Source organism: Gemella sp. zg-570 (assembly GCF_018866345.1).
GTDB lineage: Bacteria > Bacillota > Bacilli > Staphylococcales > Gemellaceae > Gemelliphila.
The window spans coordinates 724,215-781,885 of record NZ_CP076443.1 but is presented as its reverse complement, the minus strand read 5'-3'; the positions used below and the strand labels follow the sequence as shown (position 1 = coordinate 781,885).

The 57,671-nt window shown below is 25.9% G+C and carries 54 protein-coding genes and 1 pseudogene (2 of these 55 cut by a window edge); 51 read left to right on the top strand and 4 right to left on the bottom strand.

The window, feature by feature from the left end:
• Positions 1-1,314 carry the 5' portion of an excinuclease ABC subunit UvrB gene (gene uvrB, locus KMP11_RS04000; protein ID WP_371741369.1) on the bottom strand. It extends 660 nt beyond the left edge of the window, so 1,314 of the gene's 1,974 nt are visible here — the first part of the coding sequence; it begins with the start codon at positions 1,312-1,314; its stop codon lies off the left edge, out of view.
• 174 nt (positions 1,315-1,488) lie between these two features.
• Here uvrB and prmA point away from each other — a divergent pair, with 174 nt between their 5' ends.
• The 13 genes and pseudogenes from prmA to ptsP all read left to right on the top strand — a co-directional run bounded on the left by prmA (position 1,489) and on the right by ptsP (position 14,495).
• A complete protein-coding gene (gene prmA, locus KMP11_RS03995) occupies positions 1,489-2,421 on the top strand; it encodes a 50S ribosomal protein L11 methyltransferase (RefSeq protein ID WP_253195932.1) in 933 nt (310 codons plus the stop codon).
• 120 nt (positions 2,422-2,541) lie between these two features.
• Positions 2,542-3,834 (top strand): adenylosuccinate lyase, encoded by a 1,293-nt coding sequence (purB, locus tag KMP11_RS03990; protein ID WP_215756025.1) that lies wholly within the window; start codon positions 2,542-2,544, stop codon positions 3,832-3,834.
• Entirely contained in the window at positions 3,815-4,984 is a 1,170-nt protein-coding gene (locus tag KMP11_RS03985) for a CCA tRNA nucleotidyltransferase (protein WP_215756026.1), read from the top strand. Before purB ends, KMP11_RS03985 begins: the two co-directional genes overlap by 20 nt.
• A 2-nt stretch (positions 4,985-4,986) precedes the next feature.
• Positions 4,987-6,840, top strand: coding sequence for an exonuclease domain-containing protein (locus KMP11_RS03980; RefSeq protein ID WP_216280161.1), 1,854 nt, complete (start codon positions 4,987-4,989; stop codon positions 6,838-6,840).
• A 69-nt stretch (positions 6,841-6,909) separates the two neighbouring features.
• Positions 6,910-8,196, top strand: a complete 1,287-nt coding sequence (gene asnS, locus KMP11_RS03975; RefSeq protein WP_215756145.1) for an asparagine--tRNA ligase — start codon at positions 6,910-6,912, stop codon at positions 8,194-8,196.
• A 1-nt stretch (position 8,197) separates the two neighbouring features.
• Positions 8,198-8,722, top strand: a complete 525-nt coding sequence (locus tag KMP11_RS03970) for a DnaD domain protein (protein ID WP_215756146.1) — start codon at positions 8,198-8,200, stop codon at positions 8,720-8,722.
• The gene (gene nth / locus KMP11_RS03965; RefSeq protein ID WP_215756147.1) at positions 8,703-9,359 is read left to right on the top strand and encodes an endonuclease III; all 657 of its coding nucleotides are present in this window, start codon (positions 8,703-8,705) and stop codon (positions 9,357-9,359) included. Before KMP11_RS03970 ends, nth begins: the two co-directional genes overlap by 20 nt.
• Positions 9,356-9,805 (top strand): signal peptidase II, encoded by a 450-nt coding sequence (lspA, locus tag KMP11_RS03960; protein WP_252344671.1) that lies wholly within the window; start codon positions 9,356-9,358, stop codon positions 9,803-9,805. The genes nth and lspA overlap by 4 nt, the downstream gene beginning before the upstream one ends.
• Positions 9,806-9,894: 89 nt before the next feature.
• A complete protein-coding gene (ruvA, locus tag KMP11_RS03955) occupies positions 9,895-10,473 on the top strand; it encodes a Holliday junction branch migration protein RuvA (protein WP_215756148.1) in 579 nt (192 codons plus the stop codon).
• A 24-nt stretch (positions 10,474-10,497) separates the two neighbouring features.
• Complete coding sequence (gene ruvB, locus KMP11_RS03950) at positions 10,498-11,499, top strand: Holliday junction branch migration DNA helicase RuvB (RefSeq protein ID WP_215756149.1); 1,002 nt, start codon at positions 10,498-10,500, stop codon at positions 11,497-11,499.
• A pseudogene (locus KMP11_RS03945) lies at positions 11,496-12,243 on the top strand (epoxyqueuosine reductase QueH). Before ruvB ends, KMP11_RS03945 begins: the two are co-directional and overlap by 4 nt.
• Positions 12,244-12,517: 274 nt before the next feature.
• On the top strand, positions 12,518-12,781 hold the full coding sequence (locus KMP11_RS03940; RefSeq protein ID WP_216280160.1) for a phosphocarrier protein HPr: 264 nt from the start codon (positions 12,518-12,520) through the stop codon (positions 12,779-12,781).
• 1 nt (position 12,782) lies between these two features.
• Positions 12,783-14,495: a phosphoenolpyruvate--protein phosphotransferase gene (ptsP, locus tag KMP11_RS03935; RefSeq protein WP_216280159.1), complete on the top strand. Its 1,713-nt coding sequence runs from the start codon at positions 12,783-12,785 to the stop codon at positions 14,493-14,495.
• Positions 14,496-14,522: 27 nt separating this feature from the next.
• Here ptsP and KMP11_RS03930 read toward each other — a convergent pair whose 3' ends face one another.
• Positions 14,523-14,969: a nucleoside 2-deoxyribosyltransferase gene (locus KMP11_RS03930; RefSeq protein ID WP_215756153.1), complete on the bottom strand. Its 447-nt coding sequence runs from the start codon at positions 14,967-14,969 to the stop codon at positions 14,523-14,525.
• A gap of 132 nt (positions 14,970-15,101) precedes the next feature.
• Between KMP11_RS03930 and phnC the strand changes: the two genes are divergently transcribed.
• From phnC to KMP11_RS03815, 23 genes are all read left to right on the top strand, one after another.
• Positions 15,102-15,839, top strand: a complete 738-nt coding sequence (gene phnC / locus KMP11_RS03925) for a phosphonate ABC transporter ATP-binding protein (RefSeq protein WP_215756154.1) — start codon at positions 15,102-15,104, stop codon at positions 15,837-15,839.
• Complete coding sequence (locus tag KMP11_RS03920) at positions 15,814-17,370, top strand: PhnE/PtxC family ABC transporter permease (RefSeq protein ID WP_215756155.1); 1,557 nt, start codon at positions 15,814-15,816, stop codon at positions 17,368-17,370. The genes phnC and KMP11_RS03920 overlap by 26 nt, the downstream gene beginning before the upstream one ends.
• Positions 17,371-17,379: 9 nt before the next feature.
• Positions 17,380-17,889 (top strand): ribosome maturation factor RimM, encoded by a 510-nt coding sequence (rimM, locus tag KMP11_RS03915; protein WP_215756156.1) that lies wholly within the window; start codon positions 17,380-17,382, stop codon positions 17,887-17,889.
• Positions 17,889-18,617, top strand: a complete 729-nt coding sequence (gene trmD / locus KMP11_RS03910; RefSeq protein ID WP_215756157.1) for a tRNA (guanosine(37)-N1)-methyltransferase TrmD — start codon at positions 17,889-17,891, stop codon at positions 18,615-18,617. The genes rimM and trmD overlap by 1 nt, the downstream gene beginning before the upstream one ends.
• Before the next feature lie 82 nt (positions 18,618-18,699).
• A complete protein-coding gene (gene rpsA / locus KMP11_RS03905; RefSeq protein WP_215756158.1) occupies positions 18,700-19,902 on the top strand; it encodes a 30S ribosomal protein S1 in 1,203 nt (400 codons plus the stop codon).
• An 87-nt stretch (positions 19,903-19,989) separates the two neighbouring features.
• A complete protein-coding gene (gene der, locus KMP11_RS03900; RefSeq protein WP_216280158.1) occupies positions 19,990-21,309 on the top strand; it encodes a ribosome biogenesis GTPase Der in 1,320 nt (439 codons plus the stop codon).
• An 84-nt stretch (positions 21,310-21,393) separates the two neighbouring features.
• A complete protein-coding gene (locus KMP11_RS03895; RefSeq protein ID WP_215756233.1) occupies positions 21,394-22,407 on the top strand; it encodes an NAD(P)H-dependent glycerol-3-phosphate dehydrogenase in 1,014 nt (337 codons plus the stop codon).
• Between the two features lie 110 nt (positions 22,408-22,517).
• Entirely contained in the window at positions 22,518-22,790 is a 273-nt protein-coding gene (locus KMP11_RS03890; protein WP_215756160.1) for an HU family DNA-binding protein, read from the top strand.
• 55 nt (positions 22,791-22,845) lie between these two features.
• Positions 22,846-23,406 (top strand): GTP cyclohydrolase I FolE, encoded by a 561-nt coding sequence (folE, locus tag KMP11_RS03885; protein WP_215756161.1) that lies wholly within the window; start codon positions 22,846-22,848, stop codon positions 23,404-23,406.
• Positions 23,407-23,420: 14 nt separating this feature from the next.
• Positions 23,421-23,624 (top strand): trp RNA-binding attenuation protein MtrB, encoded by a 204-nt coding sequence (gene mtrB / locus KMP11_RS03880; RefSeq protein WP_215756162.1) that lies wholly within the window; start codon positions 23,421-23,423, stop codon positions 23,622-23,624.
• Positions 23,625-23,721: 97 nt separating this feature from the next.
• Complete coding sequence (locus KMP11_RS03875) at positions 23,722-23,997, top strand: GroES family chaperonin (RefSeq protein ID WP_215756163.1); 276 nt, start codon at positions 23,722-23,724, stop codon at positions 23,995-23,997.
• A 14-nt stretch (positions 23,998-24,011) separates the two neighbouring features.
• Entirely contained in the window at positions 24,012-25,619 is a 1,608-nt protein-coding gene (gene groL / locus KMP11_RS03870) for a chaperonin GroEL (protein ID WP_215756164.1), read from the top strand.
• 124 nt (positions 25,620-25,743) lie between these two features.
• Positions 25,744-28,569, top strand: a complete 2,826-nt coding sequence (gene uvrA / locus KMP11_RS03865) for an excinuclease ABC subunit UvrA (protein WP_215756165.1) — start codon at positions 25,744-25,746, stop codon at positions 28,567-28,569.
• 112 nt (positions 28,570-28,681) lie between these two features.
• Entirely contained in the window at positions 28,682-29,044 is a 363-nt protein-coding gene (locus KMP11_RS03860; protein WP_215756166.1) for an Asp23/Gls24 family envelope stress response protein, read from the top strand.
• Between the two features lie 10 nt (positions 29,045-29,054).
• Positions 29,055-30,710: a DAK2 domain-containing protein gene (locus KMP11_RS03855; protein WP_253195974.1), complete on the top strand. Its 1,656-nt coding sequence runs from the start codon at positions 29,055-29,057 to the stop codon at positions 30,708-30,710.
• A gap of 61 nt (positions 30,711-30,771) precedes the next feature.
• Positions 30,772-31,305 (top strand): CvpA family protein, encoded by a 534-nt coding sequence (locus KMP11_RS03850; protein ID WP_215756167.1) that lies wholly within the window; start codon positions 30,772-30,774, stop codon positions 31,303-31,305.
• Positions 31,306-31,347: 42 nt separating this feature from the next.
• On the top strand, positions 31,348-33,681 hold the full coding sequence (locus KMP11_RS03845; protein ID WP_216280157.1) for an endonuclease MutS2: 2,334 nt from the start codon (positions 31,348-31,350) through the stop codon (positions 33,679-33,681).
• Positions 33,682-33,727: 46 nt separating this feature from the next.
• Positions 33,728-34,036 (top strand): thioredoxin, encoded by a 309-nt coding sequence (gene trxA, locus KMP11_RS03840; protein WP_215756169.1) that lies wholly within the window; start codon positions 33,728-33,730, stop codon positions 34,034-34,036.
• Between the two features lie 131 nt (positions 34,037-34,167).
• On the top strand, positions 34,168-35,121 hold the full coding sequence (locus KMP11_RS03835) for a ribose-phosphate diphosphokinase (protein ID WP_215756170.1): 954 nt from the start codon (positions 34,168-34,170) through the stop codon (positions 35,119-35,121).
• A gap of 330 nt (positions 35,122-35,451) precedes the next feature.
• Positions 35,452-36,009, top strand: a complete 558-nt coding sequence (pth, locus tag KMP11_RS03830) for an aminoacyl-tRNA hydrolase (protein ID WP_215756171.1) — start codon at positions 35,452-35,454, stop codon at positions 36,007-36,009.
• 10 nt (positions 36,010-36,019) lie between these two features.
• Positions 36,020-39,580, top strand: coding sequence for a transcription-repair coupling factor (gene mfd, locus KMP11_RS03825; RefSeq protein WP_253195973.1), 3,561 nt, complete (start codon positions 36,020-36,022; stop codon positions 39,578-39,580).
• Positions 39,573-40,076: a DNA-3-methyladenine glycosylase I gene (locus KMP11_RS03820; RefSeq protein WP_216280156.1), complete on the top strand. Its 504-nt coding sequence runs from the start codon at positions 39,573-39,575 to the stop codon at positions 40,074-40,076. The genes mfd and KMP11_RS03820 overlap by 8 nt, the downstream gene beginning before the upstream one ends.
• A gap of 220 nt (positions 40,077-40,296) precedes the next feature.
• Positions 40,297-41,073 carry a formate/nitrite transporter family protein gene (locus KMP11_RS03815; protein ID WP_215756173.1) on the top strand — a complete coding sequence of 259 codons (777 nt, stop codon included), beginning with the start codon at positions 40,297-40,299 and terminating at the stop codon, positions 41,071-41,073.
• A gap of 234 nt (positions 41,074-41,307) precedes the next feature.
• Here the strand turns inward: KMP11_RS03815 and KMP11_RS03810 are convergent, their stop codons facing one another.
• Entirely contained in the window at positions 41,308-41,691 is a 384-nt protein-coding gene (locus KMP11_RS03810; RefSeq protein ID WP_215756174.1) for a rhodanese-like domain-containing protein, read from the bottom strand.
• Between the two features lie 93 nt (positions 41,692-41,784).
• Here KMP11_RS03810 and KMP11_RS03805 point away from each other — a divergent pair, with 93 nt between their 5' ends.
• Genes KMP11_RS03805 through KMP11_RS03795 form a run of 3 tightly spaced genes read left to right on the top strand, consistent with a single transcriptional unit; the run spans position 41,785 to position 43,771 of the window.
• A complete protein-coding gene (locus tag KMP11_RS03805) occupies positions 41,785-42,543 on the top strand; it encodes a TrmH family RNA methyltransferase (RefSeq protein ID WP_252344674.1) in 759 nt (252 codons plus the stop codon).
• A gap of 58 nt (positions 42,544-42,601) precedes the next feature.
• Positions 42,602-43,552, top strand: coding sequence for a magnesium/cobalt transporter CorA (gene corA, locus KMP11_RS03800; protein WP_215756175.1), 951 nt, complete (start codon positions 42,602-42,604; stop codon positions 43,550-43,552).
• 12 nt (positions 43,553-43,564) lie between these two features.
• Positions 43,565-43,771, top strand: a complete 207-nt coding sequence (locus tag KMP11_RS03795; protein ID WP_215756176.1) for a DUF1146 family protein — start codon at positions 43,565-43,567, stop codon at positions 43,769-43,771.
• A 137-nt stretch (positions 43,772-43,908) separates the two neighbouring features.
• Here KMP11_RS03795 and KMP11_RS03790 read toward each other — a convergent pair whose 3' ends face one another.
• A complete protein-coding gene (locus KMP11_RS03790) occupies positions 43,909-44,331 on the bottom strand; it encodes a S24 family peptidase (protein WP_252344675.1) in 423 nt (140 codons plus the stop codon).
• A gap of 365 nt (positions 44,332-44,696) precedes the next feature.
• Between KMP11_RS03790 and gpmA the strand changes: the two genes are divergently transcribed.
• The 12 genes from gpmA to KMP11_RS03730 all read left to right on the top strand — a co-directional run.
• The gene (gene gpmA / locus KMP11_RS03785) at positions 44,697-45,383 is read left to right on the top strand and encodes a 2,3-diphosphoglycerate-dependent phosphoglycerate mutase (RefSeq protein WP_215756177.1); all 687 of its coding nucleotides are present in this window, start codon (positions 44,697-44,699) and stop codon (positions 45,381-45,383) included.
• Between the two features lie 100 nt (positions 45,384-45,483).
• Entirely contained in the window at positions 45,484-45,642 is a 159-nt protein-coding gene (locus tag KMP11_RS03780; RefSeq protein WP_215756178.1) for a hypothetical protein, read from the top strand.
• 514 nt (positions 45,643-46,156) lie between these two features.
• A complete protein-coding gene (fmt, locus tag KMP11_RS03775; protein ID WP_216280155.1) occupies positions 46,157-47,116 on the top strand; it encodes a methionyl-tRNA formyltransferase in 960 nt (319 codons plus the stop codon).
• Positions 47,109-48,434, top strand: a complete 1,326-nt coding sequence (gene rsmB / locus KMP11_RS03770; RefSeq protein ID WP_216280154.1) for a 16S rRNA (cytosine(967)-C(5))-methyltransferase RsmB — start codon at positions 47,109-47,111, stop codon at positions 48,432-48,434. Before fmt ends, rsmB begins: the two co-directional genes overlap by 8 nt.
• On the top strand, positions 48,434-49,567 hold the full coding sequence (gene rlmN, locus KMP11_RS03765; RefSeq protein WP_216280153.1) for a dual-specificity RNA methyltransferase RlmN: 1,134 nt from the start codon (positions 48,434-48,436) through the stop codon (positions 49,565-49,567). The genes rsmB and rlmN overlap by 1 nt, the downstream gene beginning before the upstream one ends.
• The gene (locus KMP11_RS03760) at positions 49,545-50,291 is read left to right on the top strand and encodes a protein phosphatase 2C domain-containing protein (RefSeq protein WP_216280152.1); all 747 of its coding nucleotides are present in this window, start codon (positions 49,545-49,547) and stop codon (positions 50,289-50,291) included. The genes rlmN and KMP11_RS03760 overlap by 23 nt, the downstream gene beginning before the upstream one ends.
• Complete coding sequence (pknB, locus tag KMP11_RS03755; protein ID WP_216280151.1) at positions 50,281-52,197, top strand: Stk1 family PASTA domain-containing Ser/Thr kinase; 1,917 nt, start codon at positions 50,281-50,283, stop codon at positions 52,195-52,197. Before KMP11_RS03760 ends, pknB begins: the two co-directional genes overlap by 11 nt.
• A gap of 60 nt (positions 52,198-52,257) precedes the next feature.
• Positions 52,258-54,024, top strand: a complete 1,767-nt coding sequence (gene uvrC, locus KMP11_RS03750; protein ID WP_216280150.1) for an excinuclease ABC subunit UvrC — start codon at positions 52,258-52,260, stop codon at positions 54,022-54,024.
• Between the two features lie 116 nt (positions 54,025-54,140).
• Positions 54,141-55,325 (top strand): acetate/propionate family kinase, encoded by a 1,185-nt coding sequence (locus KMP11_RS03745; RefSeq protein WP_215756185.1) that lies wholly within the window; start codon positions 54,141-54,143, stop codon positions 55,323-55,325.
• A gap of 170 nt (positions 55,326-55,495) precedes the next feature.
• Positions 55,496-56,236: a Fe-S cluster assembly ATPase SufC gene (sufC, locus tag KMP11_RS03740; protein WP_215756186.1), complete on the top strand. Its 741-nt coding sequence runs from the start codon at positions 55,496-55,498 to the stop codon at positions 56,234-56,236.
• 1 nt (position 56,237) lies between these two features.
• Positions 56,238-57,533 carry a Fe-S cluster assembly protein SufD gene (sufD, locus tag KMP11_RS03735; RefSeq protein WP_216280149.1) on the top strand — a complete coding sequence of 432 codons (1,296 nt, stop codon included), beginning with the start codon at positions 56,238-56,240 and terminating at the stop codon, positions 57,531-57,533.
• Positions 57,533-57,671 carry the 5' portion of an aminotransferase class V-fold PLP-dependent enzyme gene (locus KMP11_RS03730; protein ID WP_216280148.1) on the top strand. Its footprint extends 1,091 nt past the window's final position, so only the first 139 of its 1,230 coding nucleotides appear in the window; its start codon is at positions 57,533-57,535; the stop codon falls past the right edge of the window. Before sufD ends, KMP11_RS03730 begins: the two co-directional genes overlap by 1 nt.

Here is a 57,671-nt window from a genome sequence, read left to right as displayed (position 1 = left end):
TTTAATTATTTTTTCTGCTTCTTTAGTTAGGTCAAAGATTTGATTACTTACAGGACGAATTTCTATAATCGGGTCTAATAATCCAGTCGGTCTTATAATTTGTTCAACAATATTGTTACTTATTTCTAATTCATAATCTCCTGGTGTTGCAGAAACAAAAATTACTTGATTTAATTTTTTTTCAAATTCTTTAAAGTTTAAGGGTCTATTGTCTAGTGCAGATGGTAATCTAAAACCGTAATCGACCAAAACTTTTTTTCTTGCTTGGTCTCCGTTGTACATACCCCTAACTTGAGGAATTGTTACGTGCGATTCGTCAATAACTAATAACCAATCATCAGGAAAATAATCTAAGAGAGTGTAGGGAGTAGAACCGATATCTCTTAAAGTTAGATGAAGTGAATAATTTTCGATACCTGAACAAAATCCCATTTCTTCTAACATTTCTAAGTCATAATTAGTTCTTTGTTCCAAACGTTGATATTCTAATAATTTATTTTCTAATTTTAATGTTTTTAATCTCTCGTCTAGCTCTTTTCTTATTCTTTTAATTGCTTCTTTGGTAGTTTCATCTCCAGCAATAAAATGACTTGCAGGAAAAATTGTTACATATTCCATCTCATATAAAATTTCTCCTGTTAGTGAATCTATTTCTCTTATTCTATCTATTTCATCACCAAACATTTCTATTCTTATTGAATTTTCACTTTTGGAAGCTGGAAAAATTTCTATAACATCACCACGCACCCTAAAATTACCACGAGAAAAATCTATGTCGTTTCTAATATATTGAATACTAATTAATTTTTCTAATATTTTATTTCTTGAAATTTCCATTCCTACTCTTAGATGAAGTTGCAATGATTGATATTCCTCTGGTGAACCTAAACCGTATATGCAACTAACACTTGCAACAATTATTACATCATTTCTTTCAAATAATGAAGCTGTCGCACTGTGTCTAAGTTTATCTATTTCGTCATTGACTGAAGAATCTTTTTCTATATAAGTGTCAGTTGAAGGAACGTAGGCTTCTGGCTGATAATAATCATAATAAGAAACAAAATATTCAACTCTATTTTCTGGGAAAAATGCTTTTAATTCGTTATAGAGTTGGCCAGCCAATGTTTTATTATGGGCAAGAACCAAAGTTGGCTTGCCAGTATTTTTAATAATATTGGATATGGTAAAAGTTTTTCCTGTTCCAGTTGCACCTAGTAAGGTTTGATATTTTTCTCCATCAATAATTCCTGCTGTTAATTTTTCTATTGCTTGTACTTGGTCTCCTTTGGGAGAATATTTACTTTTTAATATGTAGTCGTAATTTTTTTTATTCAATAGTAACTCCTAAAATTAATAAAATTTTTTCACATATAATTATATAATGAAATTACATCTAAATCTATGAAAAGAATTTAAAATAATATTATGAAAAATAGTCTATTTAATGTTATAATTTTAATATTATTTGTTTAGGAGAAAATTATAATGAATTGGATTGAAATTAGTATACATACTACAAAAGAAGCGAGCGAAATAATAGAAGCAATTTTATTAGATTATAATTCTACTGGTATTTATGTAGAAGACCCATCTATCTTATCAGAAAATTTAGATGATAATTTTGGAACAATAGTCGGTGTAGAGAAAAAAGATTTTCCTAGTCAAGGAGTTATTGTCAAAGGCTATATAAATGAATTAAATTTTACAGATGAAATTTTTAATAATTTAAAAACAGAAATTAACAATTTATCAGAATTTATAAATATTGGAAATTTTTACAGTTTTAAAACTAAAATAATTCAAGATGCAGATTGGGAAAATTCTTGGAAAGAATATTTTGATGTGTTAGATATAGGAAAAAATTTTGTAATAGTTCCAACTTGGCGTGAATATAAAAATACGGATAATAAATTTATTATAAATATTGATCCAGGTATGGCATTTGGAACTGGAGGACACGAAACAACATCTTTATGTATAAAAAATTTAGAAAAGTATGTAAAAAATGATTATGACTTAATAGATGTTGGTTGTGGAAGTGGAATATTAACCATAGCAGCTAGCCATTTAACAAAAGGAAAATTAAAGGCAGTAGATTTAGATAAAATGGCTGTGAATGTTGCAAAAGAAAATTTTGCTTTAAATAATATTTCTGATAGGGTAGAAGTAGAAGCAGCTAATTTACTAGAAAATGAAACTGCAAGTTATGATGTTATAGTGGCGAACATTCTAGCCCACATAATAGAATTAATGCTTAATGACGTTTATAAACTTTTGAAAGAAGATGGATATTTTATAACATCTGGAATTATCAAAGATAAGAAAGAAGAATTAATTAAAAAAGCACTTGAGGTAGGATTTAAATTACTTGAAGAAACAAGTGATAATGAGTGGTATTCTTTAATATTCACAAAATAAAACTCGTACGATATAAATAGAAAAATAAAATAAATACTTAAATTGTTTATTTTTTGTTTTAATAAAAGAAAATATCTGTTAAAATAGTTTGTATATTGATGATTTAAAAGGAGAATTAAAATGATAGAAAGATACTCTACAAAAGAAATGCAAGAAATTTGGTCAGAAGAAAATAAATTTAAGGCTTGGTTAGAAGTTGAAATACTTGCTTGTGAAGGGTGGAGCCACTTAGGACAAATCCCCAAAGAAGATGTTGCTACATTACGTGAAAAAGCATCTTTTGATATTAACAGAATATACGAAATTGAACGAGAAACTAGACATGACGTTATAGCTTTTACAAGAGCAGCAAGTGAAACTTTAGGTCAAGAAAAAAAATGGGTTCATTACGGTCTAACTTCTACGGATGTGGTTGATACTGCCTACGGTTATTTATACAAACAAGCAAATGAAATAATAAGAACTAAAATAATAAAATTAATAGAGGTTTTAAAAGAAAAATCTTATCAATATAAAAATACATTTATGATGGGTAGAACTCATGGTGTTCACGCAGAAATAACAACTTTCGGTTTGAAAATGGCTTTGTGGTATGAAGAAATGAATAGAAATTTAGAACGTTTTAATATCGCAGCAAAACAAGTAGAAGCTGGTAAAATATCTGGAGCTGTTGGAACTTACGCCAACATTCCGACATATATACAAGATTATGTTTGTGAAAAACTTGGAATAAATTCTAGTAAAATTTCTACACAGGTACTACAAAGAGATAGACATGCACATTATTATTCTACATTGGCTTTAATAGCTAGTAGTATAGAAAAATTTTCAGTAGAAATAAGACATTTGCAAAGAACTGAAGTTAGAGAAGTCGAAGAATTTTTTAGAAAAGGGCAAAAAGGGTCAAGTGCAATGCCCCACAAAAGAAATCCTATATCATCAGAAAATATGTCAGGTTTAGCTAGAGTATTAAGAGGTTACATGCTTACTTCATTTGAAAATATTGCTTTGTGGCATGAAAGAGATATTTCTCATTCTTCAGCAGAAAGAATTATCTCAGCAGATGCAACTAATCTTATGGATTACCAACTTACAAGATTTATAAATACAATAAGTAATTTAACAGTTTTTGAAGAAAATATGGCAGAAAATATAAATAAAACTTATGGCGTAATATTTTCTCAAAGAATTATGCTTAAATTGATAGAAAAAGGAGTTTCAAGAGAAAGTGCCTATGACCTTGTGCAACCTAAGGCAATGCATGCTTGGGAAAATAAAATTTTATTCAAAGATTTACTAATAAAAGATAATGAAATAATGTCTTATTTATCGAGTGAAGAGTTAGAAGATTGCTTTAATTATAAATATCATATATCTAGCTTAGAGGAAATATATGCAAGAGTGTTTGGATAAAAATTTTAAAGATAATTTTTCAAATGCAATACCAATTTTAGAAATTTTAGAAAATCATGGTTACTTGGCATATTTTGTAGGCGGTTGCGTTAGAGATTATCTATTGGGTAAAAAATTTTCTGATATAGATATAACAACATCAGCAAAACCAGAAGAAATAAAATTAATTTTTCCAAAAACATTTGATACGGGTATAAAGCACGGAACAGTTACAGTTATATTCAATAAGCAACAATATGAAATAACAACATTTAGAAGTGAAAAAAATTATATTCAGCACAGATTTCCAGAAGATGTAGAATTTATTACAAGTTTACCTTCTGATTTAGAACGCAGAGATTTCACGATAAATGCAATGACACTGGATAAAAATGGAAATTTATTAGATTTGTATAGCGGAAAATCTGATTTATCAAATAAAATAATAAGAACTGTTAATGAAGCAAATGAAAGATTTAATGAAGATGCTTTAAGAATGTTAAGGGCTTTTAGATTTGTTGCAAAATTAAATTTTAGTATTGACCAAGATACATATTTAGCGATATGCAAAAATAAAGAATTAATAAAATTTATATCAATAGAGCGTATAGTTGCTGAATTTAAAAAATTATTTCAAGGATGTGCAAATAAACATGCTATGAAACTTATTATAGAAAGTGAATTAAATAAATACATTCCTTTTTTCAATAAAGTTAAAGAATATACAGATTTTTGTTGTTTTAAATTTGAGCAGGCAATATTTTATTTGTTAGATAAAAATAATATTGAATTTGCTGATGTCAAAAAATTAAAATTATCTAAAGATGAGTATAAGGAAATTAAAAACTATATTACTATTAAAGAAATGTTTGAAGAAAATACACCTTTAAAAAATATACTTTATAGTAATAATATTGAAGATGTTTTATTTATAATTAAAATTTATAATTTTTGTACAGAAGAAGATATTTTAAATATAAATTTACCAATAAAGTCATTTACTGATATTGATATTGATAATAAACAAATAATGCAAATTTTTCCAAATAAAAAACCTGGTTCGTGGATAAAAGATATTAATAAGATAGTAGTAAATGCAATACTTGATGGAATATTAGAAAATAAAAATGAAAAAATAAAAGAATTTATAAAAAAAGAAGTGAGGTTATAGTTATGATAAACACTTCTTTTTCAGTAGTCGATATAGAAGTTACGGAAGAAAAAGAAATTATACAAATAGCTATTTTAAATTTAGATAAAAATTTGAAAATTATAGGTGAATTTAATTATTATTTTAAACCTAAAAATGAAATATCTCCCTTTTTGGTTAATTTAACAGGTATAACTAATGAAATGTTAGAAAACCAAAAAAGCTTTTCTGATTTGGCAGAAGAAATATATGACAAATTAAAAAATTCAAGTTTAATTTGCCATGGAGTTTTACAAGATTATTCAATTTTAAAAGAAGAATTTTTAAAAGCGAATATATATTACAAGCCTAAGTCTATGATAGATACGGTAGACTTATGTAAAATATTTTTTCCATCCTTAAGTAGCTATAAATTATCAGAGTTGGCTGAAAATTTAGGAATAAATGCTAATGGAGATTATCATAGGGCAGATACAGATGCTTTTGTAACTTATGAATTATTATTTACGATATTAAAAAAAATAGCAAGATTCCCAATGAATAATTATCAAAAAATAATTGATTTGCTGAAAAACTATTCTTATGATATGTATTTTTTTATAAATAATTATAAGGGGATATTTATAGACAATAATTATAAAGAAGATTTATTTATTGTAAATAATATCAGCTTTAGAAAAATAATTATAAAAAGTGGTAATAATATTTCTAATAAAAATCTTTATATTACATCTATTCCAGAAGAAAAATATATCAGTAAATGTATTAAAGATAGCAATTCATATACAATAATTAAAAATTATTCAGAATATATTAACTTGAATTTTTTGGATAATATAGAGAAAAAATATGATTTTAATACTAATATTAATCAACTTTTATACATGAAAATATTAGTTTGGATTGCAGAAACAAAACAGGGAGATTTATCAGAATTAAATTTAGATTATAATGAGAAAGTAATAGTTGATTATTTTAGAGCTAAAAATAAAAAAGAAAATTACTATTACAATAAAGCATTAGAAGTTTCTAAAAGCACGTCTTTTTTAGTTACAAACTATAAAAGTTTATTAAATTTAATTATTGAAAAAGAATATGAAGATTGTAATTTAATATTTGACGATAAACATATAATGGGATTAGAAATTAGAAAACTTTTTGCAGAAGAAATATATTTTAAAGATATATTAACAGAGTTAAATAAAGTTTATTCTAAATATAATAATTTAAAAATAAAAAACCTTAGGGATAATTTAGAAATTTTCATAAAAAATCTACATGAAATTTATGTTAAAGACAATTTATCTTTATATAAAGATTCAATAGAAATTATATTACAAGAGTTAGCTACTATTAATGAAGATTTTATAAGATTAAATTTCAAGTTAATACATACTTCTAAATTTTTAAAAAAATTATATTTTATTTTAAATTTTTCTAATATGGGATATTATAAATTTGAAATAATAAATAATCCTAATTCTTTTTATTTAAAATATAATAACCTAAAAAAAGAAAAATTAATCATAAATAAATTTTATAACAAAAAAATATACTTTATAAAAAATACAGATAATATATTAAAAATAAAAAAAATAAATAGTGTAAAAGAAATAGCAAATTCAAAAAACTTTTCTAGAAAAAAATTATATGTATTTAATAATGAAATTAGTAAAGATATTGCTTATTCTTTTAGGAATAAAAAAAGTAGTGTTAGATACAAAAATTATTCTTATTATAGTAGTTTCCATGATTTATATAAAGATTTAGAAAAAAATACTAATTTAGACTATATATGTTATGCTGATAATTCTATAATATACTATAAAAAATATATAGAAAATTTATTTGATGAAATATATGAAATAAATAATTGAAAATATTAATTGTAATTTAAAATTTGATATATTATAATTAATTTAGTTTACAAAGAAGGAGAAAATGTTGTGAATATCAATAATTTGAATGAAAAAATTGGTGAAGAAGTAAAACTTGGTGCTTGGATAGCAAATAAAAGAAGTAGTGGTAAAATTGCTTTCTTCCAGTTGAGATACGGAGCTGGATTTATACAAGGAGTTGCTTTAAAAGAAACTTTAGGTGAGCAAAAATATCAAGAATTAAGACACTTAACACAAGAAACATCACTAGAAGTTACAGGAATAATTAAAGAAAATGTTAGAGAGTTATCAGGTATAGAGCTTGAAATATCTGATTTCAAAGTTATTAGTATTGCTACGGATTATCCTATAACTCCTAAAGAGCATGGTGTAGACTTTTTAGCAGATAGTCGCCACTTGTGGATTAGGTCTAAAAAGCAACACACTATTTTAAAAATAAGAAATCAAATTATAAAATCTACTTATGATTTTTTTGAAAAAGAAGGATTTTTAAAACTAGATCCACCTATTTTAACATCTTTAGCCCCAGAAGGAACAACAGAATTATTTAATACTAAATATTTTGAAGAAGAAGCATATCTTTCTCAATCTGGTCAGCTTTACATGGAGGCGTGTGCTATGTCATTTGGAAAAGTTTATTCTTTTGGTCCAACTTTTCGTGCTGAAAAATCTAAAACTCGTCGTCATTTAATAGAGTTTTGGATGATAGAACCTGAAATGGCATTTTGTAATCATGATGAAAGTTTACAAGTTCAAGAAAAATATGTTAATTATTTAATTAACGATGTTATTAACAAAAATGAAAAAGAATTAAAAATTTTAGGAAGAGATATTGAATCGCTTAAATCTGCAACTGGAGCCTTCCCTCGTATTAAGTATAAAGATGCGATAGCACTTTTAAAAGAAAACGGTTTTGATGATATAGAATATGGAGAAGATTTCGGCTCTCCTCATGAAACATTTATAGCTAATTCATATAAAAAGCCAGTTTTTATTACGCATTGGCCTAAAGATATAAAACCTTTTTATATGAAAGAAGACAAAGTAAATAAAGGAACTGTTCTTTGTGCCGATTTAATTGCACCTGAAGGATACGGAGAGATTATAGGTGGTTCTCAGCGTGAAGATAATTATGATGTCTTATTAGAAAATATAAAAAATCATAATTTGAATTTAGATGCTTATAGTTGGTATTTAGACTTGAGAAAATACGGTTCAGTAGAACATTCAGGATTTGGTCTTGGATTAGAAAGAACAGTTGCTTGGATTACTGGCAACGGTCATGTTCGAGAAACAATTCCATTCCCTAGATTGTTAAATAGGTTGTTACCATAAAATGCAAAATGTTGATTTTAAAGGATTGTTTGTTGAACAGGATTTTTTACTTAATTACTCTAAATACAATTTAACTAAAGAAGAAGCATTTTTCTTACTACAACTAAATTATATTTCTCAACAAGGAACAAGACAATTTAATGTTAAAAATTTTTCCGCAGAATTGTCAATTCCAGAAGAAGTTTTTATGAACAATATCCACAAGCTTTATTCTAAAAATATAGTTTCGCTTAGCTCTAATAAGTACATAGTTTTTAATATAGGTAGTCAAAATAAAAAATATTACACCTTGAAAGAACTTTGCTTACTAGCAGAAAAAATAGTTAATAAATTATTAACTTCAAAAGAAATGGATATTATTTCTTCTTGGATTGATAAAAAATTCACAAAAGAAGAAATAAATGAGGCATTTAGAATATCTAAAAATATTAGTTATGTAAATGGTATTTTGAATAATAAACCCGTAGAAATTAGCAAAGATTTAGATGAGGACGATATTTTAAATTATGACTGGCTCAATAAATAAGAAAGACAAACTAAAATTTTTTCAAGAATACTTAGATGAAATTTTTCCTGATGTTGATTGTGAATTAAACTTTTCTAATAATTTAGAACTTTTAATAGCAGTTTTATTGTCAGCCCAATGCAAAGATGAATATGTAAATAGAGCAACACCAGAATTATTTAATAGATTTAAAACCATAGATGATTATGCTGATGCAGATGTTGCTGAGATAGAAAACTATATAAAAACATTAGGTCTATACAAGGCAAAATCTAAAAATATAAAAAATATGGCTATAATGTTAAGAGAAGATTTTAACTATTCGATACCAAATGATTTAGAAAATTTAATAAAATTACCTGGTGTCGGAAGAAAAACAGCCAATGTTGTTATGTCAGTAGGATTTAATATTCCAGCAATAGCGGTTGATACTCATGTTGAGAGAGTGTCAAAAAGATTAAAATTTGCAAGAAAATCGGATTCTCCTTTACAAGTAGAATATAAGCTAATGAAATTATTTCCTAAAGATAAATGGAGTAAATTACATCATCAACTAATACATTTTGGGCGATATAAGTGCAAGGCAAAAAAACCAGAATGTAGTAGCTGTGAACTATATAAAATTTGTAGCTACAAAATAAATAGGAGAAAAGAATGATAATAGTAAGTATAATATCAATAATTTTAATTTTACTAGACCAAGTTTCTAAATATTTAATTTTAACAAAATTTAATTTAGGAGAAAGTGTAGAAATTATAAATAATTTTTTCTATATAACTTCACATAGAAATAGGGGAGCAGCTTGGGGAATATTAGAAAATAGTAGAATATTCTTTATATCAATTACTATAATATTTTTAATTAGTATATTTTATTATTTATTTAAAAATTTAAAAAAATTTAAAAAAATTGATTATATAATATTTTCTCTTATAGTAGGTGGAGCTATTGGTAATTTTATAGATAGAATTAGGACAGGAGAAGTTGTTGATTTTTTAGATTTTAATTTATTTGGTTATGATTTTCCAATTTTTAATTTTGCAGATACTTTTATATGTATAGGCGTTTTGTTATTAGCTATAAAAATTTATAATGAAGATTAAAATAGTTACGCAATTGCGTAACTATTTTTGTATTTAAAAAATAATATGTTATAATTTAAAAATGTAATATTTTAAATTAGGAGAAAGTAATGTACGCATATATAAAAGGTACTGTAACAGAAATAAGCCCCAAAAATATAATTTTAGAAAATAATTATATAGGATATGATATTTTAGTTCCTAATCCTTATGAGTATACTATATCTGAAGAAGTAACTATTTTTATCAGCCAACAAATACGTGAAGATTCAAATACACTATATGGATTTAAAACAAAAGAACAAAAGGAAGTTTTTTTACTTTTGTTAAAGGTAAAAGGCGTTGGTCCTAAAAGTGCTTTAGCTATTTTAGCTGGAGCAAAAAGTGATGAAATAATTGAAGCAATAGATAAATCTGATGTTAATTACATGACTAAATTTCCTGGTATAGGTAAAAAATCAGCTCAACAAATTATTTTAGATTTAAAAGGTAAAATTGATTTTATAAACGATAATAATTTCAATACAAATAAAAATCAAGAATTAATAGATGCAATTTTAGCCTTAGAAGCTTTAGGGTATAATAAAAAAGAATTATCAAAAATAGAAAAACAATTATCTTTATACGAATATAAAACAGCAGATGAATTTGTAAAACAAGGATTAAAATTATTAATAAGTGTTAAATAATATAATGAAAGGATAAATTTTGTAATGGATGATAGATTGCTTTCAAGTCAATCAAATACTTATGAAGAAGAAAATGAACAATCACTAAGACCAAAATTTTTAAAACAATATATAGGTCAAGATAAAATAAAAGAAAATCTTGAAATTTTTATAAAAGCGGCAAAAATTAGAAATGAAGTTTTAGACCATTGTTTAATTTATGGACCTCCAGGACTGGGTAAAACAACTTTAGCAACAGTAATAGCAAATGAAATGGAAGTAAATATTAAATACACATCTGGCCCTAGTATAGAAAAATCTGGCGACCTTGCAACAATATTAACAACATTAGAACCAGGAGATGTTTTATTTATTGATGAAATTCATAGAATAACTAGGTCAATAGAAGAAATTTTATATTCAGCAATGGAAGATTTTTATCTAGATATAGTTATAGGAAAAGGAGAAGACTCAAGAAGTGTCAGGATAGAATTACCTCCATTTACTTTAATAGGTGCAACTACTAGAGCTGGATCTTTGACTGCTCCTTTAAGAGATAGGTTTGGAGTCCACTGTCGATTAGAATTTTATAATAGTGATGATTTACAAAAAATATTAAAAAGAAGTGCCAATATATATGATTGCCAAATTGATGATATGAGTACCTATCAAATTGCTAAAAGGTCAAGAGGAACTCCTCGTATAGCAAATAGACTTTTAAAGAGGGTAAGAGATTTTGCACAAGTAAAAAATGAGGGAATTATCACAAAAGAATTAGCAATTAATTCATTAGATTTATTACAGGTAGATTCAAGTGGACTTGACAATATTGATTATAAAATACTTGAGTGTTTAGTAAAAAGATATGAAGGTAAACCAGTAGGACTAGAAACTATAGCGATAACTATTGGAGAAGAAAGTATAACGATAGAAGATGTTTATGAACCTTATTTGGTAAAAGAAGGATTTATTGAAAGAACTCTTAGAGGAAGAAAAGCAACTTTTAAAGCCTATAAACATTTAGGAGAAGAGGACAATTTTAAATGATAGATAGTAAACAATTTATAAATACAAGACATAAAAATCAAAAAATAAATTATGATAATGTTTTAAAAGAATTAATAAAAGAATGGGAAAGAAAAAATATAAGACCAAAATTATTAATACATTCATGTTGTGCACCATGTAGCACCTATGTTTTAGAATATTTATCAAAATTTTCGGATATTACAATATTTTTTTCAAATTCTAATATTCATCCCAAAGAAGAATATATTAAAAGAATGCTTGTTCAAAAAGATTTTATTGATAATTTTAATAAAAAAACAGGAAATAATGTTTCATTTATTTTTGATGAATACAAGCCAAGTAAATTTTTAAAGGCAGTAAGAGGTTATGAAGAAGAAAAAGAGGGTGGAGAAAGATGTCATATATGTTATGAAATGCGTTTAAACAGTACAGCAGAAAAAGCACAAGAATTAAATTTTGATTATTTTGCTTCAGCCCTTACTCTAAGTCCCAAAAAAAAACGCACAAGTAATCAATGAAAGTGGCTACGAACTACAAGAAAAAATTTCTATATATTATCTACCATCTGATTTTAAAAAAAATAATGGTTATAAAAGGTCTATTGAAATGTGTGATGAATATAATATTTATAGACAATGTTATTGTGGTTGTGTGTTTGCAGCTATAAAGCAAGGAGTAGACTTAAAAGAAATTAATAAAAGTGCTAAAGCATTTAATGAAAATCATGAAAAATATCTTGAATACAAATCATTAATTAAGTAAAAAATATTTTTAAGTTTATAGAGTGTAAAATAATTATTTTGCATTCTATTTTCATTTTATTTTAAATACTTTAATATTTAAAATAAAATTTAATTATAAATAAAGGCTGGGATAATATTTTATAATATATATCTCGATAAAGATTTAAAATATATAAAAAATTACTTAAAAAAAATTATTTTTTCTTTTTATGACTTGTAAAAGACTTGTAAATATTAAAGGTATGTGCTATTATAATCATGTAAAATATATAATATATAAGGAGAATTTTATTATGTTACAAAGAGAATATAAAATTGTTGATGAAACAGGAATACACGCCAGACCAGCTACACTCTTGGTGCAAGCAGCTTCTAAATTTGAATCTAATATCGAATTAGAATTTAAAGGAAGAAGAGTTAATTTAAAATCAATAATGGGTGTTATGAGTCTTGGTGTTGCTAAAGATGCAGTTGTTACAATCTATGCTGATGGTTCAGATGAAGAAGTAGCACTGAATACTATTGAAGAAACATTGAAGAAAGAAGGATTAATATAGTATGTTACAATTAAAAGGTATTGCCGCATCACAAGGTATATCTTTTGCTAAAGCATACATCTTTGTTGAACCAAATTTAACAGTAATCGAAAGAAAAATTCAAGATACTGAAGAAGAAATTTCTCGTTTCGATGCAGCGGTAGAATTATCAAAAAAAGAATTAGAAATAATTAGAGATAAAGCCTTGGTTAATCTTGGAGAAGATAAGGCGGCTATCTTTGAAGCCCATTTACTGATTTTAGATGACCCAGAATTTATGGGAACAGTTAGAACGGATATTGTTTCTAAAGAGATAAATGCAGAATATGCTTTAAAAGAAACTTCCGATATGTTTATTCATATGTTTGAATCGATGGATAATGATTATATGAGAGAACGTGCAGCCGATATAAGAGATGTTTCTAAGAGATTACTTGCTTATTTGTTGGGTGTTAATTTACCAAACCCAAGTTTAATTGAAGAAGAAGTTATTGTTATAGCCGAAGACTTAACTCCGTCTGATACTGCTCAATTAAATAGAAATTTTGTAAAAGGTTTTGCAACTAATATTGGAGGGCGCACATCTCATTCAGCTATAATGGCTCGTTCTTTAGAAATACCTGCAGTAGTAGGTACGGGAAATATAACGGAGCAAGTAAAGAATGGAGATTTTCTAATAATAGATGGTCTTAACGGAATAGTAGAAATTAATCCTTCAGAAGAATTAATTTCTAATTATAAAGTAAAAGAAACTGATTTTGAATCTAAAAAGGCAGAATGGGCTAAATTATTAAATGAAAAAACTGTTAGTAAAGATGATCATGAAGTAATTTTAGCTGCAAATATAGGAACTCCTGCTGACCTAGATGGTGTTAAAAATAACGGTGGCGAAGCTGTTGGTTTATACCGTACAGAATTTTTATACATGGGACGTGATTCACTGCCAACAGAAGAAGAACAATTTGAAGCCTATAAAGCAGTTTTAGAAGGAATGGGAGATAAACCTGTTGTTGTTCGTACTTTAGATATTGGCGGAGATAAGGAGTTACCTTATTTAGATTTACCTAAAGAGATGAATCCATTTTTAGGATATAGAGCCATAAGACTTTGTTTAGATAATACTGATTTATTTAGAACACAATTAAGAGCATTATTAAGAGCTTCGGTTTTTGGTAAACTGTGTTTAATGTTTCCTATGATTGCAACTGTTCAAGAATTCCGTAATGCAAAAGCACTATTCTTAGAAGAAAAAGAAAAATTGATTTCAGAAGGTGTAGGAGTAAGTGATGAAATTGAATTAGGAATAATGGTAGAGATACCATCAACAGCGGTTATTGCAGATTTATTTGCAAAAGAAGTTGATTTCTTCTCAATAGGAACTAATGACCTTGTTCAATATACTATGGCAGCTGATCGTATGAGTGAAAAAGTATCATACCTATACCAACCATACAATCCTGCAATTTTAAGATTAGTTAAAAGTGTGATAGAAGCCTCTCATAAAGAAGGTAAATGGACTGGAATGTGTGGAGAAATGGGAGGAGATCCTCTTGCAATTCCTTTACTTTTGGGAATGGGATTAGATGAATTTTCTATGTCAGCAACTTCAATCTTACAAGCAAGAAGTCAAATTAAAAATCTTGAAGTAACGAAAATGAAAGAACTAGCAGAAAAAGCAATTCAATGTTCTACTACCGAAGAAGTTTTAGATTTAGTAGAAGAATATACAAAATAAGAATATGGGAAAATATTTCCTATATTCTTATTTTTTAAATATATTTTCAATTTCTTTAAGAGCCTCTTCAAATGAAAAAACAATTTTTCCCTTTGTCAATATTCCTCCCAAAACATAATGATTAATTGCATAACTAGGTATAGAATATTTATTTGCAGATTTTAGTCTAATGTCAGAGTTAATTGCGATTATTTTTTTATTGTTAGCTATGGCAATACCTAATTCTACCATAACTCCACTATCTTCATTAGTTATATCTGCTAGAAAAATATCACAATTATTTACTGCTAATGTATCTACCTTAAATATTTCTTCAGGGCTTGGTAGTGATTGTTTATTTTCATTAAAAGGTTGTTCTATTGGATTAAATATTTCTAAATTATTTCCAAATTTTTCTTTTAATATCTTTCCTTCTTTTAATCTTTGCATAATTTCCGCTTCATTAAATAAAGCTCCAGCTAAATATAATTTCATAAATTCCTCCTAAAATATTTTCTAAGTAAATTATAATATTAATATTTATTTTTTACAATATTCGTAAATAAATTCAGTGTAAATTATTTAATTAAATGTTATAATATATTTTAAGATTTTGGAGGTGTTTTTTTGAATAAAAATAAACTAATTGTTAAAAATTTATCAGTTAATTATAATAATAAAAAAGTTTTAAACAACTTGAATTTTAATGTTACTGAGGGTGATTTTGTTGTAATTTTAGGAAAAAGTGGAGCAGGGAAAACTACACTTCTAAGATGTATTAATAAATTAAATAATTTTACAGGTTATATAAGTATTGATGAAATAAATATAAATACTTTAAATAATCGTAACTTAAATGAAATTAGAAAAAAAATAGCTTTTATATTTCAAGATTATAACATCTTAGATAATTTATATACCATAGAAAATGTTATGCTTCCATTTTTATCAGATAAAAATATTGTAGAAATCTTGTTTAATATTTATAAAAAAGATGAGTACAATTTAGCCTTAAAATATTTAGACAAGGTTGGCTTAACAAATGAAGCATTTATAAAATCTAAATATCTATCTGGAGGTCAAAAACAAAGAGTGGCCATAGCAAAAGCTATATGTCAAAAACCATCAATATTATTAGCGGACGAACCTGTTAGTAGTTTAGATATAAAAAATACGGAAGAAATTATGAATTTATTTGCAACTTTGAATAATAAAAAAAATATGACTATTCTTATGAATTTACATGATGTAGAGATAGCTAAAAAATATAGTCATAAAATAATAGGTATTAAATCTGGAAATATTTTATTTTATAAAAATACTGAGGATGTAACTGATAATGAAATTACAGAATTATATAGATAAGAAAAAAACAAATTATATTAAAATTACTTCTTTTTTTGCTATAACACTAATTACAATTATAAGTTTTTTTGATTTTAATAATTTTGTTAATAGTTTATTAAGACTTAATAGTTTTTTTTCTAAACTTTATCCTATGGATTTATATTTTGTATCAGCTATTTATGAGCCAATACTTAATACTATACTCATAGCTTTGCTATCTACAATATTGGGTGTTGCTACAACCTTATTACTACTTCCATTACAAAATAATTTGCTTTATGAAAACAAAACAATACCAAAAATAACTTCTGCAATTTTTTCTATTTTTAGAACTATTCCATCATTAATCATCGCCTCTATATTGGTTAGTGTTTTTAGTGTTGGGAATTTTAGTGGATTCTTATGCTTATACATAATAAGCATCTTAATATCTTCAAAAATTTTAAAAGAATATTCAGAAGAAATTAATAAAAAACATATAGATTCTTTAGTTAGTTTAGGATTTGGTCGCTTTAAAATTTATAAGGTCGGCATTTTTGAAAATTTAAAACCTAATATTTTAAGTGTATTTTTTTTAGTTTTAGAATCTAATATAAGAGGTGCAAGTATTTTAGGTCTTGTAGGTGCTGGAGGAATAGGTCAATTGCTATGGAAAGAATTGAATCATCTCAGATATGATAGGGTTTCTTTAATAATTTTAATTTTAATTTTAATAATAGTTTTAATAGACTTAATTAGCTATTTATTTAGAAGTAAAAAATTTAATTTTGTAAATAAAAATAATTATTATAGAAGAAATATTCAAATAAATTTTATTTTTCTTCTAATTTTATTTATAAGTATATATTTAAGTACAAATTACTTAAATATAGGTTTAGATAGAATAAAAATTGGACTAGTAAATTTAAAAAATATGTTATTTGGATTATTACAACCAGATTTTTCATATTTGATAAAAGCTTTACGAGCTTTGTTGGATAGTTTTATAGTCGCTTTTTCTTCAACAGCTTTGGCTGCAACTACAACAGTATTGATAACTTATTTTTATGTAGCAAGATTATCAAACATATTTTCTTCCTTGATTTTTAAAATTATAATAAATATATTCAGAACAATACCGCCAATAATTGTAGCAATAATATTTTTTAGGGGATTTGGGCCTGGTTATTTAAGTAGTTTTTTTGCACTTTATTTTTACACAGTAGGAATAATGACTAAAATGTTTGGAGAAGTCTTAGAAAATATTGATAACAATATTTTTCTGTCGATTAAAAGTATGGGAATATCAAAATTTTCAGGTTATAAAAATATTATATTAAAAGGCTGCTTCCCAGAATTTTTATCAATATATCTGTATAGGTTTGAAATGAATATAAAAAATTCAACTATTTTAGGTATGGTAGGTGCTGGAGGCATAGGTCAATTACTTATAAATAATATAGAATTTAGGAATTGGAATAAAACTTCAACAATATTAATTGTACTTTGCTTATCTATTATTATTGTTGAAAATTTATCAAATATAATAAGAGAAAGGATAAAAACATAGAAGTAAATAATGAGATTAAAAGTAGGGAAAATAGTAAATACACATGCCTTGAAAGGAGAATTAAAAATAATATCTAGCAGTGACTTTATAGAGAATAGATTAAAGCCGGGTTCTAAGTTAGTAATAACAAAGAGTAATCAAACTATAAAAGAGGTAGTAGTAGAAGTAGCAAGAGAACACAAGGGAGCTTATCTAGTTAAATTTGAAGGAATTAATAGTATAGAAGAAGCAGAAAAATTTAAAAACTTACAACTAAAAATAGATGAGGAATTTTTAGAAGATTTAGAAGATGGCGAATATTATTTTTATGAAATAATAGGCTGTAAAGTTTATCGAGATGATAATAATGAAATAGGAGAAATCATTGAAATATTGCAAACAGGAGCAAATGATGTTTGGGTTGTTAGTAATAATTTAGGAAAAGAATATTTAATTCCTTATATTGATGATGTTGTTAAAGAAATTGATATAAATAATAAAAAAATTTTTATAGAAGTAATGGAAGGGCTATTAGATTAATGAAAATAGATATTTTAACTCTTTTTCCTGATATGTTTGACAGTCTTAACCATTCAATTTTAGGAAGAGCAAAAAATAAAAATATATTAGAAATTAATACTCTTGATTTTAGAAATTATGCAAATAATAAACACAAACAGGTAGATGATTATCCTTTTGGGGGAGGAGAAGGAATGGTTTTAAAACCAGAACCAATATTTAATGCTGTTGAAAGTTTAAATAAATCAAAAAACAGTAGAATAATATTACTTTGCCCTCAAGGAGATAGGTTTGACCAAAAAAAAGCAGAAGAATTATCAAAAGAAGAACATTTGATTTTTATTTGTGGACATTATGAAGGGTATGATGAAAGAATAAGAGAATTTTTAGTTACAGATGAATTATCTATTGGAGATTTTATTTTAACTGGAGGAGAATTAGCTGCAATGACTATGATAGACAGTATATCACGATTAATTCCAAATGTGTTAGGGAAAGAAGAATCACATAAAAATGATTCATTTTCTACTGGTTTATTAGAATATCCTCAGTACACAAGACCACAAAATTTTAAAGGGATGGAAGTTCCAGAAATATTATTATCTGGGCACCATAAAAATATTGAAAAATATAGAATGTATGAAAGTCTTAAAAGAACATATCTAAGAAGACCTGATTTATTAAAAAATTATAGATTAGATGAAGATCAGATAAAAATGCTTGAAGAAATAAAAAAATATAAGCAATAAAATGCTAAAATTAGTGACATTATAATTAATTTATTGTATAATATATTTTAGTATTGGAGTAACAGGAGGACAAAGAAGTAACATGACGGCTTCATTTGAGGAATTATTAAATAGTACAGAAATGTTAAAGAAAGGTGATAGAGTAAGAGGAACTATATATAGGATAGATGCTGATAAGGCTTATGTTGATGTAAAAGGGGCTCAATATGACTGTGTTATATTAAAAAATCAAGTTTCTAGAAAATTTGTTCAAGAAATAGCAGAAGTTCTTTCAGTTGGTCAAGAAGTAGAGACTATTGTAACAGGTGTAAGAATAGATAGAGAAAAAAGAGAAGAAGAAGTTCCAGGAATTATATATCTTTCAAGAAAAGCTATTGAAAATCAAGAATATAAAAAATTACTTGAATTAAATTGGGAAGAAATAATTGAAAAATTTGAAAAAGGTGAATTTGTTAATGCTGAAATATCAGCATTAACAAAAGGTGGATTAATCTCAAACTTAAAAGGTATAAGAGCATTTGTACCAGCTTCACTAATAGATACTAAATTCACTAAAAACTTATCAAATCATTTAAACAAAGAATATACTTTTAAAATTGAAGTAGTTGATAAGTCAAAAGGAAGAATAATTTTAAATAGAAAAGTTATTTTAGAAGAAGAAAAAACTAAAAAATTAGACAAGATATTTTCAGAAATAAATGTTGGAGATGTTTTAGAAGGAAAAGTTAGAAGAATTACTAACTTTGGTGTATTTGTAAATATTGGAGAAATAGACGGTTTAGTTCATATTTCAGAAATTTCACATACTAGATTTGAAAATATAACTGACGTGCTAAATATCGGCGACACTGTAAAAGTTATTGTTATAGATTTAGATAGAGAAAATGTTAAAGTAGCTTTATCAATAAAAGCATTATTACCTACACAATGGGAAATTGCTCGTGCAAATATTTCAGTTGGAGATGCTTTAGAAGGAAAAGTTAGAAACATTACTGATTTTGGTGTTTTTGTAGAAGTTGCTTCAGGTGTAGAAGGCTTGGTACATATATCTCAAATTTCACATGAAAGAGTAGAAAAAGTTTCTAACGTTCTAAAACAAGATGATATTGTTAAAGTAAAAGTATTAGATGTTGACTTTGATAAAGAAAGATTATCTTTATCAATAAAAGCACTACAAGAAAAACCTGTTAAAGTAGAAGATAAAGAAGAAGAATTTGATACTACTTATCTAAAAACAGAAGATACAGAATATAGTTTAGCTGATAAATTTAATGTTTTGCAATAATTCATTAATAAATAAAATTAATAGTAATAGATTAATCCTACTCTATTACTATTATTTTTTGTTAATATTAGAATAGGAGGTAAAATTATGACAAAACCAACAGTTGCAATAATAGGAAGACCAAATGTGGGGAAATCTACAATTTTTAATAGAATTATAGGTGATAGACTTTCTATAGTTGAAGACGTGGCAGGCGTAACTAGAGATAGGATATATTCTAAGGCTGAATGGTTAAACTATTCTTTCTTTTTAATAGATACAGGAGGAATAGAAATAGAAAATAAACCTTTCCAAAAACAAATTAGGGCTCAAGCTGAACTAGCTATTGACGAAGCAGACCTTATAATATTTTTAACAAATGGTAGAGATGGGATAACCCCTGATGACGAAGAAGTTGCAAAATTATTATATAAAACAGATAAGCCAGTAATTTTAGCAGTAAACAAAATTGATAATTTTGATATGAACTATATGATTTATGACTTTTATTCTTTAGGTTTTGGTGACCCATATCCAATATCTGGTTCGCATGGTTTAGGGTTGGGTGATTTACTAGATGCTGTTTGTAAAATTCTTTATAAAAATAATTTGAATATGGAAAAAGATGAAGAAGATAATAAAATAAGATTTTCACTTATAGGAAGACCAAATGTCGGAAAATCAAGTTTAATAAATGCTATACTAGGTAAAGATAGAGTTATCGCTTCAGAAATAGCAGGAACAACAAGAGATGCCATTGATAGTGATTTTAAATATAATGGTGAAGAATATGTAGTAATTGATACTGCTGGAATTAGAAAAAGAGGAAAAGTATATGAATCATGTGAAAAATATTCAGTTCTTAGGTCTTTAAAAGCTATTGAAAGGTCAGATATCGTCTTGGTTGTCATAAATGCAGAAGAAGGCATAATCGAGCAAGACAAAAAAATAGCAGGTTACGCTCACGAATCTGGTAAGGGAGTAATAATAGTTGTAAATAAATGGGATGCTATAAAAAAAGATGATAAAACAATGAAAGAATTTGAGGAAAAGATTAGAGATAATTTCTCTTATTTAGACTATGCAAAAATAATTTTTGTTTCTGCAAAAACAAAACAAAGAGTATTTAATTTATTTTCATTAATAAAAGAATCTTATGAAAATCGACACAGAAGAATACAATCATCAACATTAAATGAAGTAGTTGTAGATGCTGTAACTATGAATCCTACTCCGCAAGATAAGGGCAAAAGATTAAATATATTTTATGCTTCTCAAGTTGCTATTAATCCACCTACTTTTGTATTTTTTGTCAATTATCCTGAATTAATGCATTTCTCATACGAGAGATTCCTTGAAAATAGGATAAGAGACGCTTTCTGTTTTGAAGGGACACCAATAAAATTATTAACAAGAAAAAGAAATTAAAATCAATAACTTAATATTTTTAGTGAATTAAGATTAAAAATTTGCTATAATATTTTTAGATTATATTATTAAGTTGGGAGCAAAATAATGAAAGTTTCAGTAATAGGTTCTGGAAGTTGGGGTACTGCTTTATCCCAAGCTATAATCGATAATAATCACGAATGCTTAATTTATTCTCGTGATAAAAATACAGAAAATGAAATTAATATACATAATACAAATAAAAGATATCTTAAAAATATAAAATTACCAGCTTCTCTTAAAGCAAGCTCAAACATTAAAGAAGTAGTTGAGTTTGGTGAAGTGATTGTTGTTGCAGTTCCAACAAAAGCAATGAGAGAAATTTGCAAGCAAATTAACAAATATTTAAATAATCCAAAATATATAATTCACGTTTCAAAAGGATTAGAAATTGAAACCAATTATAGAATGTCTGAAGTTATAAAAGAAGTTATAGATAAAAATAAGCTAAAAGGAGTTGGAGTTTTAAGTGGTCCTTCTCATGCTGAAGAATTAATATTAAGACATCCAACAGTAGTTGCCATAGCCTCAAGTGATAAAAATTTAACTTCCTTAGCTCAAAAAATATTTCAAAATGAATATTTTAGAATATATGTAAATGAAGATACAGTGGGTGTTGAAATCGGAGGAGCCTTAAAAAATATAATAGCTGTTGGTTGTGGAATAATTGATGGTTTGAATTTAGGAGATAATGCTAAAGCCGCACTGCTAACAAGAGGTTTAATAGAAATAACAAGAATGGGGAAAAAACTTGGCGCTAAAGAATTAACGTTTTTAGGTTTAAGTGGAATAGGAGATCTTGTTGTAACTTGTACCTCTAAACACTCTCGAAATTACAATTGTGGCTTATTAATAGGTAGAGGTTTTTCACTAGAAGAAGCTATTAAAAAATTAGATATGGTAGCAGAGGGAGTTTTAACTACAAAAGTTTGTTACCTTTTATCAAAAAAATATGATGTCTATATGCCTATAACAGAAAATATTTATAAAGTCTTATATGAAGGGCTTGACGTTAAAGAATGTTCAAAAAATTTAATGTCAGGAATTACTTCTTTAGAATTAAATAAATTCGAATAAAAATTTGTAATATTTTAAAATAAAGACTTGCTAAAATAATATTATTGTGGTAATATTTAATAAGTAAAATGGCAAGCACCATTATATCAATACATGGAGGATATTTATTAATGAATAAATCGGAATTAATCGCAAAAGTTGCTGAAAAATCAGGATTGCAAAAAAAACAAGTTGCTGTAGCTATTGAAGCTTTTGTATCTACGGTAGAAGAAACTTTAGCAAAGGGTGAAAAAATTCAAATTATTGGATTTGGTAACTTTGAAGTTAGAGAAAGAGCAGCTCGTAAAGGTCGCAACCCACAAACTAATGAAGTTATAGAGATAGCACCAAGCAAAGCACCTGCATTTAAAGCAGGTAAATCACTTAAAGACGCTGTAAAATAATAAAATTAAAGTTACTAATATTTTTATTGGTAACTTTTTTTATAAGGAGATTGATTTGAAAAAGAAAGAAGAATCAATAAAATTAATAAAAAAACTTCTTGAAAATATAGGAGAAGATACTGAAAGAGCTGGACTGTTAGATACTCCTAAAAGATGTATAAATATGTATGAAGAATTATTATCACACACAGGAGTAGACCCAAAATTAGAAATAAATACTTTTTTTGAATCTGATAATGATGAAGCAATTTTAGTTAAAGATATAGGTTTTTACTCTTTATGCGAGCATCACATGTTACCATTTTTTGGTGTTTGCCACATAGCCTATATACCCAACAATAAAAAAATAACGGGCTTAAGTAAATTAGCAAGATTAGTAGAAAGTGCAAGCAAAAGATTGCAAATACAAGAAGATATGACTCTTATGATTGCAAATGCAATAGAAGAACAATTAAAGCCTAAAGGCGTATATGTTATAATAGAAGCAGAGCATATGTGTATGGCAATGAGGGGTATAAAAAAAATAGGTTCTAAGACAGTTACAAGTAAAAAAACAGGAATTTTTAAAGAAAATTTATCTTTAACTAAAGATATAGAGTATAAAATAAAATTATAAACTGGTAATTTAAAATGGAAAAATTTAATTATATTATTATAAGAGCAGAAGAAAATAATGTTAAAGTAATTACAAAAAAAGTTAATAATGAAGAAATTTTAGAAATTATTAACAAGGGAGAAGTTTTATTGTTGAACTTACAAGAAAACATAGTGAATTTTAAAATTTCAGGAAAAGCTAGAATAATATCTAACTTAGACCCAATTATTTCAGATTAATGCATTGCATAGACAATGCTTTTTTGTTTTCTGTTAAATTGACTTTTTAAAATAATTGATTTATTATATTATTTATGAAAATCTAAAGGAGAAAATTATGATAAAACCAATATTTGACAATGTTATATTAAAAAAATTTGAAGAAGAAGAAAAAACACAGAATGGAATTATAGTGTCGTTTCAAAAAAATTCACAAGTTAATATAGGAGAAGTTTTTGCAATAGGTGAAGCGAGTGTTTTATCGGTAGAAAACGGAGGAGAATTAAAAATAGGAGATAAAGTAATATTTTCAGATAATTTTAAAGAAGTTGATTATAAAAACGAAAAATATTATGTATTAAACGAAGAAGAATTATTAGCAATAATAGAATAATTTAGAGGTGAAGAATGGTTAAAGAAATAAAATTTTCAGAAGATGCTCGTCAAAGTATGAAAAAAGGTGTAGATAAATTAGCTAATACAGTTAAAATAACATTGGGACCAAAAGGAAGAAATGTTGTTTTAGATAAAAAATTCGGAACACCTTTAATAACAAATGATGGTGTATCAATAGCAAAAGAAATTGAATTAGAAGATCCCTATGAAAATATGGGGGCAAAATTAGTAGCAGAAGTAGCTAATAAAACAAATGAAATTGCTGGTGATGGAACTACTACGGCTACAATTTTGGCACAGGCTATGATAACAGAAGGGTTAAAAAATGTTACTGCTGGTGCAAATCCGATTGGTATAAGAAAAGGAATGGAAATAGCTGTAAAAGCAGCAGTAAAAAAATTAAAAGAAATAAGTGTTATTGTAGACTCCAAAGAAAAAATAGCCCAAGTTGCATCTATATCATCAGCAGATGAAGAAATAGGAAAATATATTTCAGATGCAATGGAAAAAGTTGGTACTGATGGCGTGATAACTATAGAAGAATCTCAAAGCTTAGAAACTACTTTAGAAATTGTAGAAGGTATGAAATTTGATAGGGGTTATATTTCTCCTTACATGGTTACAGATACAGAAAAAATGATTGCAAATTTAGAAAATCCATATATATTAGTAACCGATAAAAAAATTAATAATATTTCAGAAATATTACCTGTATTGGAAGATGTAGTGCAAGCCGCCAAACCTATGTTGATAATTGCTGATGATTTTGAAACTGAAGCTACTCAACAATTAGTTGTAAATAAATTAAGAGGAGTTTTTAATGTTATAGCTGTAAAAGCACCTGGCTTTGGTGAGCGTAGGAAAGCTATATTAGAAGATATTGCTATTTTAACAGGAGCAACTCTAATAACTGCTGATTTAGGTTTAGAACTTAAAGATACAAATATTAATATGCTAGGAAAATCAAATAAAGTTACAGTTACAAAAGATAGCACCGTAATTGTAGACGGTAAAGGTGATAAAGATAAAATTATTGCTCGTACAGAACAAATTAAATCTTTATACAAAACTTCAAATTCTGAATTTGATAAGGAAAAATATCAAGAAAGATTATCTAAATTATCTGGAGGAGTGGCAATAATAAAAGTTGGAGCCGCAACAGAAACAGAATTAAAAGAAAGAAAGTTGAGAATAGAAGATGCTTTAAATGCAACTAAGGCTGCTGTTGAAGAAGGTATAGTTGCTGGAGGAGGAACAGCCTTAGTTCAAATTATTACAGAATTAGAAAAATTATCAGAAAATGGTGATATTCAAACGGGTATAAATATTATAAAAAAATCTCTTGAAACACCAGTAAGGCAAATAGCAGAAAATGCTGGAGTAGAAAGTAGTATAATTGTTTCAAAACTAAAAAATTCAGAAGTTGGTTTTGGTTACAATGCAGCAACAGAAGAATGGGTTGATATGATAAAAGCAGGAATAGTTGACCCAACTAAAGTAACACGTTCAGCATTACAAAATGCAGCAAGTGTAGCAAGTTTATTCTTATCAACAGAAGCAGTGGTAGCGGATATTACTAAAGAAGATAATACTTTACCTCCTCAAATGCCTATGGTTTAATAAATAAAACAACTAGAGATAATTCTTTAGTTGTTTTTATATTTTTTAAACTAATATTTTATTAAATAATAAAAAATAGTGTATAATTAAATAAAATTTTATTAAAATAGATAGGAATTTTGAAATGAAAAAAGATAAGATAATTATTCAAGGAGCAAGAGAAAATAATTTAAAAAATATAGATTTAGAAATTCCAAGAGACAAATTTGTAGTAATAACAGGAGTTAGTGGAAGCGGGAAAAGTTCTCTTGCCTTTGATACTATATATGCAGAGGGACAAAGAAGATATGTAGAAAGTCTTAGTGCCTATGCCAGACAATTTTTAGGTAATATAGAAAAACCAGATGTAGATTTAATGGAAGGATTATCGCCAGCTATTTCTATAAATCAAAAAACAACTTCAAAAAATCCTAGGTCAACAGTAGCAACAGTTACGGAAATTTATGATTATTTAAGATTATTATATTCAAGAATAGGAGAAATATACTGTCCTAATCATAAAGAAAAAATTTCTAGTAGTTCTATTAGTGAAATAGTAGATGCAGTAATTAAATTACCAGAAAAAACTAGAATACAGATTATTGCTCCTATTATAAAAGAGCAAAAAGGAACTCACAAAAAATTAATAGAAAAATTAATTAAAGAAGGCTATGTTAGATTTAAAATAGATTCTGAAAATTATGAATCTGACGACATACCAGAATTAGAAAAAAATAAAAAACATAGTATCAGTGTAGTAGTTGATAGAATAATAATAAAAGAAAATATAAAAGGTAGACTAGAAGATTCTTTAGAAAGTTCTTTAAATTTATCTAATAATGGTTTAGTAAAAATAGAAGATATAACTAATAATAAAGTATATTTATATTCTACAAAACACAGTTGTAAATATTGTGATTTTTCTTTAGGAGATTTAGAGCCTAGAATATTCTCTTTCAATAATCCCCAAGGTGCTTGTGCTGAATGTGATGGTTTAGGTATGCACGAAACTGTCGATACAAAAAAAATTATTGGTTATGATTTGTCAATAGAAAATGGAGCAATAAAAATATTTAATAATGCTACTTCTGTTTACTATCCAACTTTAATAGAATGTGTGTGTAAAACATTTCAAATAAATATGACTATTCCTTTTAAAGATTTGCCTGATGAGCATAAAGATATATTATTTTACGGAAATAAAGAAAAAGAAGTTACCCATAAATATACTAATGATGAAGGAATTACTAAAACTAGAGTTATATATTTTGAAGGTTTAACGAATACAGTATATAGAAGATATACAATGGGAATGACAAGAGCTTCTAGGGAAGCAATGGCTAAGTATATAAAAGAAGACACATGTAAAAGTTGTAAGGGTAAAAGATTAAAACCAGAAATACTTTCAGTATATGTAGACAATAAAAATATTGCTGATATTTGTGAAATGTCAATTAAAGATAGCTATAAATTTTTTACAACTATAAATCTTAGTGAGAAAGATTACAAAATAGCTAATTTAGTATTAAAAGAAATTATAGCAAGATTGCAATTTTTAAATGATGTAGGATTAGATTATCTTACATTAAATAGGTCGTCTGGAACTTTGTCAGGAGGAGAAGCACAGAGAATAAGACTTGCAACACAGATAGGTTCAAAACTTATGGGTGTAACATATATATTAGATGAACCTTCTATTGGTTTACATCAAAAAGATAATGAAAAATTAATTTCTACTATGAAGTCCATGAGAGATTTGGGAAATACTGTCTTAGTAGTTGAGCATGATGAGGATACCATGCTATCTTGCGATTATATTATAGATATAGGTCCAAAAGCTGGAGAGTTCGGAGGAGAAGTAGTTGCTATAGGAAGTCCAAAAGATATAATGAAAAATAAAAATTCTATTACAGGAGACTACTTATCTCGCAGAAAAAAAATAGAAGTACCAGAAAATAGAAGAGCAGGTAATGGAAATTATATAGAAATAAAAAATGCAAAAAAAAATAATTTAAAAAATATTTCTGCTAAATTTCCTCTAGGAAAATTTATCGGTGTAACTGGAGTATCGGGTTCTGGAAAATCTACTTTAGTTAATGAAATTCTATTTAAGTCTGTTAAAAATATTTTAAATAAGGAAGAAATAAAAAAAGAATTTGTTAAAGAAGTAAATGGCGTAAAGGAAAATATTGATAAAGTAATCGACATAGACCAAAGTCCAATTGGTAGAACGCCTAGAAGTAATCCAGCAACATATATTGGAGTTTTTGATGATATAAGAGATTTATATGCCACTACCAATGAAGCAAAATTAAGAGGATACAAAAAAGGTAGATTTAGTTTTAATGTAAAAGGTGGAAGATGTGAAGCCTGCACAGGAGATGGTATTTTAAAAATTGAAATGCACTTTTTACCAGATGTGTATGTACCTTGTGAAGTTTGTAATGGAAAAAGATATAATAGGGAAACTTTAGAAGTTAAATATAAGGGAAAAACCATATCTGATGTTTTAGATATGACAGTAAAAGAAGCCTACGAATTTTTCTCAAATATACCTAAAATAAAAAATAAAATTGAAACAATGTTAGAAGTAGGTTTAGATTATATAAGATTGGGTCAAAGTGCCACAACACTTTCTGGAGGAGAAGCTCAGCGTGTTAAATTAGCAAGTGAATTATATAAAAAATCTACTGGTAAAACACTGTATATTTTAGATGAACCAACAACTGGATTGCATATTCATGATATTAGTAAATTAATTAATATAATAAATAAACTTGTTGACAGTGGGAATACAGTGATAGTAATCGAACATAATTTAGATGTGATAAAATGTTGTGATTATTTAATAGATTTAGGCCCAGACGGAGGAGTCAATGGAGGAAATATTTTAGCACAATGCACACCAGAAAAATTAGTTGATGTTTCTAATAGTTATACAGGTGAATTTTTGAAAAAATTATTAAAATAATATAATTAGTATATTTATTTGATTACTATTCACTTGTAATTTACTAATAAAAATTGTATAATTTTACGTATGCCGATACATAAATTGTGTTACTATTTTAGGAGGAACAAATATGGCAATTGAAATTAAAAATAATTTAGGAACTATACTAATTAATGATGAAGTTATTTCATCTGTTGCTGGTGGAGCTGCTGTTAGCTGCTACGGAATAGTAGGTATGGCTAGTAAAAATCAAGTAAAAGATGGTATTACTGATATATTAGGTAAAGAAAATTATTCAAAAGGAATAATTATCAATAGAAGTGAAAATAAACTAGAAGTTGATATGTATATTATTGTTATGTATGGTACAAAAATATCTGTAATTGCAAACAATGTTCAATCAACAGTAAAATATCAAATCGAAAAAACACTTGGAATAAAAATAGATGCTATAAATATTCATATCCAAGGAATAAAAGTTGTGGAAAAATAGGGGGGGTAAAGTGAAAAAGATTAATGGACTAAATTTTGCACAAATGATTGATTTAGGTGCAAAAAACTTATCAAAAAATGCAGAAAAAATTAATGCACTGAATGTTTTCCCAGTACCAGACGGAGATACTGGAACTAATATGAATTTATCTATGACTTCTGGGGCTTTAGAAGCTAAAAATAATATTACAGAAAACATAGGAAAACTTGGTAAAGCATTCTCAAAAGGTTTACTAATGGGAGCAAGAGGGAACTCTGGTGTTATTTTATCACAATTATTTAGAGGTTTATCGCAACATATTGAAGAAAAAGATGAAATAGATGCTCAAGAATTTGCTGAAGCAATAAAAAATGGTGTTAATATTGCTTATAAGGCTGTTATGAAACCAGTAGAAGGTACTATACTTACAGTTGCAAGAGAATCTGCTGATGCTGGACTACTATCTGCTAAAAACACTAATTCTATTATAGAAGTAATGGAAAGTATTTTAAATGCAGCACAAATTTCCTTACAAAATACCCCTGAATTATTACCAATATTAAAAGAAGTAGGAGTTGTTGATTCAGGCGGTCAAGGTTTAGTATGTGTATATCAAGGTTTTTTAGCTGCCCTAAAAGGTGAAGAAATTGAAGGATTAGATAGTGTTAAAACTGACATTGTTAATATGAAATTTGAAGATGACCATGCTAGCATGGACTTTATGTCGCCAGAAGATATAGTATACGGGTTTTGTACAGAATTTACTGTAAGATTGGATAAAAATAAAAAAGAATTTAATGAAGAAAAATTTAGAGAAGATTTAAGTCAATTTGGAGATTCTTTATTAGTTATTGCAGATAATGAATTTGCCAAAACTCACATTCATACTGAAAGACCAGGTGATGTTTTTAACTATGGTCAAGAATATGGTGAATTAATTAAAATAAAATCTGAAAATATGAGAGAACAACATAGAGAAGTTCTTAGAAAACAAGAAGCAGTAAATCAAAAAAATCTGTCAAAAGAAAAAGTAAAATATGCTAATATTGCCGTTTCTATGGGTTCAGGACTTAGCGAATTGTTCAAATCATTAGGAGTTTCTTACATAGTTGAAGGTGGACAAACAATGAATCCATCAACAGAAGATATGATAAAAGCTATTGCTTCTGTTAATGCTGAAAATATTTATATTTTCCCAAATAACAAAAATATACAATTAGCTGCAAAACAAGCTGCAGATTTAGTAGAAGAAAATATTTATGTTATCGAAAGTAAAACTGCACCACAAGGAATATCTGCCCTTATGGTATTTAATCCTGACGCAGAGCCTGAACAAAACTTCCAAAATATGCAAAGTGTTTTATCTTCTGTTAAGACATTAGAAGTTACTTATGCTGTTAGAGATACTAATATAGATGGTATAGAAATTAAAGAATCACAATATATGGGCATATTAAATGGTAAAATTAAATGTTCTTATGAAGATATAAGAAAAACTATTTCAGAATTACTAGAAAAATCAATAGATGAAGATTCTGAAATAATAACTCTTTATTTAGGTCAAGACAGTACAGAAGAAACAACAGACTTTATTGAAAATTTAATAGAAGATAAGTATTCTAGTTTAGAATTAGAAATAGTAAAATCACAACAACCAGTATATCCATATATTATAGGAATAGAATAAAAATTTGGTGTTAATCATAAAATTTGATTAACACCAATTAATTTATAAAGGAGATATTTTCATGATAGATATAATAATAATTTTATTATTATTTTTAGGATTTTATGTAGGTTATAAAAGAGGTTTATTAAAAACTTTATTTAGTATTATAAGTTCAATATTAAGTTATGCCATATCTTTTATATTAAGTAGTAGATTAGCTTTTTTACTTGTTGAATTTATTCCCTTAAAAGAAAAATTAAACTATAATAATTCTAATTTACCTAACTTAAACATATCTGAAGCCTACTATAAAGTTATAATATTTTTTATTGTATTTTTTCTTATAAAATACATACTAAGAGTAATATTTAGAACTCTTAATGTAATTACAAAAATACCTATTATTAAGGTTACAAATAAAATATTTGGTGGTCTTTTAGGATTTTTAGAAATATACATAATAATTTTTGTCTTTATATATCTTATATATGTACTACCGTTAAATGAAGAATTAAGAAATATGCTATCTTCATCAGTATTAGCAAACAATATTTTTGAAAAAACACCTATTTTATCAAAAATGTTATTAGAAAACTTTTTTTATTATAAGTAAATAGTTTATAATAAAATTAATTAATAAGGGGAGGACTAGATATTGCAAACCTCAATAAAAAAAAAGATTAATTTAGATTTAATTTTAGATGATGCAGAAAACTATTGTTTTTCAGATTTATCAGTTAATAGATTTAAAAATATAGAGTATGTAAATTCTTTTAAAGATTTGATTTTACTTCACAAAGAAAATGAAGAAGTAGAAGAATTGTGGATTAAGCACAAGGATACTTTTAAGTTAAAAATATATGATTATTTCGAGAGTTTGAAAAAAGCAAAAAAAGAAAGTCTTTTGTATGAAAAAGAATTATTTTATATTTTATTTAATTTATTAACATACAGAAGATTTAAAAATAAATTTGAAGAAATAAAAAGATTGGATAATAAAGAATATTATCATCTTTCAAATTATGTTTCTAACATAGCAAATTTTGATTTTTTAATAGACTACTTAAATAAAATTATTGATGAAGATGGGTACATACGACCAACTGCTTCAGAAGAATTAAAAAATATAAAAGATAATATAAAGAAATTACAGTTAAAATCAGATAAGTTATTAAAAGATATTATTAAATCAAATATTAATAAGTTATCTGAAGCCATAGTTACTAAAAGAAATGATAGAGATGTTATCCTAGTAAAACCAGAATATAAAAATGATTTTGGTGGTATAATTCATGACCAATCAGCTTCTGGAAACACATTTTATGTTGAACCCAAGGAAAATGTAATAATAAATAATGAAATAAGTATTTTAAAAAGAAAAGAAAAAGAAGAGATACAAAAAATTTTAAAAGAAGCTACAAAAGAAATAGGAATTTATGCAAATGATTTGAATATATCTCTTAAAAATTTTGCTAATATTGAATTTATATTTTCAAAAATTAATTTTTCTGTATCAAAAGGATTTATTAAACCTTTAGTAGAAGATAAACAAAAAATATTTCTTAAAAATACTTATAACCCACTTATCCCAAAAGATGAAGTTGTAAAAAATAATGTTATCTTAGACAATAAAGAAAATTCATTAATTATAACAGGGCCGAATACTGGTGGAAAAACTGTAATATTAAAAACTGTTAGTTTGTGTGTAGCTTTAACTCATTTAGGTTTATACATTCCTGCTGATATAGGTTCTAAAATAGGTTATTATGAAAATATATTTATTGATATTGGAGATAACCAGTCAATAGAAAATAATTTATCTACTTTTTCATCACACATGACTAATATCATAGATATATTAAATAAAGTTAATAATAAAAGTTTAGTTTTGTTGGATGAGTTATGCTCGGGAACAGACCCAAGTGAAGGAGCTGTTTTATCTATGGCTCTTTTAAATAAATTTAAAGAAAAAGAAGCTACGGTTTTATGTACGACCCACTATCCTGAAATAAAAGATTACTGTTTCAAATCTAATTATTATAAAAATTCTTCTTTAGAATTTGATTTTGAAAATTTGAAACCTACATATAAATTTATTATAGGACTACCCGGAAAATCAAATGCCATAAATATTTCTTATAAATTAGGTTTAAGTCAGGATATAGTTTCACAAGCAAGTATTTATTTGAATAAAACAGAAAAAGAAAATTCTATACTTATAGACCAACTTGCAGAAAATATTAAAGAATATGACAGTAAAATTAATAAAATAAATTCTAAACTAAAAAAAGTGGAAGAAATAAAAGAAAGCTTGAAAGAAAATTTATTAAATTTTTATAAGTATAGAGATAGTTTATACGAAAAAACTTATCAAGACTTGAATTATGAAATTGAAAATCGTAAAGCTGATATTTTAAATATATATAAAAACTTTAAAACTAAATCAGAAAGTATTAAACAACATGAAATTAATGAGATTATTGATGAAGTAAATTCTTATAAACTAAGGACAGAAAGTAATAAGTTTAATAAGGTATTAGAAAAAGATACTACTGATATTAAAGTAGGAGATGATGTTTTAGTAATAAGATATAATCAAAGAGCTAGTGTATTAGCTATTAAGGATAATATATTAAATATAAAATTAGGTTCTTTAAAATTATCAGTAAAAAGAGATGAAGTAAAATATATAGAAAAAGAATTAAATATTAGAGAACAAAAATTCATTAAAAATAATATTAGTAACGTTTCTTTAGATATTAATGTTATAGGAAAAAATACAGAAGAAGCCATAGCAGAAATTGAAAATTATATTGATAAAGTTCTTCTAATAGGCTATGATTCTTTTTCTATAATTCACGGTGTTGGAGCAGGAATTTTAAAAAGAAATATAGCAGAGTATTTAAAAAAAAATAGATTTGTTTATAGTTACCGTAGTGGAAATCAGGCAGAAGGTGGTTTAGGAGTCACAATAGTTGAAATGAAATAAATATAGGAGTAGTATATAGATATATTAATTTTAAGGAGTAATAAAAATGAGAGAAATTAATGATAAAGAATTTTATGAATTAACAAAAAATGATTCAGTAGCATTGGTTGATTTTTGGGCACCATGGTGTGGTCCTTGTAAAATGTTAGCTCCGGTTTTAGAAGAATTGGATGCGGAATTAGGAAATATTGATTTCTTAAAAATAAATATTGATGACAATCAAGAAGCAGCAGGTCAACATGGAATTATGTCTATTCCTACATTACTTGTTATGAAAAATGGAGAAGTTTTAGAAGAATTAACTGGTTTTAAACCAAAAGAAGATTTAAAATCAATCTTAGAAAAATATAATTAAGATAATAAAATGTGTATCATAAAATATGATGCACATTTTTTATAATTTTATATAGAAAAGAAAATTCTTTTATGATAAAATAGATTGAGGTACTTATGTATATAATATATTATTTATCAAGGAGAATAAAAATGCTTATTGAAGAAAAACCACTTATGTTGTTTTCATTAGATTCTAATTTACCATTAGCAGAAAAAGTTGCCGCTTCTTTAGGGATAAAGTTGAGTAAGTGTAGCGTTAAAAAATTCAGCGATGGAGAAGTTTCAATAAATATCGAAGAAAGTGTAAGAGGAAGTGAAGTTTTCGTTATTCAGTCTACGAGTAATCCTGTAAACGAAAGTTTAGTAACTTTATTAATAATGATTGATGCCTTAAAGAGAGCTTCTGTTGAAACAATAAATGTTGTCATACCTTATTACGCTTATGCAAGACAAGATAGAAAAGCAAGAAGTAGAGAACCTATTACAGCTAAATTAGTAGCAAATTTATTAGAAACTGCTGGTGCTGATAGAGTAGTTGCCCTTGACTTACACGCTTTACAAATTCAAGGATTTTTCGATATACCTGTTGACCATTTAATGTGTGTTCCGATTATTGCTAATTATTTTAAAAATAAACTACCAAACATGGAAGATGTAGTAGTTGTTTCTCCTGACCATGGTGGAGTTACGAGAGCAAGAAAATTAGCTGACATGTTAAATACTCCAATAGCTATAATAGATAAACGTAGACCAAAACCTAATGTTGCAGAAGTAATGAATATAGTAGGGAATATAGAAGGAAAAACTTGTATATTAATTGATGACATTATAGACACTGCCGGTACTATTACATTAGGGGCAAAAGCACTTATTGAAAAAGGGGCTAAAGAAGTTTATGCAAGTTGCTCTCACGCAGTGTTAAGTGGTCCAGCACTAGAAAGAATAAAAAATTCTCCGATAAAAGAATTAGTTTACGCTAATACAATAAATATTCCAGAAGAGAAAAAATTAGATAATATGATTCCTCTTTGTGTAGGTGAATTAATAGGAAAAGCTATTTATAGAATTCATCATAATGAACCTGTAAGTGTTCTTTTTGAATAATAAAAAATCAAAAGACAACTATTTTTAGTTGTCTTTTTTTTGTAATAAATTTTCAAACAAATAATTTTATTTATAAAATTTTTCAAATTTAGTAAATAAATACCTTTAAAACTTAAATTTATAAAATGAAATAATTTGACTTAATCTAAAAAAGATATTATCATTAATACAAGAATATTTAAACCTATAAAGAGTTTAAAATCTTAATTTAAGATAAATATTTTTTAAATTTTTGTATGAATTTAAAATTAAAAACAGTGAATTTAATTTTTTAATAATAAAAAAGACAACTGGTCTTAGTTGTCTTTTTTGGTGTTTAAGGAGAAATAGATGAAATTAATAGTAGGATTAGGAAATCCAGGAAAAAATTATGAAAATACTAGACATAATGTAGGCTTTATGATTGTCGATGAATTTGCTAAAAAAAATAATTTGAATTTTGATAAAAGTAAATTTAATTCAGATTATGCTGTTGGTTTTATTAATAATGAAAAATATTTATTGGTAAAACCTAAGACTTATATGAATTTATCAGGTGAAGCAGTTAGAAAATTTTATGATTATTTTAATTTAGAAATTGAAGATGTTTTAATAATATATGATGATTTAGATACTAAAACAGCTAATTTCAGATTAAGAAATAGGGGAAGTAGTGGAGGGCATAATGGCATAAAAAGTATAATGACCCATCTTAATACTGATAAATTTAATAGATTAAAGATAGGTATAGACAGACCTAAGGAAAAAATTAGTGTAATTAATTATGTTTTGGGTAAATTTTCAAAAGAAGAATTATTAGAAATAAATAAAATATATTCTAAATGCAATAATTGTATTGAAGATTTTTCAAATTTATCATTTACAGAACTAATGAATAAATATAATTAGGAGTAATATTTTGTTAAATAGATTATTAGAAATTACAAAATTTCAAGATGAAAATTTATACAAGGATATTGAATATTATGGAAATAATATATCAACAAAAATTTTGTTAATATATAGAAAATTTTTACAGGAAAATAAAAGTATAGTTCTTATAACGCACTCAAAAAAAGAAGCAGAAACTTTTCAAGAAAAATTATTATATTTTACTCAAGATGTTTTTATATATCCAGAAATAGATATTTTAAAAAGGTTTGCAAATAAAAGTAATGATTTAGAAAATATTTCTTTAAATATTCTAGCAAATCTAAAAAATAATAAAAAGATGATATTAATTTTAACGGCGTCTTCTCTTTTTAGAACTATAAAAAACCCTAAAGAATTTTTTAACAATAATTTGTCTATTTCATTAGATAATTATATAGAATTTAGTAATTTTCCTAAATTATTAATTAATATGGGCTATAAAAAATCATATATTGTAGAAAATATTGGAGATTTTTCTGTTAGAGGAAGTATTATTGATATTTATAGTCCGCTTCAAAATAAGCCAATAAGATTAGATTTTTTTGATGAAGATTTGGATACAATAAAAGAATTTGACCTAGAAACTCAAAAATCAGAAAAAGAAATAAAGTCTGTAAATATTTATCCAACAAGTGATTTTTTCTTAACCCAGCAAGAAAAAGAAAAAATAGTTGATGTTCTGAGTAAAGAATTAAATAACAAAAAATTAGAAGACTTAGATAATTTTAAAGATATTAAATATTATTTAGAAAATAAAATTAATTTATTTAAAGAAAGTTCAATATTCGATGGTTTAGAAAGTTTTTCTAATTATATATATGATGATGTAGTCTATTCTATATATGATTATTTAGACAATAATATAATTATCTATGATAACTTTTTAAAAATTAAGGAAAAAATTAATAGTTTAAAAGAATATTTTACGGTTAATTTTTCTGAAATAAGTGATAATTATATTTTTCAAAATATTATAGACTATGAAGGCTTTAATAAATTTTTAAATTCTAAGGCTAATAAAATATACCTATCCACATTAAAATCAAGGGAAAATTTTATAGATAAATACTATAATATATCGGTTCAAGACTTAGCATATTTTTCAAATAGTGATTACTTAATAAGTGAACTAAGAGAAAAATTAAAAAATAAGTATGAAATTGTAATAGCAATAAAAAATGAAAAGCAAAAAGAATATATAGAAAAAGTATTAATAGAAAATAACTTGATAGATGAAGTATTTTTGGGAATAAAAGCTGGAAAAATCCATATAGAAAAAACAAATTATGACTTAAAAGGTTTTGAAAGTGAAAAAAACAAATTTTTATTAATCACACCTACCGAAATATTTAGAGAAAATGTTAAAAAGAAAAAAAGATTATCATTCAAATACACAAATTCAGAAAAAATAAGAAATTACCAAGAACTAAATATAGGTGATTATATAGTTCATATTCATCATGGTATCGGAATATATCAAGGAATTGAAAATATAGAAGTCAATGGTATTAATAAAGATTATTTAAAAGTTGTATATGACGGTGGGGATAAAATTTATGTAGATATAGAAAACATGAAATATATTCAAAAATACACCTCATCTGCTGATGATAAAAAACCTTTACTTAATAAATTGGGTACAAAAAAATGGAATCAAGTTAAAAATCGTGTAAAAAAAGAAATTGAAGATATATCAGACGAATTAATAAAACTATATATTGCTAGGGAACTTAATAAGGGCTATGCCTTTAGTCAAGACGGTCTAATGCAAAAAGAATTTGAAAATAACTTTATGTTTAATGCTACCCATGACCAAGAAATAGCAACCGCAGAAATTAAAAAAGATATGGAAAAATCAAGACCCATGGATAGATTGCTATGCGGGGATGTCGGTTTTGGTAAAACAGAAGTAGCCATGCGTGTAGCCTTTAAAGCTATAATGGATAATAAGCAAGTTGCCGTTTTAGTTCCTACAACGCTATTAGCTAATCAGCATTATGAAACTTTTGTTGATAGATTTTCTAATTTTCCTATAAATATTGAAGTTGTTACAAGATTTACCAGCCAAAATAAAATAAATGAAATTTCTAAAAAATTATTATCTGGCAATGTTGATATCATAATTGGAACTCATAAATTATTAAATGATAAATTTAAATACAAAGATTTAGGATTATTAGTAATTGATGAAGAACAACGTTTTGGAGTTAAGCATAAAGAAAAAATAAAACACATAAAAAACACAATAGACGTTTTAACGCTTAGTGCCACACCAATACCTAGAACTTTACACATGAGTTTGGTAGGTATAAGAGATATTTCAATAATAAAAACTCCACCTTTAAATAGGCAACCAATTCAAACTTTTGTGATGAGTGAAAATCCTAAAATAATTAGAGAAGCCGTACTTAATGAAGTTGAAAGAGGTGGACAAATATTCTATGTTTATAACAGAGTTGAAGATATTGAAAATAAATATTTTGAACTAAAAAAATTACTGCCAGAAGTAAATATAGCTTATGCACATGGTAGAATGACCAAACAAGAACTAGAATATGTTATTACAGATATTATAAACAAAGAATATGATATGCTCATAACAACGACTATTATAGAAACTGGTATAGATATTTCTAATGTGAATACTTTAATAATAGAAGATGCTGACAGGTTTGGACTTAGTCAACTATATCAGATAAGAGGACGAGTAGGTAGAAGTAGCAGGGAATCCTATGCTTATTTTATGTATAAAGCCTTTAAATCATTAACGGAAAATTCCGAAAAAAGATTAGCTGCAATAAAAAATTTCACATCTTTGGGAAGTGGCTTTAAGATAGCCATGCAAGATTTATCCATAAGAGGTGCTGGCAATGTTTTGGGTGGTAAGCAACATGGATTTATAGATTCTGTGGGGTATACCTTGTATTCACAAATGTTAGAAAAAGAAATAATTAATAAAAAAGAAATTTTAGAACCGATTTTAGAAGAAGATAGTACTAAAGAAATAGAATATTACCAAAATATTTTAAAAGAGAAAAAATTACATAAAAATAATGAATTATTTGATATTCCAGAAGAACAATTAGAAATAAAATTAAATATTGATGCCTATCTTCCTAAAGAATACATAAATAATGACGCGGATAAATTATGTTTTTATAAATCTTTAATTAATGCAGATACTGAAAATCTTATTTATGATATAGTAGACGAAATGATTGACAGATTTTCTGAATTTGGCAAAGAGGTAGAAAATTTAATTGATATTAGTATTCTAAGAATAATAGCTAAAACTATTAAAATAGAAAGTATCAAAGAAGTAGCCAATAATGTAGTAATTACTTTTAAACCTGAAATTTTAAATCAACTAAATGGAAAGAAATTTTTTGAATTAATGCAAAAATATCCAGAAGCTAAAATTATTGTAAAAAATACATTAATTATAAATATAGAAAATAAATTACATAATGATTTATTAGTAAAAAAAATAATTAAATTATTAAAAGATATTTCACCTAGCTTATCGAAAGGAAATAATCATGAATAAAAAAAGATGTACTTGGGCTAAAACAGATATAGATATTAAATATCACGACAAAGAGTGGGGAAGAGTAGTAAATGATGATAGAATGTTATTTGAATTACTAATATTAGAAGGAATGCAAGCAGGGTTGAGTTGGAATATTGTATTAAAAAAGAGGGAAGAATTAAGAAAGGCATTTGATAATTTTAATTATAATATTTGTGCAAAATATGAAGATGGCTACTTAGAAAAACAACTTACTAATGACAAAATAATAAGAAGCAAATTAAAAATATACAGTATAAGAAAAAACGCCCTAGCCTTTATAAAAGTTCAAAAAGAATTTGGTTCATTTTTTAATTATATGTGGTCTTTTACTAATTATAAACAAATAAATAATATTAACTTAACAGCTTCTGATGTAGCTAGTAAATCAGAACTATCATCTCTAATTAGTAAAGATTTGAAAAGAAGAGAATTTACTTTTGTTGGAGAAACCATAATATATAGTTACTTGTAAGCCATAGGTATTATTAACGACCATTTATTTGATTGTTATTGCTATGAGAAGTGTAAAATTAACAACATATAATTGTAATATAATATTTAATTCTATAAAATTAATCGTATGTCTAAACTAATAATTTCATCTTATAAAAATGTACCATTACAATATTGAAATTGTTTTTACTGTATTGTATAATGTTAGTAAATAAATTTTTAATAAGGAGTAATATAGTATGTCTAAATTGTATTTAGAGCCGTATGAAATATATGCATATTCAGCAGAAAAAGGTAAAACTAAAGCAAATGCTGATTTATTATATAAAATAATATTAGGCTTTTTAGGTGGAGCATTTATAAGTGTAGGTTACCTAGCTTACATAAGAATAGCTGGAACTTTCCCTCATGAGTGGGGAGGGTTTGGTGCTTTTATAGGAGCAGCTGTTTTCCCAGTGGGTCTAGCCTGTATTCTAATTGGTGGTGGAGAATTAATAACGAGTAATATGATGGCTGTCGGTGCCGCTTATTTTTCTAAAAAAATCCCCTTATCTAAATTAATTAATAACTATGTAATTATTACTCTAGCTAATATTGTTGGTAGTTTATTTGTAGCCTACTTTTTTGGTCATATAGTTGGTCTTACTGAAGGAGTAGTTTTAGAAAAAACTATTCATACAGCAGAAGCAAAAATCACAGCAACATCAATTCAAATGATTATTTCTGGTATAGGTTGTAACTGGCTAGTTAGTATGGGAGCATGGCTTTCATTTTGTGCTAAAGATGTTACAGGTAAAATTTTAGGTGCATGGTTTCCTGTAATGACTTTTGTTGCAATAGGATTTCAGCACGTTGTAGCTAATATGTTCGTAATCCCAGCAGCTATGTTTGCAGGAGCAGATATAACATTTATAGAATTTTTAAAAAATATGGTTTTTGTTTGGATAGGAAATGTTTTAGGAGGTACTGTCTTAGTAGCTGGTATGTACTACCTAGCTTACGCAAGAAAAAAATAAATTTTATATATTAAGAAATTAACATAAAATTTATTTAATATAAAACCTTATAAAAAAATTAATTATATAAATAATAAATACAAAAAATTTAATCTGGATAAAAATCTGCACTAATTTTTTTACAATAATATAACAAATTATTATTTTTTATTTTAATTATTAAATTTAGGATTCATAAACTATTTATTCGACATGCTCTAAAGATAAAAAAATAAAACTAGGACTTCCCTAATTTTATTTTTTTGTTTTTAAATTTTCTTCCCATGCTTGAAGTCCATTTTTTAACATATAAATATTTGTATATCCATATTTTTTAAGAGCTAGTGCAGCTCTTGGGGCAACAGTTCCATTTTTATCACATAGATAGATAGGTTTATCTTTTAATAATGATGAATATTTGAAAGAAAGTTGCGACAGGGGAATATTTCTTGCTCCGTTAATGTGGGCATATTGAAATTCATCTTTTTCCCTCACATCTACAAGTTGAACACTCCTAATATTTTTTTTAAATTCAATATATGGCAATTTTGTTACTGCTTTAGAAACTCTTAAATAATTATAGCCACCAACTATTGCAAAAATTAAGATAATTATTAGCAAACTAATTAAAAATTGCATAACATCCTCCTTTAAAATATGATATAATGGATAAGATAAATTATAGCATATTAATAAAAAATTTACAATAAGAGTAATATTAGGAGAACAATTTTGAAAATTACTTCATTAAATAATAAAAAAATAAAAGAAATATTGAAACTGAAAAATATAAAACAAATAAAAAAAAGCAAAAAATATCTTGTTGAGGGATTACATTTAGTTGAAGAAGCTATTAAAAGTAATAGTATAGAAGAAGTATTTATATCAGAAAATTTTTCTAAAAATATAGATTTTAACAATAATATTAAAGTTACTATAATTGAAGATGATATCAGAAAACAATTAGGAGAAACTGTAAATAATCAGGGGATTTTTGCAGTTTGTAAGATAGAAGAAAAAGAATTAGATATAAAAAAATATAAAAATATAGTTATTCTTGATAAAATTCAAGACCCTGGTAATTTAGGAACAATAATTAGAACGGCAGATGCTTTTTCATTTGATTGTGTAATTTTAGGAAAAGAAACAACAAGTTTATACTCACAAAAAGTTATAAGAAGTATGCAGGGCAGTCATTTTCACATTGACTGTTTTGAAAATGTTGATATCTTATCTTTTCTATCAGAAATGAAGGATTTTGATATATTTGCTACTTCTTTAGATGATAGTAGTAAATTTTTAGAAGGAATTTCTAAAATAAATGATAAGTATGCCATAATTTTAGGTAACGAAGCAAATGGTGTTTCTAGTGAAATACTTTCTAAGGTTACGAATAAGATAAAAATAAAAATGGATGGACAGGCTGAAAGTTTAAATGTAGGAGTATCTTCTGCAATAATAATGCACTATATAAAAAATATTATAAAATAATTTTACTATTAATTTTTTATGTGATATTATAAATTTATGTTAATTTGGAGGTGAAATCATGATAAAAATTGTCGCATTAGATAAACAAGGAAATTTAGTTACAGACCTTCCTTTAGAAGATGTAAGAAATGAAAATATTTCGTGGTATTGGGTTGATTTCAACTCCCCGACAAAAAAAGAGATTGACCTTTTAACAACATTTTTTAAATTTCATGAACTTTTGGTTGAAGACTGTTTAACACTTTTAGAAAGACCAAAAATAGAAATTACAAGACAACAAATATTTTTAGTATCTCATGTTTTAAGAAATATTGATACTGAATATGAAACATTAAATATGTTTATCGGTAAAAATTATATAGTTACTTTCCACTTATCACATATTAGGTACATTAGCAAGGTAACATCTAAAGTATTATTTAAGGGAAAAGATTATACACCTTTACACATAATGCACATGCTTATATCAGAAATAGTAGAAGGATATAGTCCTTTAATATCTAAAATAGAAAATAGGTTAGATGAATTGGAAGAGAGCGATGCTCATACTAAGGGCAGTAAAATAATGAATGAGGTGTTTGACTTAAGAAGTGATTTGTTAAAATTACGCAGAGGATTGCTACCAATGAGAGAATTAATACATAGGTTCTTAGTATCTCGCAGGGTAGAAATGACAGAAAATGATAGAAAATATTTTCATGATATATATGACGAACTAGTTCAACAAACAGAAATAGTAGAAGCAAGTCGTGAATTAGCAAGTGATATTAGGGAAAATTATATGACTTACAACTCATTCAGGTCAAATAATATAATGATGACACTTACCGTAATATCTACAATTTTTCTTCCCTTAACCTTCTTAGCGGGTGTTTATGGAATGAATTTTACCAATATGCCAGAATTAAATACAAAATATGGCTATTACATTCTTTGGCTAATAATGTTTATTATAGCTGGTGGAATGCTTTGGTACTTCAAGAGAAAAGGTTGGTTCGATATGTTTTAGGTGGGTGCAAGAATGAATATTGTAAAACTTTTTATTTTATTTATTTTTATTTTAACTGTTAATAAAATTTTATTAAAAATTAATTACGAGAAAATATTTAAAAAAAATAGCAGTAATGAAATATTTATTATTAATATGCTATTATCAATTATAATAGGTTATTTATTGTATATGTCATTTTTTGAAATATATAATTTATCCACAAACTTAGTTAAATAAAAAAAGATTTCACTTAATTGTTGAAATCTTTTTTATTAAAATATTTTTTAAAAACTTCTATATACCCACAGATTCTCCTATAATCATTACATTTCTAGTAATAATAGGTTCTTAATTAGAATTGCAGGCTTGTAAAACTACATGGTCTTGTTTTTTATAAATACAATATCTCCATCAAAAATTCCAGCGTCAATCATACTATCTCCCTTAACTCTTAGAGCAACAAATTCAGCTCTTGTTGCTTGGTCAACATACATATAATCTTCTAAATTTTCTTCTGCATAAACACCATCACCAGAACATATTGTTCCAATAAGAGGAATTTTTGAAATATTATTATAGATATCATCATCTGCTACTTCATAATAATTAGTTTTATTATTAAAATTTTCATCAGAGTAGCCAAGTAGCCACATAGCATCAACATTTAAACAGTCAGCAATTTTATTTATTTTATCTTGTTTGGGTAGATATTTTCCTTTTAACCAATCACTGATTGATGATAGAGTTATATTTGTTAAACGTACCAATTCAACTTGTTTAATATTTGATGTTTTCATAGCACATTTTAATATTTTAATAAATAAATCTTTGTTAATAATATTACCTCTATACAAATATATTTAAAATTATAAAATAAACTTTTAAAAAATCAAGTTTTCTTAATTTTTATACTTGATTTACGGATTACCGTATGTCAAAATATAAATACGAGAAACTTAACGGAGATTGTAAATATGTTTATATATTGGCTAGTAATGATTATAATAATAGTGAAAATTAGAATATTTTTTCAAAACAATAAGATAAAAATAGAGAAAAAAGTAAATAAAAGAAATATTAGAAAAATAAAATCTGTTTATAATATTGAAAAAATACCTACTAAAGTATATAATTATTATATGAATTTATAGGAGGATTTTAAATGAAATTAGTTTTAACAAGACATGGAGAAAGCCAATGGAATTTAGAAAATAAATTTACAGGTTGGGTTGATGTTGATATTACGGAAAAAGGACAAGCAGAAGCTGTATCAGGTGGAAAAAAACTTAAAGAATTAGGTTTAGAATTTGATGTTGCCTATACTTCTTACCAAAAAAGAGCCATAAAAACACTTAACATCATACTTGAAGAAATGGATCAATTATGGATACCAGTAAATAAGAGCTGGAGACTTAATGAAAGACATTATGGTGGATTACAGGGTTTAAATAAGGCAGAAACAGCTGAAAAATACGGAGATGAGCAAGTTCATATCTGGAGAAGAAGTTTCGATGTGGCACCACCACAAGTTACAGAAAGTGATGAAAATTATCCTGGTAATGAAAAAAGATATGCTGATATTCCTAAAGAAGAGTTGCCTACTGGAGAGAGTTTACAACTTACTATTGATAGAGTATTACCTTACTGGGAAAGCACTATTTCAAAAGATATTAAAGATGGGAAAAATGTTATAATTTCTGCTCACGGAAATAGTTTAAGAGCACTTATTAAATATTTACTAAAAATTTCAGATGAGAAGATATTAGACTTAAATCTTCCAACGGGAACTCCACTAATTTTTGAAATTGATGAGAATTTAGAAATTATTTCAGCTCCTGAATTATTCTAATAATATGAAAAAATTAATAAGTTTCTTACTATTATTCTCATTTGTTTTTATCTTACAAGATCGTAGTTTAACAAGTAAAGATAATATAAATTACTCATAATTGAATAATATTATTGATAATGTAAAGATTGACAGTTTAACTAAGCTAGATTTTGAAACAAAAGAGCAAAAAATGATTTTTCATATTAATGAAGATTTAATAAATGAAGATGATTTTAAAAATTTATTGTCTACTTTTAATATTAAAGGAAATTATTGATTTTACGCTTTTTTAGAAGATAATTTTTCAAAAATAATAAAAAAAAATAGAATTTATATCTATTAATGAAAATAAATTTTTAGTTGATTTATCAAAACCTGATACTCTTATTAGTGATATAAAAATTAATAAATATTCGAATGAATTTTTTAAAAATAAAATAAATAAATTTTCTGATAATATTATTAAATTTAATGATATAGTTGGTAGACTTTAAATTGATTTTAAAACAGCAAAAATTGATGAAAACAGAATTAATGATTTCTATATTATTTCAGAAAACTTGAATAGTCAAATAGCAAATTTAAAAGAATTAAATTCTGAAAATCTCGATAAAAAAGATATTGAGTTAATTTTGGATAAGATAGCCAGAGATATAATTAAATTGTAAATAAATATAAAATACCAAATTTTAAAATGAATTTGGTATTTTTCTTTTTATAAGAGCATTTTTTGATTTTTTTTTAATAGCATAGTATAATTGTTATGATTAAATTTTAGGAGAATATTTGTAATGAAAAATAAAAAAATAGTATTTATGGGAACACCTAATTTTTCAGTTCCAATACTGAAAATGTTGATAAATGATTTTGGTGTCAATTTAGTAATAACACAACCAGATAAAAAAATAGGAAGAAAAAAAATATTAACTCCTTCTCCTGTAAAAGTATTAGCAGAAGAACATAATATAAAAGTTTTACAACCTATTAATATTAGCCATGATGAAGAAGTATTTAATGAATTAAAACTTTTAAATCCAGATATTATAATAACCGCTGCCTATGGACAATTAATACCAGAAAAAATTTTAAATTTACCTGAATATAAGTGTGTCAATGTTCATGGTTCTTTACTTCCAGAACTTAGAGGCGGCGCTCCTATACAATATTCTATTTTAAAAGATTTTAAAGAAACTGGAGTTACAATAATGTATATGGAGAAAAGTTTAGATTCTGGTGATATGATTTCTAAAGCATCTTTTCCTATATTAGATAGCGACAACTACCAAAGTGTTCATGATAAAATGTCATTACTTGGAAGAGACTTATTAAAAGAAACATTACCAAATATTTTTTCAAAAAATATAAATCCAGTAAAACAAGACCATAGTCAAGCAACTTTTGCCCCTAATATCAGTCGCAAAGATGAACAAATAAATTGGAATGAAAATGCTAGAACTATCTTCAATAAAATTCGAGCTTTTGACCCAGCACCTGGCGCTTTTACTTATTTATATAAAGATATATTTAAAATTTGGAAGGCACAAGAAGTTTTTGATATTGAAAATAACGACAAATCTGTTGGAACTATAATAAAACAAGAAAATAACGCATTATTCATAAAATGTGGAGATAATACTGTATTAAAATTATTAGAAGTTCAAATGTCGGGTAAAAAAAGAGTGGATATTAAATCTTTCTTATCAAATAAAAAAGATTATTTGGGAATAAGACTTGGTGATTTGAATGAATAAAAAATCTTCCAGAGAATCAGCCTATGAAGTCTTATATGAAATTATCTTAAATGACGCATACAGTAATATAAGTTTAAATAAATTTTTTTCAAAATACTCATTAGAAAATAAGGATAAAAGATATATTACGGAAGTAGTCTATGGAACAATAAAAAATAAAATTTATTTAGAATACATATTAAATAAATACTCTAAAACTCGAATAAAATCAAAAATTAAAGTTTTATTACTAATGGCTATATATCAACTAATATTTATGGATAAAACTCCAAATTTTGCCATAGTAAATGAAATTGTAAATATATCAAAAAAAATTGGTGGTACTTATACTAGCAAATTTGTAAATGGAATTTTAAGAAATATTGCTCAAAATTTTTCTGAAGATAACTTGCAATTTGAAAACGAAGAAGAAAAATTTTGTATAGAAAATTCATGTCCAAAAGAATTATATGATATTTTGACCAAACAATACGGTTTAGAAAAAGGACAAAGCATAATAAAATCTTTCATTTATAAAAGTAAGAATAGTATAAGAATTAATAAAAAAAAAACAAATATTGAAGAAGTGATAAAATATTTTTCTAGTAAAAAAATAGAAGTTAAGCGAAGTAAAATTTCAACAGACTGCCTTGTAGTTGATAAATCAACAATGAATGATGAAAAATTTTTAGCAGGTGAATATATTATTCAAGATGAAGCTAGTGCCCTTGTAGCACACACAATCAATGAAGATAAAAGTAAAAATTATAATATTTTAGATGTTTGTGCTGCCCCTGGGGGAAAAAGTCTTCATGTAGCTACTGAATATTTTAATTCTAATTTAATTTCATGTGATAAATATATACATAAACTAAAATTAATTGAAGATAATGTAAAAAAACTAGGCATAAATAATATAAAAATACTAGAACAAGACGCTACAATATATAATTCTCAATTTAAAGAAAAGTTTGATATAATAATATGTGATGTACCTTGTTCTGGAATTGGTGTTATAAAAAATAAACCAGAAATAAAATATAAAATAAATGATAACTATATAAATGATATATCGCAATTACAGCTTAAAATACTGGAAAATAGTATAAAATATCTTAAAAAAAATGGAATAATTATTTATTCTACATGTACAATAGACAAGAGAGAAAATGAATATAATATAGATAAATTTTTAGAAAAAAATAAAAATTTTAAATTAGATAAAATTACTACGGATGGTATTGTAAAAGAGTACAAAGCAGGAATGATTTCTATTTTACCAGATGAGTATAATTGTGATGGATTTTTTATATGTAAAATGAGGAAGTTGGAGGATTAATGTTAATTACTGAATTAAAAAATTATAAAAAAAGTAGATGGCTAAAAGATTTTGAAAAAATGTCTATCTATTCTCTAAAATTAGACCAATTGGAAAAATATTTAGTGTCTATTGGAGAGAAGAAATTTAGGGCTAAACAAATATATGATTGGCTTTATAAAAAAAGAATAAATAGTTTTTTTGAAATGAGAAATATACCAAAATCATTACAAGAAAAATTAGATAGTGAATTTGATATAACTACACTAAAAACTCTTATAAAGCAAGAATCAAAAGACGGAACTATTAAATTTTTATTTGAATTACAGGACAAATACACAATAGAAAGTGTCCTTATGAGAAATAAATATGGTAATTCCTTATGTGTTACTACTCAGGTTGGTTGTAGAATAGGTTGTACATTCTGTGCCTCAACTTTGGGAGGGCTTAAAAGAAATCTTGAAGCAGGTGAGATTGTTACTCAAGTTTTAAAAGTTCAGCAAGAGTTAGACAAGGTAGGAGAACGTATTTCTAGTATAGTTATAATGGGTATAGGTGAACCTTTTGAAAATTATGATGAAATGATGGATTTTATTAGAATAGTAAATAGTGATGAGTCATTTAATATTGGAGCTAGGCATATTACAGTTTCTACATCTGGAATAGTACCTAAGATTTATGATTTTGCTAATGAGAATATTCAAATTAATTTTGCAGTTTCCCTACACGCACCTACAAATGAATTAAGAAGTAGAATAATGCCTGTTAATAGAGCCTATAATATAGATAAATTAATGGCATCATTAAAGTATTATCAAAAAATTACTAACCGTCGTATAACCTTTGAATATGGTTTGATGGGCTTGGTCAATGACCAAGCAGAACATGCAGAAAAATTAGCAGAAATAATAAAAGATTTAAACTGTCATGTTAATTTAATTCCCATCAATTATGTTCCAGAAAGAAATTATGTCAGAACTAGCAAATCGGATATTTTTAATTTTGAAAAAATATTAAAAAGAAATAAAGTAAATGTTACAATAAGAAGAACACAGGGTGATGATATAGATGCAGCCTGTGGTCAATTAAGAGCAAAAGAAAGAAAAGACGAGGTTAAGGGAGGAATTCCAGATGCCAGTAGTATATTCGTATAGTTATAATAAGGGCTTAAAAAAGAAAAAAAATGAAGATGCTATTAATGTTGTAAAAAATAAACAGGGCTACATTATAAGTATTATTTGTGATGGAGTCAGTAGTCATAAAGATTCTGCATTTTCTAGTGATTATATAGTTAATAATTTCTCTAAAAAGTGGAAAAAAACTAAATTTGATGATTATGACACAATGAAAAATTGGGTTATTGATAATATTAAATTACTTAATTTAGATATTATAAAAAAATCAACAGAAAAAAATAAAAAAATGGCAACAACTTTGTTAGTTACAGTAGTTTTCGAAGAACAAATTCTTGTTGCTAATGTGGGAGATAGTTTAGCATTTGGAATAAATAATAATAGAATTACAGAAATGTTAAGTAAAGATGATTCTTTTGTTGGTGTATTATTAGAAGCTGGTGTCATTACTGAAGAAGAAGCTAAAGTTCACCCAAAAAGACACGCACTTACACAAGCTATTGGTATATCAGAAAATATAACTATACACATAAGAGAAGAAGAATTAAAATTTGATTATATACTTAGTTGTTCGGACGGCTTGACAACTATGCTTACAGAAGAAGAAATTACAGATATATTAATGAATGATTATTTATCAGTAGCAGTAAATAACCTTATTAGCGAAGCAAATAATAAGGGAGGAATTGACAATATATCTATTTCTGTATTTAAAGTATTGAGAGGAGATAATGATGATAAATAATATAATATGCAACAGATATAAAATTATTTCTCACTTAGGTACAGGAGGAATGGCAACAGTTTGGCTTGCAGAGGATACAATTTTAAATAGAAAAGTTGCTGTAAAAACATTTAAAATTGATTCTAATGATGAAGAAGCTATTAAAAGATTTAATAGGGAAGCAAATGCTGTAACTACTTTATATCATAATAATATAGTTTCTATATATGATGTAGAAAATGAGGATAATTTTTATTATTTAATTTTAGAATATGTAGAAGGAATGACACTAAAAGATTATATGGTTAAAAACCCTAATATTCCTTTAGATACTGCTATACATATAATGAAACAAATAGCAGAAGGGCTATCTCACGCCCACAAAAACGGAATTATCCATAGGGATATAAAACCACAAAATATTTTAATGGATAAAAATTTAACTTGCAAAATAACTGATTTTGGAATATCAAGAGCATACGGAGATACAACTCTAACACAAACAAATCAAATGTTAGGTACGGTTTATTACTTATCTCCTGAACAAGCAAGAGGAAATGTAGCAACTGCACAAAGCGATATATACTCTCTTGGAATTTTAATGTTTGAACTACTTACAGGAAAAATTCCTTTTAAGGGGGAATCAGCTGTTGCTATAGCCTTAAAACATTTGCAAGAAGATATACCTAATATTGATAAATATAGAAGTGATATACCTAAAAGCGTTAAAAATATTATCATTAAAGCTACTATGAAAAATCCAAACGAAAGATATATTAGTTCAAAAGAATTATCTGAAGACTTAAAAACTTGTTTAAACTATGAAAGATTAAACGAAACTTTATACACTGGTTTTTCAGCACTAAATAATAAAAATGATGATAATTACGAAAGAACAGTTATTCAAACTTATTCTAATTCTGAGTTTTATAATAATTATAATGAATCTAAAGAAAAAAATAATGCTTATAAAAAAGTTTATATAAAAAATGAAGATGAACTAGAAAAGAAAAAGAAATCACCTATATTAAAAATTTTTATTGCAATATTTTTAATAATTTCAGCAATAGGTATAACAGCATATTCATATAATTATTATATGAATGTGTCTAGGATATCTGTTCCCGACCTTAAAAACTTGACTCTAGAAGAAGCAAAAAGTCAAATATTAAATGCAGAATTAGTTGTTGGAGAAATTACTGAAGTTGCTAATGATAATGTAAAAGAAAATACTGTAATAAGTAGCGACCCTTCAAATGGAAAAAAAGTTGCAAAGGGTAGCGTCATCAATTTAAAAGTATCTTCAGGTAAAAATACAATAGATATGCCAAATTATTTAGGAATGACAGAATTACAAGTTAGAAATGCAATAGAAAAATTAGGATTTAAAAATGTTACTTATGAAAAAGCAAATTCTGACGAATATGAAGAAGGCAAAGTAATGTATCAGAGTATAGATTCTGGTAAAAAAGTTAATCCAAAAGATACATCATTAGTTATAAAAATTTCAACTGGCGCTAAAGAAATACTGATACCTAATTTTATCGGTAAGACTTTGAATGAAACATATTCTCTAGCAGAAAAATTAGGAGTAAAAATTAGAGTATCTGCCAATGAATATAGCTCTGAATATAAAGAAAATACTATTATTAGCCAATCACAGTCTGAAAATTCAAAATTAAAAAAAGGTGATGAAATTTCTGTAGTAGTATCTAAGGGAGAAAATCCAGCAACATCTAATGTAACAGTAACTAACTTTGTTGAAAAAGATGTAGAAAGTTTGAAAACTTGGGCTGAAAAAAATGATTTAATATTAAAAATAACTTATAAAGAATCAAATATTCCTTCTGGTACAGTTATTTCTCAAAGCCCTAAAAATGGAACAATTAAAAAAGGGTCATCAATTTCGGTTACAGTTGCTAGATAAAAAATAAGTAAAAAAAGATAAAGTTAATTATTAACTTTATCTTTTTTATAAGGACATAATATGAATGAAATAATTAATAAAAAATTAGAATTATTACCAGATAAACCTGGTTGCTACATCTACAAAGATGATTTGGATAATATAATATATGTAGGAAAGGCAAAAAATTTAAAAAATAGAGTTAGAAGTTATTTTAATGGAACTCATAACAAAAAAACTCAACTTCTTATTAATAAGATAAATGATATGGAATTTATCATAGTTAATTCTGAAAAAGAGGCTTTAATTTTAGAAAATAATTTAATAAAAAAACATAAACCTTACTACAATATAAAACTTAAAGATGATAAGTCTTATCCCTACTTAGTTATAACTAATGAAAGTCATCCTAGAATAATGTTGACAAGAAAATACAAAAAAAATTCAAAAAATATTTATTTTGGACCCTATGTGAATATAAGATATGCTAATAATTTAAAAGAAATTATTGATAAAATATACCCCTTAAGAAAATGCAATCCGGTAGAAAAAAGACCCTGCATGTATTATCAAATTCGTGAATGCTTAGGCCCATGTGCTAAAAATTTAACTAAGAATGACTATAAAGAAAATATAAATAATATTAAAATATTTTTAAATGGAGATACAAGAAAAGTTTTAGATATTTTAAATGAAAAAATGAATACTTATGTTAATAATTTAGAATTTGAATTGGCAGCCAAAACACATGAGTATATAAAATCAATTAATGTATCGCTAGAAAAACAAACTATAGCTTCTAATACACATATAGACAGAGATTACATAGGTTATTTCTATGATGATAATTATATTTGTATACAAATTTTTCTGGCAAGATTTGGTGGAATTATTGAAAGGAAAATTGAATATTTTGATTTATATGATAATCCAGAAGAAATATTATCTTCTTATCTAAATCAATATTATAGTTTTAATAAAAAACCTAAAGAACTCTATATAGAAACTAATAATACTGATTTTTTAGAAAAATTATTAGATGTAAAAGTAATTTCTCCTCAAAAAGGAAATAATAAAAAAATTATTGATACAGTAAAAAACAATGCTGAATTTTATTTGAAAAATGAAATTATTATTGAAGAGGAAAAAGAGAAACAAAATTTACAAATGCTAGATGAATTAGCACAAAAAATAGGTGTTAATAGCATAAATAATATAGATGCTTTTGATAATTCTAATATAATGGGGCAGAGTGCTGTTTCTGTAAAAGTTAATTTTGTAAATGGTAAAAAAAATACATACGGTTATCGAAAATTTAGAATAAATAATTCAAACATAGATGATGTAGCTACAATGAAAGAAGTATTATTAAAATGCTATAATGAAAATAATTTAAAACCAGATTTAATTATAGTAGATGGCAGTAAAAATCATGTTGTAGCTGCTGTTGAAATTATTCATCAAAAATTAAATTTAGATATAAAAATTATAGGTTTAGTAAAAAATAATAGACACATTACAGAATATATAATTACTGACGATTTTGAAGTTATTAATCTTGCTAAAAACTCAGATTACTATCTATTTTTAAAAAGAATACAAGATGAAGTCCATAGATTTGCTATAACTTATCATCGAAGTTTACGAACAAAAAATATGTTTAATAGTCCACTAGATAGTATTAAGGGGATAGGAAAGACTAGAAAAAAATTATTATTAGAAAAATTTTCTAGTTTGAATGAAATATTATTATCTGAAGATAGCAAATTAATTGCTTTGGGAATACCGAAAGCAACAGTAACTGAATTAAAAAAGGAATTAGCTTTAAAAATTAAAAACCAAGAATAATATTTATACGATAGCAATAAAAAAGCTAACATTTTTTTTGAAAACTATTGAATTTATTTTAAAATAGTGAGATAATGAAAAATAAATATTTTATACTTAAGGAGATATTTTATATTATGACAAAAATATTGGCTATTAATTCAGGAAGTTCATCTTTAAAATTTCAATTATTTAAAATGCCAGAAGAAAAAGTTATTGCAAAAGGTCTTGTAGAAAGAATAGGGATAGAAAATGGAATATTCACTATCGAATTTAATGGAGAGAAAATTAAAGACGAATTAGATATACCGAACCATAACTTTGCAATAGAAAGATTAGTCAACAAATTGACAGAAATGAAAATAGTTGAGAAAGTAGAAGAAATAGAGGGTGTTGGACACCGTGTAGTTCATGGTGGAGAATTTTTTGACTCTTCAGTTTTAGTAACAGATGAAGTTTTAAAACAATTAGACTCAATACAAGATTTAGCACCTTTACATAATCCAGCTAATATTATGGGAGTAAAAGCATTTCAAAAAGTGCTTCCCGGGGTGCCAAACGTCTTAACATTTGACACTGCATTCCACCAATCAATGCCTAAATCAACATATATGTATGCAGTACCGAGAGAATATTATGAAAAATATGGCGTTCGTAAATACGGAGCTCACGGAACTAGCCATAGATATATAGCTCAAATGGTAGCAGAAGTTACTGATAAAAAAGTAGAAGAACTTAAAACAATTTCATGCCACATAGGAAATGGTGCGTCAATCTGTGCAATTAAAGAAGGAAAATCACTTGATACATCAATGGGATTCACACCACTTTCAGGTTTAGTTATGGGAACTAGAACTGGAGATATAGACCCAGCTACTATTCCTTATATTTCATTAAAAACAGGTTTAGATTTAAAAGAAATAATCCATGTATTTAATAATGAATCTGGATTAAAAGGTTTGTCAGGAGTATCTTCTGACTTGCGTGATGTAGAAGATATTAGATATACAAATGCTAATGCAGCTGAAGCAATTGATATTTATATAAGTAGAATTAAAGAATATGTTGGCTCTTATGCTGCAATTATGAACGGAGTAGACGTGATAGTATTTACTGCAGGTGTTGGCGAAAATGCTGCTTGGGTTCGTGAAGAAGTATTAGAAGGATTATCTTTCTTAGGAATAGAAGTTGATAAAGAAGCAAATAATGTTCGTGGAAAAATTGCTGAAATAACAAAACCTACTTCTAAAGTTAGAGCTTTCGTTATTCCTACAAATGAAGAATTAATGATTTCAAGAGATACATTTGAATTATCAAAATAAAAATCAATAAAGTATAAAAAAATATTTAGTGTGTAAAAATTCACACTAAATATTTTTTTATTAAACCCTATTTACTATGTAGTGTTTATAATTTTTTGTGCAAAACATTAGGAATATAAATTTTCTTTTGTTATAATTTATACTGTTAAAAAATCTAAAGGAGAAAATACATGTCTGTACTTGATATAAAAAATTTAGAAGTTTCTATACATAATAAGAAAATTTTAAAAGGTTTGAATTTAAAAATTAATTCTGGAGAAATTCATGCAATCATGGGACCTAATGGAGCTGGGAAATCAACACTAGCTTCTGCGATAATGGGACATCCGAAGTATGAAGTTGACGGTGGTAGTGTCTTACTTGATAATGAAGAAATACTTGAAATGGAAGTTGACGAAAGAGCAAAAGCTGGTTTGTTTTTAGCTATGCAATACCCTTCAGAAATTCCTGGAGTACCTACTTCAGAATTTATTAAATCTGCAATTAATGTTCACAGAGAAGACAATATTCCTGTTATGGAATATATCAAAAAATTAGATAAAACAATGGAATTTTTGGATATGGATTTAAACATGTCACAACGTTATGTTAATGATGGTTTTTCTGGTGGAGAGAAAAAACGTAATGAAATTTTACAAATGATGATGTTAGAACCTAAATTTGCTATTTTAGATGAAATAGATTCAGGTTTGGATATTGACGCTTTAAAAGTTGTATCTAAGGGTGTAAACGAAATGCGTGGAGAAAATTTTGCTTGCTTAATCATCACTCATTATCAAAGATTACTAGATTATATAATTCCTGATTTCGTTCATGTTTTAATGGACGGTAAAATTGTTAAATCGGGTGGTCCTGAATTAGCTTTACGCTTGGAAAAAGAAGGTTACGACTGGTTAAAAGAAGAGGTCTAAAATGGATAAAAACAAATTAAAAATTAGCACCAAATCATTAAGAAATATTTCAGACAATACTAAAGAAGCAGAGTGGTATCATTTACTTAGAAAAAAAGCTATGTATGAAAATTACTCTTTAAATTTTCCTAAATTAGAATCAATGAATTTAGAAGAGTGGTCATTACTAGATTTTAATATTAATAACTTCTTTAACGAAACAGAAAATAATTTTAACAAAGACGACTATGCAGAAGAAATTGATTTTAATGACGAAAGTATAATTATTATTCAAAAAAATAATAAATTAGCTTACTTAAACATTCCAGAAGTATATAAAAATAAAATATTAGTTCAAAATATATTTGAAGCTATAAATGATAATAAAAACTTCAAAAATATTTTTGCTCAGATAACTAGACCTAACAAGGATAAACTAACATCTCTACACTATTTATTACTAAATTCTGGTATTTATGTAGAAGTATTTGCTAATGAAAATATAGATATACCACTTCAATATTATGTTATAACAGAAAATGATTATTCATTATTTAATCACGTTACAATAAATATTAAAAATAATTCTAACTTAAATTTTGTTGAAAATTATATATCTAAAAACAATAAAAAAGCATTCAATATAATTTCAGAAGTTTTAGTCGGTGAAAATTCTAATATAAACTACACTTCTATAACAAACTTTGAAGAAAATGCTAGAGGAACAATATTAAGAAACGGTGAAACAGGAAGAAACGCTACATTAAATTGGAATGTTGCCGCTATGGATAGTGCAGATGTTTACCAAGATAATACGACTAATATTTTAGGAGATGGTGCAGAAAGTAATCTTAAAATAGTAACTCTAGGTAGTGGCAATCAAAAACTTTACTTTAATAGTGAGTTGGTAAATCAAGGTCTTAATACTAACGGAGACATTTTACAACATGGAGTATTGTTAGATTCTTCTCATGTAGTATTTAATGGAATAGGATTTATCGTCAAAGGAGCTACTGGTTCAAATGCTTATCAAAGTTCCAGATTGTTATCATTATCAGAAAATGCAAAATCAGATGCAAATCCAATGCTATTAATTGATGAAAATGATGTTGCAGCAGGGCATGGAGCATCTTTAGGTAAGATTGACGAAGAACAAATATATTATCTGAAAAGTAGGGGGCTTTCTGAAAAAGAAGCTAGCAGATTACTTGTTCATGGTTTCCTATCACCAGTAATTGAACAATTAAGTTTAGAAAAAGTTAAAAATAAAACTACACAATTAATTGATAAAAAAATTATAAAGCGAGTGAGTAAGTAATGAATATAGAGAATATCAGAAAAGAATTTCCTATATTAAATAAAGAAATCAATGAAAATAAAATAATATTTTTTGATAATGCTGCCACTACACAAAAACCAAAGTGTGTTGTGGATAAAATAGTAGATTTTTATAGTA

Coding starts and splice junctions, on each gene's coding strand:
- prmA (WP_253195932.1), top strand. CDS start 1,489: ATGAATTGGATTGAAATTAGTATACATACTACAAAAGAAGCGAGCGAA.
- purB (WP_215756025.1), top strand. CDS start 2,542: ATGATAGAAAGATACTCTACAAAAGAAATGCAAGAAATTTGGTCAGAA.
- KMP11_RS03985 (WP_215756026.1), top strand. CDS start 3,815: ATGCAAGAGTGTTTGGATAAAAATTTTAAAGATAATTTTTCAAATGCA.
- KMP11_RS03980 (WP_216280161.1), top strand. CDS start 4,987: ATGATAAACACTTCTTTTTCAGTAGTCGATATAGAAGTTACGGAAGAA.
- KMP11_RS03970 (WP_215756146.1), top strand. CDS start 8,198: ATGCAAAATGTTGATTTTAAAGGATTGTTTGTTGAACAGGATTTTTTA.
- nth (WP_215756147.1), top strand. CDS start 8,703: ATGACTGGCTCAATAAATAAGAAAGACAAACTAAAATTTTTTCAAGAA.
- lspA (WP_252344671.1), top strand. CDS start 9,356: ATGATAATAGTAAGTATAATATCAATAATTTTAATTTTACTAGACCAA.
- ruvA (WP_215756148.1), top strand. CDS start 9,895: ATGTACGCATATATAAAAGGTACTGTAACAGAAATAAGCCCCAAAAAT.
- ruvB (WP_215756149.1), top strand. CDS start 10,498: ATGGATGATAGATTGCTTTCAAGTCAATCAAATACTTATGAAGAAGAA.
- KMP11_RS03940 (WP_216280160.1), top strand. CDS start 12,518: ATGTTACAAAGAGAATATAAAATTGTTGATGAAACAGGAATACACGCC.
- ptsP (WP_216280159.1), top strand. CDS start 12,783: ATGTTACAATTAAAAGGTATTGCCGCATCACAAGGTATATCTTTTGCT.
- KMP11_RS03930 (WP_215756153.1), bottom strand. CDS start 14,969: ATGAAATTATATTTAGCTGGAGCTTTATTTAATGAAGCGGAAATTATG.
- KMP11_RS03920 (WP_215756155.1), top strand. CDS start 15,814: ATGAAATTACAGAATTATATAGATAAGAAAAAAACAAATTATATTAAA.
- rimM (WP_215756156.1), top strand. CDS start 17,380: ATGAGATTAAAAGTAGGGAAAATAGTAAATACACATGCCTTGAAAGGA.
- trmD (WP_215756157.1), top strand. CDS start 17,889: ATGAAAATAGATATTTTAACTCTTTTTCCTGATATGTTTGACAGTCTT.
- rpsA (WP_215756158.1), top strand. CDS start 18,700: ATGACGGCTTCATTTGAGGAATTATTAAATAGTACAGAAATGTTAAAG.
- der (WP_216280158.1), top strand. CDS start 19,990: ATGACAAAACCAACAGTTGCAATAATAGGAAGACCAAATGTGGGGAAA.
- KMP11_RS03890 (WP_215756160.1), top strand. CDS start 22,518: ATGAATAAATCGGAATTAATCGCAAAAGTTGCTGAAAAATCAGGATTG.
- mtrB (WP_215756162.1), top strand. CDS start 23,421: ATGGAAAAATTTAATTATATTATTATAAGAGCAGAAGAAAATAATGTT.
- KMP11_RS03875 (WP_215756163.1), top strand. CDS start 23,722: ATGATAAAACCAATATTTGACAATGTTATATTAAAAAAATTTGAAGAA.
- groL (WP_215756164.1), top strand. CDS start 24,012: ATGGTTAAAGAAATAAAATTTTCAGAAGATGCTCGTCAAAGTATGAAA.
- uvrA (WP_215756165.1), top strand. CDS start 25,744: ATGAAAAAAGATAAGATAATTATTCAAGGAGCAAGAGAAAATAATTTA.
- KMP11_RS03860 (WP_215756166.1), top strand. CDS start 28,682: ATGGCAATTGAAATTAAAAATAATTTAGGAACTATACTAATTAATGAT.
- KMP11_RS03850 (WP_215756167.1), top strand. CDS start 30,772: ATGATAGATATAATAATAATTTTATTATTATTTTTAGGATTTTATGTA.
- trxA (WP_215756169.1), top strand. CDS start 33,728: ATGAGAGAAATTAATGATAAAGAATTTTATGAATTAACAAAAAATGAT.
- KMP11_RS03835 (WP_215756170.1), top strand. CDS start 34,168: ATGCTTATTGAAGAAAAACCACTTATGTTGTTTTCATTAGATTCTAAT.
- pth (WP_215756171.1), top strand. CDS start 35,452: ATGAAATTAATAGTAGGATTAGGAAATCCAGGAAAAAATTATGAAAAT.
- KMP11_RS03820 (WP_216280156.1), top strand. CDS start 39,573: ATGAATAAAAAAAGATGTACTTGGGCTAAAACAGATATAGATATTAAA.
- KMP11_RS03815 (WP_215756173.1), top strand. CDS start 40,297: ATGTCTAAATTGTATTTAGAGCCGTATGAAATATATGCATATTCAGCA.
- KMP11_RS03810 (WP_215756174.1), bottom strand. CDS start 41,691: ATGCAATTTTTAATTAGTTTGCTAATAATTATCTTAATTTTTGCAATA.
- corA (WP_215756175.1), top strand. CDS start 42,602: ATGATAAAAATTGTCGCATTAGATAAACAAGGAAATTTAGTTACAGAC.
- KMP11_RS03795 (WP_215756176.1), top strand. CDS start 43,565: ATGAATATTGTAAAACTTTTTATTTTATTTATTTTTATTTTAACTGTT.
- KMP11_RS03790 (WP_252344675.1), bottom strand. CDS start 44,331: ATGAAAACATCAAATATTAAACAAGTTGAATTGGTACGTTTAACAAAT.
- gpmA (WP_215756177.1), top strand. CDS start 44,697: ATGAAATTAGTTTTAACAAGACATGGAGAAAGCCAATGGAATTTAGAA.
- fmt (WP_216280155.1), top strand. CDS start 46,157: ATGAAAAATAAAAAAATAGTATTTATGGGAACACCTAATTTTTCAGTT.
- rsmB (WP_216280154.1), top strand. CDS start 47,109: ATGAATAAAAAATCTTCCAGAGAATCAGCCTATGAAGTCTTATATGAA.
- rlmN (WP_216280153.1), top strand. CDS start 48,434: ATGTTAATTACTGAATTAAAAAATTATAAAAAAAGTAGATGGCTAAAA.
- KMP11_RS03760 (WP_216280152.1), top strand. CDS start 49,545: ATGCCAGTAGTATATTCGTATAGTTATAATAAGGGCTTAAAAAAGAAA.
- pknB (WP_216280151.1), top strand. CDS start 50,281: ATGATAAATAATATAATATGCAACAGATATAAAATTATTTCTCACTTA.
- uvrC (WP_216280150.1), top strand. CDS start 52,258: ATGAATGAAATAATTAATAAAAAATTAGAATTATTACCAGATAAACCT.
- KMP11_RS03745 (WP_215756185.1), top strand. CDS start 54,141: ATGACAAAAATATTGGCTATTAATTCAGGAAGTTCATCTTTAAAATTT.
- sufC (WP_215756186.1), top strand. CDS start 55,496: ATGTCTGTACTTGATATAAAAAATTTAGAAGTTTCTATACATAATAAG.
- sufD (WP_216280149.1), top strand. CDS start 56,238: ATGGATAAAAACAAATTAAAAATTAGCACCAAATCATTAAGAAATATT.